This window comes from Streptomyces sp. STR69 (assembly GCF_024519455.1).
Taxonomy (GTDB): Bacteria; Actinomycetota; Actinomycetes; order Streptomycetales; family Streptomycetaceae; genus Streptomyces.
Map to the genome: position 1 here is coordinate 82,210 of NZ_JALJRY010000005.1, position 56,711 is coordinate 138,920.

Below are 56,711 nucleotides of genomic sequence, written 5' to 3' on the forward strand. Positions count from 1 at the left end.
TGGACGCTGGCTGGACGCGGGGATCCGGAAGTGGTGTCGCCCGGTGACCCCTGGGTGTCGGGAGACGGCCCAGGCCGCAGCGGACTGACCGCCAGGCGGCCGGGTCGGTCAGAGGCCCGGTGCTCGTCGGCACCGCGCGGTCTTTTCTGCCTGAGGTCGATCGTGCGGACCGGCTGCCCGGTCGTGCGGGCGATGGTTTCGAAGTCGCGGTCGTCGTGGAGGAGGGTGAGTCCCGCCTCTTCCGCGGCTGCGGCCACCGGCAGGTCGACGGGACCCGCGCTGCGGTCTTCAAGCAGGTGTGGTCCGTAGCGGAGCGGGCCGATGCATGACAGCAGGGCCTCCTGGTGATCGGTTTGGTTCGTAACCCCGAACTACCAAGAGGCCCTGCTGTCATGCATCGGCCCTCACGTGATCACCCGATCAGGAACCCTGTTCGACCAGGCCGGCCCCGTGATCGACAAACGGATGACGTCTCAGCACAGACAAGGATCCGTACCCAGCCCCAGGCCGGAGACGTCACTGTCCCTCAGCGCGCCGGAGTAGGCCTGTAGCTCGTCCACGTCGCCATGCAGGTACTCGCCCCAGCCGTCGTCGGACCTGGCTCTGCCGATCTGGAGGGCACCGGTGCTGTGCCAGCCGTTGGGGAGGCTCGCGGTCGCCTGGGCGTTGGTGTAGCCGTCGAGGTAGAGCTTGATCGTGTCGGTGGCGTCGTCGTAGACCACGGCGAGGCGATGGCCTTGGCCCTCGCCTCCGTCCGCGCTCACGATCTGGGACACCACCTTCTCGGGGGCTCCGGCCTCGTCCTTCTCCGGCATCACCAGTTGCCAGGTGTGCGTGGACGGCTCGTAGCGCACCTTGAAGGCGTCGGTGTGCTCGCCTGCCTGCGAGAGCACGGTCATCGGGTGGGCGGGCTCGGAGTCCGCGAGGCGTACGACGACGCCGAGAGTGAAACTGTCCCCGGTGTCCACAACGGGCCCGTCGGCAGCGGCGTATCCGCTCTCGCCGTCCAGCAGCAGATGCCCGTCACCGACGAGTGGCGGCGGCACGTAGGTGCAGTCCGGGTCGATGTCCGGGATGCAGGAATCGTCGGACCCCTGGTAGATCGAGGCCCCCGCGCCGAGCCGCAGTGGTGCGCCGTCCGACTGCTCAGGGCTCACACCGTCCGTCGCGTTCTCCAGCGACCAGTGGCCGAGCAACTTCGGCTTGCGGTAGGCCAGTTCGGCTACCTCGTCCGGCACCACGACCCGGTCGTGAACCTGTACGTCACCGATGTCCCCGTGCCACTGGTCCCCATAGCCGGCAGCACCGAGGGCGCGCCCGATCTGGAAAGCGCCGGCCGCCTCGGAGGGAGTCGCGTCGGCCGCGGTCCCGACCTCGTGGCCGTTGACGTACAGCCGCACCTTTCCGGTCTCGGCGTCGTACAGCCCCAGCAGATGGGCCCACTCGCCGGTCTCGGGGGCGCCGCCGGAGACCTGTGCGCCGCCGACCGCGAACGACCAGGCGGGCCCGGAGTCCTGGCTGCGCAGCCCGAGGTCGAAGCCGGGCGCCCCGTCGGCATCCTGGCTGATCACGGTCATGTTCCGGTCGGTTTCGGCGGGCCGTACCCACGCGCTCACCGCGAAGGTCTTACGGACGTCGGTCGCCGGGGCGTCCGGGGTGAGAAAGGCTTGGTCGCTGCCGTCGAGGGCGACCGTGGCGATGGCCGTTGTGCCTGTGGGCACCGGGCCGCCGAAGGTCACGCCGGTCCCGGAACGGGCGGCGGTGCCGGTCTCGGCGGCGGCCGAGGTGGAGTCCGCCGGGTCGTCCAGCTTCCAGCGGGCGACGGGAGCACGGCCGGCCTTCACGTTGAAGTCGTAACGCGACTCCCCGCTGCTTCGGCCCGACCGGTCGATCGCACGGACCGTCAGCGACTTGGGTCCCTCGGAGAGCGGCAGGTACGGAATGGTCACGGCCGCGCCCGGCCGCGCCGCGGAGACGGTGCCGTAAGGGCCGCCCACGAAGCCGTACGTGTAAGACACCACGTCGTCGGAAGGCGAATCCATCGTGAAGTGGCCGTAGACGCCCACTCCGTCCACCCAGAACACGTCCTCCGGGTTGGGGTATTCGGGAGAGGTGATCGTCGCCTTCTCCGGGCTCACGTCGTCGTACACGAACGAGCAGACCGAGCCGTCGCCCTCGTCGCTCCACGTGGAGGTCGCCTTGCCGTCGTTCGCGCGGACATGCCAGGAGACGACGGTGTTCGCCGGGATGTCGTTCGGCATCGTCCAGTACTGGCGCGACCCCGAGGAGAGAGTGATGGTGGTGTAGGTACGCTGCTGTTTCACTCCGGCCGCGTCCGTCCACCAGGCTTCGAACTCGCCACTGAGCGGGCTGTCTTCGGAGGGCTGGTTGTCCTCCTCCGGGTCGTACAGCACTGCACTGAGCCTGGGCGGCGTCGAAACGTATGGCGTGTCGTCACCGGTCGCGCATGCCTTGCCTCCTGACTGGAGGTCTTGGACCAGCGGCTGATTCGGCGGCAGGTTGTCCACCGCGTACGCCGTCCCGGCAGCCGTGGCCAACAGTGCCGCCACACAGCTCCCCACCACCGTCCGTCTGCGTCTGCCTGTCCTTGTGAACCTGGTCAAGTGGCCCTCCCCTGTGAGTACTTGATGCTCGTGGATCACACGAGCGCCTGAAGCTAACAGAGGCCACTGACAGCGCGGAAAGGGTTTCCTGTTCCGGACGCTGGCTGGACGCGGGGATCCGGAAGTGGTGTCGCCCGGTGACCCCTGGGTGTCGGGAGACGGTGGCGGACGATGATCGGGGTGCTGGGCGCCCGATGGATGACGGCGTAGCCGCCGACCTCGGGGCGGCGAGTAACGGCCCGTACAGGAAACGGCACGAAGGGACACTCGGGGTGCGCGGAGACGGCTGCTTCCGCTCCGTATGTCGGTCTTGCCTTGAGTGTCCGAGGTAGCCGTGGTCGCTGGAGTCGAGGGCGATGTCGGGGTCGAACAGGCCGTCGTTCGCATGGTGACGCCGCTGGTGCCGTTGAGGGGGATCGCACTGGTGGCCGCGTGACACGGAGTCGTCGACTCCGTCGCCCTTCGGGCCGCTTGCGTGTGGGAGCAGGTGACGCCCTGCCCGAGCGGTCGGGGCAGGGCGTCACGGGTGGGTTGCGCGGCAGGAAGCATTCATGCCGTCGAGCTCGTTCAGGTCATGTCGAGCCCGAACTTGCAGGTCAGGGTTTGATGGTAGGTCCGCCCGGCCTGGGTGTAGTCCGCCTCGCAGCCTGTGATGGGCTTGGTCACCTTTCCGGTGACCTTGAGCCGTACCATCGCGTACTTGTCGCTGAGCACCTTCGGTTTGATGGTGTACGGGTGGCCGGCGTAGTTCGGGTACTTGGCGGGGTCCACGGAACCCGCGATGGGGGGACTGGTCTCGTGGTAGCCCAGCAGGTAGCCGGGGGTGTCCTTCACTGAGTAGACGCCGTACCCGAGGATCTTCACGCCTGCCGGGATGTTCAGGACCCTGACCCCAGTAACGGAGACGGGCTGCTTGGAGATGTTCCTCGTCAGGGGGAAGGCCATGCGGTAGACGTCACCGACCTTCACGTCCGAGTATCCGAGGGCACCGGTCGTTCCCGGCCCCTCCCCCTGCAGCGCCGTCCCCGTGGCAACCCCGCCGCCCGTCGAGCCCGCGCAACCTGTCGCCATGGCCAGCAGGGCCGCCACGGCGAACACCCGGGTGAGGCCGCGGCCGCTAGTACGAGTAGATGACACCGGGGTTCCCCGAAATCTTGCCCTTGGCGCCCCAGATGTCGTGCTCCGAACTGCCCGACCCCGCAGTGATTTTCTGGAAGTGCGAGGTGCCGTACTCGGTGTCGAGGCTGATCGTCACTCCGAACACCTTGGCGGCGTAGCCGATGGTGAGGGAGGTTCCGGAGGTGATGGTCGCGTACTGCTTCTGGTCCAGACGCGCCCGATAGGCCGGATTGGACTTCCGGTAGGCGGTAAGTCCGTCCTTGGAGCGGACATCGGCGCCGTATCTCGCGACCGCGCCTCCGGAAGGGATGTCGTACTTGACCGGGAGGATGGAGTACGAGTGCGTGACCTTCCCCTCGGGGCAGGCGACCTGATGGTCGACGTCCTGGTATTCGACCGGGATCTGGAATCGCTTGGCCCAGTACGGACCCTGGTTCGCGAAGCCCACGGCGTGGCCGGTGCTGCTCTTGCGGGAGACCTTTCCGGTGATGGACCAGTGTTCGCCGTCGACACTGGTTGCCACGCCCCAGGTACTGGACAGGGTGTTGTTGTACTCGAAGGCGGCGGTGGTGTCGTAGTACGCGTGTGCCTCGCCGACGGAGGTGTAGTAGTCGTGCTGCTTGATCACGTGCTTGCTCGGCACGCAGACCGGCACGCCGATCTTCGGCTTCACGGCGCTGTAGTCCACGCCGTCGACCACGTCCGGGCTGAAGCCCGTGGTCGATGTGCCATCCACCGACTGGTAGGTGTTCGCGGATGTGGCGGAAGAGTCGTCCGCAGTGTCCGCGCTGTCGACCAGAGTCGAGTCAGCGGGCGTGACCTGCGTGGTGTCGACGTCGGGGTGGATCGCCACCGTGTTCGCCGTCTCGGCGCGCGCCGCGGCCGAGCCCTCCGTGGTCGCGGAACCGGTGGCCACGCCCGCGTCCACATAGTCGCTACCGGTCAGCACAGTGCCGTCCGAGGCCTGACCGTAGAAGGACGCTTCCAGGGAGAGCACGCCTCCGTTGTCGTCGGCATAGGTCTGCAGGCTGCTCGGGAGGGTCGAGGGCAGCGTGAACGACCAGCTGCCGTCCGCGGCTGTGGTCGCCGTGCCCACGGTCGTCGGCGTGATGGTGCTGCCGTCCGCCGGCAGTGCCTCGTCCACCGGGGTCAGGGTCACCGTGGCGCCGGCCAGCGGTGAACCGTTGCCCAGGGTGAAGACGCCCTTGACCGTGGCGGCGCCGGACACGGGGGCCAGGGTGCTCGGGCTGGGCGCCGCGGTGATGGTCGGCCCGCTGGAGGGCAGCGCTGCGCCGTCCGTCGGCTTGACGTCGGTGGCTGTGGGCGAAGGCGTCGTGGGGGACGGGCTGCTGGTGCTGCCGCAGCCCGGTGAGTCGCTCGTGCTCTGTGTGCAGACGGCATTGGCCGGCGACGACAGTCCCAGGCCGATCACCGCCGATGCGGCGACGACGCTCAGGGCAGTGGCCAGAGACAGACGTCTGCCAGATATTTTGGTCATGAAGGAAATTCCCCGATTCCCCGATTTCACCGGCGTACCCCGCTTTTGCGGGTCGCTCGGTGGGTCAAATGAAGCCCCACGAAGTGCGGCTGTGAAACCCTGCGGGGACATGGCTGATCGCCGTTGACGCGCCCCCCGCCCTGCACCGCGCTGATCTGGTCGTTTGCGGCGTGACTGGAAGCTAGCCGGGCGAAACTTGAAAGGTCAATGAGCTTGGTGATCGCTTTGCCAGCGAGATCAACTCGCTTTGCCGCCGAGCTCAAATCCACCTCAAGTCTTACGAAGGCCGCTGGATTTCACAGCCATCCGAGGGGGGCTTTCCGGGAGCCTGACGGAGGGGTCGACAGGCACAGCAACTGTAGGTTGACGCTGTCCTCTTCGACTCGTCGTCCCTTGGCCCTGGGCCAGTGCGGTGACGCGGGTCTGCTGCGGCGTCCGGACGTCGCGTTCAAGGCGATGGGCGACGACACCGCCCGCCACCAGGTCAACCGCGCCCAGGCCGAACGCGGAATCAGCAGTGTGAAGCCGTGTGCTTGTGAATCACGTCGAGGTAGTGCCGATCACGGTGCGGCACGTGGTTGTTCCGTCCCGGCAGGCTGAAGACCGCGCAAACGTCAGCGGGCCGGGTGAGGATGCTCGACTGCTCGCCGAATGTGAGAGTGCTGTTGACCGTATGCTGACAGCCTGCCTTGTCCAGGGCGGCGACCAGCTCCTCGCGGAGGACGGTGGCCTCGAACGACTCGGAATCAGGCAGGACGAGCGGCGGAAGTTTGGCGGTCGAACCGGGCCGGAGGTTGATCCAGATCCCGCTGACAGTCCGCTGAGTGACCACCAGCCCCAGCCCGTCCCAGGAGTACGGGTAACCGTCGATATCGGGCCCCTTCAGGCGGTGGGCCGGGTGTGGGCGTCCCGGGCCGAGAAGGTCTTCAGCCTCAGCCAGGGACATTCCGCAGTTCAGGGGCCCGAGCCGGCCAGTGCGGGAGAAGCCGACGAGTACGTCCATCAAGGTCACGACTGTGACTGTGACACTCTCCCGGGCCACTTCGCCCACCGATTTCAGCCCGACGCTGGGCCTGCGCTGCCTTGCCGGACGGCGATGAGTGGCAGAAGGCGTGCGCTGGCAGCTCATCGAGGAATGCAGACCCACCGGGCCGGACCCTGATTCCGAACAACTGGCAGTCGCGCTGACAGAGCACCTAGCTCAGTCCCCGGTGTTCGTCGTCACCGGCTTCGCCGAGCAACTGTCCTGGGCCCTTTACCGCTTGGACCGCAAGGAACTCGGACAGGGCCTGTCCGGTGACGCATTCCTCTACACGCGCTGCGCAGTCGTCGCCGCCGGCCGTGAGGCATTCGAAGGCGTACTCCAGGATCCGAGGGTCTTCGCACCGTTCGCCACCGACCTCATCTGGGCCGAGAGCCTGCTCTACACGCCAGACCACGCCTACGAACGCATCACCGGCGAGGAATGGGACCGCCGCACTCGGTACTCCTACGAGTCGTACTCGAACACCGGCGGGTGGGCAGTCTGAACACCGTCGACGCCCATGGGACAGAGCCCGACCCCGGCGATCGTCCTCACGGAATGTGTGCCTGATCCTGAAACTCGCCCACATACTCAACGGGTGCAGAGACAAGTTCACGTGCTCGTCGAAGGTGAGCTACTGAGCTTGAACTCGGGTTGTCGCTACCGGTGACGGGGCTTGATCGTCGCGGTATGCCGTTGGCATGAGGTATGCGCAGGGCGGGGGCCTGAGCGATGAGCGTCGGCAGTTCCCCGAGGGGATGGGGCCCATAGGACAGAGCGCTCGCGGCGCCGGAAGCTACCTGACGTAGCGCGCGGGCCGCGTGGCCGTGTGCAGCACGTACTCCAGGGGTCCGCGCCTGAAGTGACGGGTCCACGCGGTGGCCAGCAGCATGGCGGCGGCGATGAAGGCGAGCAGCACCGGCAGCCCGGCCATCGTCTCGTCCTCGACGACGGCCACGTGCCAGACATCGGTCAGGAGCCAGAGGGCGACGATGTGCAGGACGTAGACGGTCAGGGCCATCGTGCCGACCGCGGACACGGGTGCCAGCGACCGGGTGAGGCGGGGCATCCGGTCGGCGACGGTCAGGCAGACGGCCAGCACCGCAAGGGCCACGCCCGTGTTGCCGAGGATCGAGAAGGTCGTCTGGCTGTGCGGTGCGGCCACCAGGAGCCAGTCGAGCGGCGTGGCGTTCCGGGGTTCGCCGACCGTGTCGGACCACCAGGCCGACGACGCCGAACCGCTGCCCGTGGCCGAGGCGATGGTGGTGAGCGCGTGCGGGACGAGGCGCAGGGCCAGCCAGGAACCTCCGTAGCCGAGGACGGCGAGCGCGCCGCCGGTCAGGGCGAGCCGGGTCCGGATCCCGGGTCGGGTGAGGTCGAGCCGGGCCACCGCCATGCCCGCGATCAGGAACGGCGCCCAGGTCAGGGCCGGGTAGTCGCCGGTGAACAGCAGCTCTACGACGCCGTCCGTGCCGCTGATCCGGGCCAGCGGGTCCGCCTGGACGACGGTGTCCGCCCAGCCGCCCGCCTCGATGGACTTCCGTACGGCGTAGAGGAGTTGGGGCAGGATCAGCGCGCCGGCGCCGGCGATGAGCGCGAGCGTGGGGGCGCGCAGCCGGTGCAGCGGGAGAACGGTCAGGAAGAGGAGGCCGTAGCAGCTGAGGATGACCTCGACCTCGGTGTCCAGGGCGGTCAGGGCGTAGCCGAGCGCCAGGAGGGCTACGGCGCGGATCGCGATCCTGGTCACCGCCTGGCGTCCGGCGCGGCCGGTGCGGGGCCGGGGGCGGCCGGTGATGATGACCAGCGAGAACCCGGCGAGTACGGCGAACAGGGCGGAGGAGCGGCCTCGGGCGGTCTCCAGCAGGAAGCCGACGGGTCCGCCGACCGTGACGTCGGGGCCGACGTGCGCGGAGTACATGCCGAGGACGGCGAGTCCGCGCGCCAGGTCGACACCGATCAGCCGTCCGGTCGTTGGAGCGTCGGAGGGGACCGGCTGCCGCTCGGGTAACGCGGCTGCCGGCGCGGCCGGCGATGCGTCGTGTGTCATGCCCTCAGGATTCGCGGGCCGCGGGGAACAGCACACCCGGCAGCCTTCCGGAGCCGGCCCGCCGACCGGCCGGAACCGTACCGGCCGACCGGACGGTCCCTGCCGACGACGGACCGGAGTCGAACCGGTTCCCGAGGACGGGCGCCGTTCGACGTGCTACTCCTCGAACCACCCCCCCCGGCCCCCCGAACCACCCCTCGTACGACAGGCAGTTGAGGAGCGCAGCACCCATGATCCGTGTACTGGTGGTCGACGACGAGGCTCTCGTCCGCACCGGCTTCACCCACATCCTCGACGCCTCGGACGACATCGGCGCCGTGGCGGCGGTTCCGGGCGGCCAAGCCCTCAAGGCCGTAAGGGAGTTGAGTCCCGATGTCGTCCTGCTCGACATCCGGATGCCCGACGTGGACGGACTGACCGTCCTGGCCGAGCTCCGCCGGCTGCCGGATCCTCCCGTGGTGGCGATGCTGACGACGTTCGACACCGACGAATACGTCGAGGCGGCGCTGCGCTCCGGCGCCGCCGGTTTCCTCCTCAAGGACACCGACCCCGAGCAACTGCCCTATCTGATCCGCACGTTGGCCGAGGGCGGAACCGTGCTGTCGTCGCAGGTCATACGTACGGTGGTGGACAGCTTCCTCGACCAGGGCGGGCGCGAGCCCTACGCCGTCGGGCTCGTCGACCGGCTGAGCGGGCGCGAGCGCGCCGTCCTCGTGCTGCTGGCCGAGGGCCTCTCCAACACCGACATCGGCGACCGGCTCCATCTGAGCAACGGCACCGTCAAAGGCCATGTCAGCGTCGTCTTCGAGAAGTTGGAGGTCGACAACCGGGTGCAGGCCGCGCTGGTCGCCGAACGGGCCGGGCTGCTCAAGCCGCCCGAGGACGGAGCCGCCCGATGAACTCCCCACGTCCGCCCGCCCTGTTGCTGGACGCGCTGCTGGTCGGTGTCGCACTGCTTGACCTGTGGGTGAACTTCGACAGCGAGAACCACCCGGCCACCGCCTACGGCCTCCTGGCCGCCCTGGCTCTCACGCTGCGCCGCCACCGCCCGCTGCCGGCCTTCGTCCTCACGCTCCCCTCCGCCCTGATCGGCGACGCGGCGTTCGCCACGATGGCCGCGCTGTACACCCTCTCCTCGCTCTGCCGTCACCGCGCGCTGCTCGTGGGCTGCGCGCTGGCCTTCGCCACCGTGGACTTCATGCCCTGGCCGTGGACGTCCCTCGATGTCGACGAACTCGACGAGACCTACAGCCTGGTTCACCTCACCTACACCCTGGCCACCGCCGCCGCTCCGGTCTTCCTCGGTCAACTCGTCCAGGCCCGGCGCGAGTTGACGCTTCGGCTCGCCGAGATCACGGAGGCCCGCGAGCAGGAGCAACTCCTCAGTGCGCAGGCCGTGTTGGCGAAGGAACGTGCCCAACTCGCCCGCGAGATGCACGATGTGGTCTCGCACCAGGTCAGTCTCATCGCCGTCACCGCCGGCGCACTCCAGGTCGGCAGCCCGGACGCCGAGGCGAGAGCGGCCGGGGCCACGATCCGCCGGCTCAGTGTGCAGACCCTGGAGGAGCTGCGGCACATGGTGGGAGTCCTGCGCGCCTCCGGAAGCCGCCCCACCGAACTCACACCCCAACCCTCCCTCACCGACCTCCACCACTTGATCGACGCCAGCGGCATCGAGACCCGACTGGAGACCGACCTGCCCCACGGACTCCCGCCCACGCTCCAGCGCGCCGTCTACCGCACGGTCCAGGAGGCACTCACCAACGTACGCAAACACGCCCCCGGCGCCACCGCGACCGTCCGCATCCACCAGCGCGACGGCACCCTGCGCACGACGGTCACCAACACCGCCGCCACCCGCCCCGCACTCCCGCTCCCCGGAGCCCACCACGGCCTCGTCGGCCTGCGCCAACGCGCCGAACTCCTCGGCGGCACCATCACCTCAGGGCCGACGACCGACGGCGGCTACGAACTCCACCTGGAACTCCGGGCCGACGACTCCGCCTGACCTCCACGCGTCGCTACGAGCTGCTGGACTTCGCCGGCCGTTCCTTCCCCGCCTGGCACCATCACATGACGATGGCTTCGGCGGCGTACGCCCATCTGCGCCTCGCGGACTCCGGGTCCCCGTCCCCGCTCGTTCTGGCCGGGCGGCGCGGCGCCTGAAACGGCACCGGCCGGGAGGGGCGCGCCCCTCCCGGCCGATCGGCGTTCCCGGTGTCAGGCTGTCGCGGCGGTGTCCTGCGCCTCCGGTGCGGTAACGCTGCCCAGCAGGCGCAGAGCGGCTTCGGAGGGCGATCCGGGCTCGGCCGTGTAGGCGCCGCTGGCCGGACGAGCCGGGGATGACGAGATTGCTCGTCATCGTCGGCTTCATGGTCACCGCGACATCCCGTCTGGCCGACCACGAACAGGGCCTGGCCACCGGGCTCGCGACCATGACCCAGCAGATCGGCATCACCATGGGCACGCCGATCATGAGCGTCATCGCCATCGCTGCGATGACCGGTACCGGTGCCGCGGCCATCCTCGGCGGCTCTTGAAGACCGCGATCGCGGTGAACGCGGCTCACGGTGGTACGACGGCCGCCCGACGGCCTTCGGCGGGGCAGCCGGCCCACGTCCCGACGGCCGCGGCCGTGCTTGCCGTAGGAGAACTCGATCCTGTCCTCGACGACCGGGCTGCCGCATGCCGGAACGCTGACCCGGACGGCGCCGGCAGGGTGAGACCTTCCTGCTCGACGCGGCCTGCCGGGCCGCGGGCGGGTTCTACTTCGGGGCGACCGAGGCCGCCGATGCCGAGTCCCTGCGGCGCATCAGCGCTGCGCTCACCGCACATGTGCGACCTGTCAGTCCGTACCACTTCGCCGACTGGGCCGAGGCCGTCGACGCGCTCCTCGCACTGGGAGCCGAGCGGCCCGTGCCCGTCGTGATCGACGAGTTCCCGTACCTCGCCAAGGCGAATCCGGAGCTTCCCTCGATCATTCAGGAATCCCTGCGGACTCTGCGCGACCAGCGCAGCGCCTCCCGCACCCGGCTGCTGCTGTGCGGCTCGGCGCTGTCGTTCATGGGCAGGCTGCTGGCCGGCAACGCTCCGCTGCGAGGCCGGGCAGGACTGGAGTTCGTGGTCCGCCCTCTCGACCACCGCCTGGCGGCCGAATTCTGGAACATCACGGACCCGCGCCTGGCCCTGCAGGTCAACGCGATCGTCGGCGGTACACCTGCGTATCGACGTGAGTTCGCCCGCGGGGACACCCCGAACGGGGCGGGGGACTTCGACGACTGGGTCATCCGGACCGTCCTCAACCCGGAGACCCCCTTGTTCCGCGAGGCCCGCTATCTGCTCGCGGAAGAGCCCGACCTGCGGGACACGGCCCTGTACCTGTCCGTGCTGGCCGCGGTCGCCGACGGGAACTCGACCCGTGGGGGCATGGCCGGGTACCTGGAACGCAAGGCCACCGACATCGCGCACCCCATCAACGTCCTTGAAGACGCCGGCCTGCTGCACCGGGACGCCGACGCCTTCCGCGACAACCGCCCGACCTACCGCATCGCCGAACCGCTGATCGGCTTCTACCACGCCATCATGCGACCGGTCTGGGACCAGTTGGAGCGCCCGGGCAGCGCGGCCCGGGTCTGGCAGGCCAGCCGTCACCGCTTCATCAGCAACGTCCTCGGCCCGCATTTCGAACAGGTCTGTCGCGACTGGGCGTTGCACCACGCCGACCCGGAACTGATCGGCGGTCTGCCCGCCCGGGTCGGACACGGAGTGGTGCACGATCCCAAGGCTCGCGTCGGACACGAAGTGGATGTGGCGGTCATCGGCATCGCCGACGGCTCCAAGCCGCCGCTCCTGGCCATCGGCGAGGCCAAATGGAACGACACCGTGGGTATCGCCCACATCGAGCGTCTCCAGCACATCCGCGATCTCATCACCCAAGCGGGACGCTACGACACCACCGGCACCCGACTCATGTGCCTCAGCGGCGCAGGCTTCAACGACAGGGCACGTGCGTCCGCACAGTTGGACCCCCGTGTCCAACTGATCGACCTGGAGACGCTTTACGGCATGGGGTGACCCGAACACCGAGGCTCCATCCGCTTGAACAGCCGACGCGACACCTCCGTACCCCCTGACATGACCCCCCAGACGCAGACACCACAGCCCTCCCGAGGACACGCCTCCCGCCTGCGGCGCGGTGCCGCGTTCGCTCTGCTCCCGTTGGCCGTGGCGTGCGGTGGAGGCGAGGGCGAGGGCGGGGAGGACCGCAAGCGGGTGGCGGCCGTGACCGCCGCACCCGAGGCCGGTGTCGTCGCCCCGGCGAAGGTCGAGGTGATCGCCGGGCTGACCGGGTGCACCGCCGAGATCCGGATCGAGGCGGAGGAACTGCGTGAGGGGCAGTGCCGTACGAAGCAGGGCGAGTACCGGATCACCACGTTCCCGGAGGAGCGGTTCAAGGTGACCTGGCTCGACACCGCGGCCGTCTACGGCGGCAAGTACCTCGTCGGCACCCGCTGGGTGGTCAGTGCGCGGCCCGAGCTGCTGGAGGGGTTCCGGGCCCGACTCGGCGGCACCGTACAGGAGTTGCGCGGTGTCGGGCCCGCGGCGTCGGCCTCCTTCGGGCCCACGGTGTCGGCCCCCTGAGTCATCCCTCCGCGCGGAGGTGACCGAGCACCTCCGCCAACGGCAGGTCGAAGCGGTCCTTGTCGCCGTCCCATCGCCGCAGCACGCTCGCCGCGGCCTCCGCCAGTTCCGGCGGCAGTCCCGCCGTGCGCAGGGTCGCCGCGATCTCCTCCAACTCCGGTGCCCAGCGCCAGGCTCGCGCGGCGACGCTGGGCAGCTGATCGGTCTCGGCGAGGATGTTGGACGTCAACGAGGCTGCCTCCAGCGCCAGTTCGGCCGCCACGCCATGGCTCGCGGCGAGCGCGTGCGAGACGGCGGCCAGCACCCGGGCCGACTTCTGGTACGAGGCGTACGACATCTTCAGCGCCGACGCGGCACCGATCCCGGCGTCGAGCGGGCGTGCCAGGACCTGGGTGCCTTCGAACGCCGCCGCCACCTTGGCCACTTCCTTCCCGTCGCCGCTCAGATAGAGGCGCGGGGCGCTGCCCGGTCCGGGCGGGCCGCCGACGATCGAGCCGTCGAGCATCAGCACCTCGCGCTCCGCGCACGCCGCCGCGATGCGCCTCGTGCGGTCCGGGCTGATCGCGTTGGCCTCGACGTACACGCCCCGGAAGGGGTGTGTGAGGACCTCGTGCGCCACGTCCTCCGCCGCGTGCGGCGGGCACACCGACAGCACGAAGTCGCTTGCCGCCAGGGCCGATTGGAGGGACTCGGCCGCCTCCAGGCCGGCTTCCCGGGCCCGTTGGAGACTGGCGGCGCCGCGGCCGGTGGGGACGTACAGCACCCGGGCACCCGCGAGGGCCGCCTGGCCGCCGACTTTCGCGCCCATGGCGCCGGGGTGCAGAAGCGTCAACGTGGTCATGGGTCTCACGTTAGGCGGGGGCCGCCGCCGGGTCCGGTGCGCGGTGCCGACAACCAAGCGCGGGCCATGACTTGCCCTGCGTCGGCCCCGGCTTACTGAAACATTCAACAAAGGGATCTTCGGGACCGGCAAAGGGCTCTACCCGCATAGATGATCCCGGTGCTGTCATGCTCACGACCGCCCGGAATTCCTGCCGGGCACCGCTCCGGGAGACCTCCCCCATGCCCCGAATATCCCGCTCCCTGGTCACCGCCCTCTCCTCCCTCGCCCTCGCCGCCGCCGGCATCACGGTCGCCGCCGGCACCGCGCACGCACAGAGCTGCAGCCAGGACTACCTGCCGCTCCCCGACCCCAGTTGCCAGCCCGGTGCTTTCAACCCGGACGTCACCCAGTCCACCATCGACACCACGATCTGCGTCTCCGGGTGGACCGCGACCGTCCGGCCGTCCAGCTCCTACACCACCGCGCTGAAGAAGACGCAGATCGTCGAGTACGGCTACACGGACACCAGCACATCGGACTACGAGGAGGACCACTTCGTCCCCCTCGAACTCGGCGGCTCCCCCAAGAGTGCGCTCAACCTCTGGCCCGAGCCGGAGTACGGCACCAAGACCGCCGCCAACAAGGACACCGTCGAGAACAAGCTCAAGAAGGCCGTCTGCGCCGGCACCGTCACGCTCTCCCAAGCCCGGAACGCGATCGTCACCGACTGGACGACCGCGCTGTCCGACCTCGGCCTGAGCTGATGTCCCTCGCATGACTCAGGGGCCGGTCTCCTCCCTCGGGAGTAGCCGGCCCCTTCCCACTCCTCCTCGGGAGGCAGAGCAAGTGCCTCCGCAAGGGCGATGTTCTTGAGCGTCGCGAGGAAGAGTGTGGGGCATAGGAGAGGGGCATAGGAGATATGAGCCTCGGGAGGGCGCCATGAACCGACAGATCCGTGTTCGCGTGATTCGCCGGCCCGCCGCGCCCCGCGACGACACCATCGACCGCAGGACGCCGTCGGGGCGGATCCTGCCCTACTGACACCCCTGCCGCAGGGACGACCGCCAACTCACCGTCGTGCCAGTGCCTGCGTCGTCGTACACCGTCAGGCGTACGGCGTCCCGGCCGTCCGGCAGCGGTGTCGTCACGTCGACCGTGATCTCCAGCCGGGACGGGCGGGACCGGCGGGAGACACCGGCGCGGTCGGACACGGCGGCGAGGGCGTGCCGGAGGGCGGCGAGGAGCCGGGCCGCCACTTCGTCGGGGACGAGGGTGTCCACCGGGCCCTTGAAGTGGGCCGAGGGCTGGAAGCCGAGAGTGGCCGACGCGGCTGCCGTCTCCCGAAGTACCTTGCCGCGCAGGCTGGTTGGGGCTTCGGCCGGTGGTTGTTGCAGGGCGAAGATCGCCGTGCGGACCTCCTGGACCGTCGACTGGAGTTCGTCGACGGCGCGTCCGAGGGCTGCGTGGGCCGGGTCGGCCGGTCCGCCCCTGCGCTGCGCGGACTCCAGCAACATGCCGGTGGCGAACAGCCGTTGGACGACCAGGTCGTGCAAGTCGCGGGCGATACGGTCGCGGTCCTCGTAGACGGCGAGGCGTTCCCGGCCGTCCCGGGCGTCGGCCAGGACCAGGGCGAGTGCGGCCTGGGACGCGAACTGCGTTGCCAGCGACCGTTCCACGGCCGTGTAGGGGCGGTCGCCCGGGCGGCGGGGGAGGGCGAGCGTGCCGATGAGACGGCCCTCGGCCTGGAGCGGCAGCATCATGCTGGGGCCGAACCGGTGCCGTACATGCGTCGTCATGCGCGGGTCGGTCGCCGAGTCGTCGATGAACACCGGTTCGCCGCCCAGGAGTTGGACCAGGACGGGGCTGCCGGGCGCGATGGTCGTGCCGACGATGTCGCCCGGGTCCTCGAAGGTGGAGGCGGTGACGATCTCCATGCCGCCCGCCTCGGTGGGCTGCAGGATCACCCCCGCGTCGGCGTCGGCGAGGGCCCGGGCGCTCTCGGCGACGGTCATCAGCGCGTCGGCCGCCCGCTCCTCGGTGAGCAGTGCGGTGGTGACGGCCGCCGCGCCCTCGATCCAGCGCTCGCGCTGCCGGGCCGTCTCGTAGAGGCGGGCGTTGCCGATCGCGATGCCGGCCTGCGCGGCGAGGACGTGCAGCAGCTGTTCGTCCTCGGCGGTGAAGGGGGCGGCGGGTTGTTTGTCGGCCAGGTGGAGGTGGCCGAAGACCTCGTCGTGGACGTGGATCGGCACGCTGAGCACCCCCTCCGGCGGCGCTTCCGCCCCGCCGGTGCGGATCTCGGTGAGGCCGTCCTGCCCGGGGTCCGTCGTGCCGAGCGCCGCGTACCGTGCGCCGGTCAGCTCGGCGGCGCCGTCCACGATGTGCTGGAGGGTGGTGCGCAGTTCGAGCTCGGAACCGACGCTCAGGACGGCTTCGAGCAGGCGGGAGAGGTCGGGGACGCCGGCCCGCGGGTCGGCCGGGTCCGGGCTCAGGTGGTCGCCAGCGGGTCCAGGACCAGCGGCTCGATCTTGCCCTCCAGCATGTAGCCGAGGCCCTGCACGGCACACACGTCCGGCCGCTCGGCGATGTGCACCGGCATACCGGTCGCCGCGCGCAGCATCTGGTCGAAGCCGGGGAGCAGCGCGCTGCCGCCGACCATCATGATCCCGCGGTCGGCGAGGTCGGCCACGAGGTCGGGCGGGCAGTTGCGCAGCACCCGGCCGATGCCGTCGAGCACGGCGGTCAGCGGGGTCTCGATCGCGTCCCGTACGGCCGCGGTGTCGACCCGCACGGAACGGGCGAGGCCGCTCGCCACGTCCCGCCCGTGGATCTCGGTGGTGGTCGGGCCGTGCGGGGTGAGACCGTTGCCGGACAGGGCGACCTGCAGTGGCCGTACGGACTGGCTCGGGAGCATCAACTCGTGCTCGTGGCGCAGGTGTTGGACGATCGCGTGGTCGACGGCCTCGCCGCCCACCGGGATGCGTTCGGCGGTGACGATCGAGCCGAGGGAGAGCACGGCGACCTGGGTCGCGGCGGCCCCGCACACCATGATCATGGTGGCCTCGGGCCGCTCCACGGGGAGTCCGCAGCCCACGGCGGCGGCGATCAGCGTGTCGACCAGTTCCACCCGGCGCGCCCCGAGCCCGACCAGCGTCTCGATCGCGGCCCGCTGCGCCAGTGGATCCGCGTCGTGCGGGGTGCAGGCGGCGGCCCGCAGCCGGGGCTTGCGGCGCAGCGCGCGGCGCACCTTGTCGCCGATCAGGTGCCGCAACATGCGCTGCGCCATCTCGATGTCGACGACCGTGCCGCCGGAGACGGGCCGAACGACGCGGATGTAGTCGGGCGTGCGGCCCGTCATCTTCTCCGCGAACTCTCCTACGGCGATCAGCGCGCCGGTCCGCGTGTTCACGGCGGCGGCGGACGGCTGGTCGACGACGAGCCCGGCGCCCTTGACATAGACACGGGTGCGGGCCGCTCCCAGGTCGACGGCGAAATGGCAGCGTCGCAACTGCTCCAGACTGACGGTCATGGAAGGTTCTCCCGAGAGCGGACCGGGGCGTCGCCGGGCGGCGGGCCTCTTTCGCATCGTGCGGGGGCAGGGCAGTCGGCGCGCCTTGTGGTGGGCCGGGCGGGGTGCGGCTGAATGGGGGTATTTGTCTGTTATGTCTGAAGTATGGAACATGTAAAGAGCGTCGGAGGGTGTTCTCATGACGGCCCGTCGCTCACACGGGCCGGGTCCGGATCACCCCCAGCTCCGCCAAGTCCCCGGGACGGACGCGGAGTTGGTCCGCCGTCCGCTCCGTCTCCGCCGGTGCCCGCTTCAGGATCGCGGTGGCGAGCTCCGGTGCGATCACCGAGAAGTAACTGTCCGGCGTGGCCCAGGTGTTGCCCGGCGCGGCCAGCGCCAGCGCACCCCCGGAACCGCCCTCGCCGATCAGCAGCGTGGTGACCGGTACCCGGGCGGACGCCACCGCACCGAACAGGTCCGCGATGGCCGCCCCCGCGCCCTGCCGCTCCGCCTCGGCGTCGTTCGCCGCGCCCGGGGTGTCCACCAGCGTCAGCACCGGCACCCCGAGCCGGTCCGCGAGCCGGATCAGCCGCGCGGCGGTCCGATACCCGGCCGGCCGCGTCGCCGTCCCGGCCTGCGCGGCAAACGCGATCGTCCGCCCCGCCCGCTCCCCGAACCCGCACAGCATGCCCGCGTCGGTGCCACCGCACCGGTCCCCGCTGATCGCCAGCCGGTGGCCGAAGTAGTCGTCCAAGTAGCGCTCGGCACGCGGCCGTTGGGGCGCACGGGCGCGCCGTACGGCTTCCCGGCCGGTGGCCGGGAGGTCGGTGGCCCCCAGCGGCACCGGTACCGGTGCCTGCCCGGCCCACGGCGTGGTCAGCAGCCGCAACCAGCTTCCCAGGGTCTCCCGCAGCTCCTCCGGTTCTACGATCGCGTCGGCCGCGCCCGCCGCCACCTGGGCCTCGGCCGTGTACGCCGTGGGGTCCGCGTCCGGTGGGCGGACCCGGGAGCCCGCGAAGCCGACCTGGGCGCCGGGCAGCGCCAGGATCACATCGGCGCCCGCGCCCAGCGTGGCCCAGCCGCCGCCCGTGGTCGGGTCCCGCAGTACCGCGATCTGCGCGAGCCCGGCCTCCCTGGTGAGCACCGACTGCCGTGCCACGCGCTGGAGTTGGGTGAGGGCGATCATGCCCTCCTGCATCCGGCTGCCCCCGGTGGCCACCAACGGCACCACCGGCAACCGATGTTCACGGGCATACACGTACGCCGCCTCGATACGGTCCCCGGTGCGCTCGCCGAGCGAGCCGCCGAGGAAGCCGAACTCGAAGGCGATCAGCACCGCCCGCGTGCCCTCGACCGTCGCCGTACCGCACACCACCGACTCCGACTCACCGGTGCGGTCGGCGGCACGGGCCCGCGAGGCGTCGTAGCCCTGCCAGCCGAGGGGGCCGTCGGGCCTGGACTCCCGTACGGGGTGGGGGAGTTCGGTGAAAGTGAGGTCGTCCGCGACCAGGGCCAGGGTCTCGCGGGCGGACAGGCGGTCAGTCATGGGTCAGGGCGCGCTTGAGGATCTTCCCCATGTCGTTGCGGGGGAGCGCGGCGAGGTGGTGGACGACACGGGGGCGCTTGTGCGGGGCCAGGCGGCTCGCCACATGGTCGGCCAACTCGGCGAGTTCCGGCGGGGATTGGGGGTCCGCCGGCACGATCCAGGCCACGATCCGCTCGCCCAGGTCGGGGTCCGGTTCACCGGTGACGGCGGCCTCGCGCACCCCGGGGTGTTCGAGCAGCGCGTTCTCGATCTCACCCGCGCCGATCTTGTAACCCCCGCTCTTGATCAGGTCGGTGGCCTTGCGGCCGACGATCCGGACATAGCCGTCGGGGTCGCGCACGGCCATGTCGCCGGTGCGGAACCAGCCGTCGGAGGTGAAGGCCGCGGCCGTCGCGTCGGGCCGGTTGAGGTACTCGGTGAACAGGTTCGGCCCGCGCACCTGGATCTCGCCCACGCTCTCGCCGTCGTACACCGGAAGAGGCGTGCCGTCCTCCTCGACCAGCCGCAGTTCCACGCCGGGCAGCGGGACCCCCACCGTTCCGGCGCGCGGCTCGCCGTCCGCCCGGACACTCGTGTTCATCAGGGTCTCCGTCATGCCGTAGCGCTCGATCACCCGGCGCCCGGTCGCCGAGGCGATCCGCTCGTGGTCGTGGACCGGCAGCGCGGCCGAACCGGAGACCAACAGCCGTGCCCCGGCAAGGGACTTGGCGAGTCCGGGGTCGTCGGGCAGGGTCTCCGCGATGCGGTGGTACATCGTCGGCACGCCGAACAGCATGGTCGCCCCGTCGTTCAGCTCCCGTGCCACGCCCTCCGTGCTGAACCTGCCCAGGTGCCGCACCGAACCGCCGCGCCGCAGCGGACCCAGGATGCCCAGCACCAGCCCGTGCACATGGAACAACGGCAGCCCCTGCACGAGGACGTCCTCACTGGTCCACTGCCAGGCGTCGGCGAGCGCGTCCAGCGTCGTGGCGATCGCCCGGCGCGGGAGCACGGCACCCTTGGGCGGGCCGGTGGTACCGGAGGTGTAGACGACGAGGGCGGGGTCCTCGTCGTCCGGCGAGACGGCCGGACCCTCGCCCCCGACACCCCGCACGTCGATGTCGACACGCTCCAACTGCCGTAGAGCAGAAGGAAGTTCGTCGCCGGGAGCGGCCAGTACCAGAGCAGGCGCGCTGTCCGCCAGGATGTGTCCGAGCTCCTTGTCGCCCGACTTCGGGTTGAGCGGCACCGCGGCCACCCCGGCCCGCAGTGCCGCCACCACGGCGACCGCCGTCTCCAGCGAGTTGGTGGCCCACACGGCGACCCGGTCGCTGCCCGTGCACCGGACCGCGAGGGCGTCCGCCGCCGCGCCCAGCTCCGCGTAGGTCAGGGACCGGTCACCGAACCTGAGGGCGGGCTGCTCGCCCGGGTTCGTCAGGGCCGGAAAGAGGGTGGACACGCGGCGCACTCCTTAGCCGTCGGGGCATGGGTCCCCAGACGTCGGGGACACCCCCGTTCCTACACCACGTCCGCCACCACACAACTGATGTTGTCCGGACCTCCGGCCGCGTTCGCCGCGTCGACCAGGGACCGTACCGTCTCCTCCGGGTCCCGGCCCGCGGTGAGGAGTTCGCGGATCCGGTGCTCCGGGACGACCGCGGTCAGACCGTCCGAGCACAGCAGATAGCGGTCGCCGCGGTGGGTGTCGTGGAGTTTCAGGTCGGGGGCATCCGTGTTGAGGGCCTTGAGGAGCAGGGAGCGCTGGGGGTGGGACCCGGCCTCCTCGGCGGTCAGCCGGCCCTCGTCGATCAGCGACTGGACGACCGAGTGGTCGTGGGTGATCCGGAACAGCCCGCCCTCGCGCAGCAGATACGCGCGCGAGTCCCCGATGTGCACGAGCGCCAGCTTCGAGCCCGTCCACAGCAGCGCGGTCAGGGTCGTACCGTTCTCGCTGGGATCGGCCACGTCACGGACCGCGTCGGTGGCGCCCCGTACCGCCTCCTCCAGGAGGTTGAGCACATTGCCCGCCGGCACCTCCTCGGTGTCCAGGAAACGCAGCGCCTCCACCGCCGCACTGCTCGCGGGCCCGCCCGCCGGGCCGAACCCGTCGGCGACCGCGAGCAGCCGTGTGCCCGCGTAGGCCGTGTCCTGGTTGGAGGGGCGGACCTGTCCGCGGTCCGAGTGGGCGGAGTAACGCAGTTCGAGCATGGTGGTGTCCTTTCCGGGTACGGCCGCTACGGCCGCGAGATGGTCGACGAGGAACCCGGCGAGATCCCGCCGCACCGCCGTCTCCGCCTCGACCCGGGCCCAGAAGGCACGGATCTCGCGGGCGGCGGCGGCCGGTTCGAGGGCGCACACCTCACGGATCGAGGCCAGCGGCATCCCCAGCCGCCGCAGCCACGCGACCAGCCGCGCCCGCTCCAACTGGTCGACCGCGTAATACCGGTATCCGGTGTCGGGATCCACCCGCGCCGGCCGCAGCAGCTCCAACTCGTCGTACAGCCGCAGCGCCTTCGGCGACAGCCTGCACGCCCGCGCGAAGGCCCCGATCGTCAGCATGCTCATACATGCCCCCTGTCTCTCCGGGTCTCTCCGGGTCTCTCCGGTTCCGCCACCGATGCTGGGGCTTCACCGAGGGTGAAGGTCAATCCGGTTGCCCCGGTCTTGCGGGCCGTGGTTACCCTGCCAAAACGATCTACCGCCGTACGAAGCTGGAGGCTCCCGTGCCCCGAATCGCGCTCGCCACCTACGACCCCGGTCCGGTGCCCAGCAAGGACCGCGACCTCCCGGTGCTGGTCGAGGCGTTGCGGGCGGCCGGGGCCGAGGCCGCAGCCGTGCCGTGGGACGACGAGGGGACCGACTGGGGCGGCTACGACCTTGTCCTCATCCGCTCGACCTGGGACTACAGCTGGCGGGCGGCCGAGTTCGTGGCCTGGGCCGAGCGGGTCGGCAAGGCGACGCGGCTCGCCAATCCGGCGCAGGTCGTGCGCTGGAACACCGACAAGCGCTACCTCGGCGTCCTCGCGGCGGCCGGCGTACCCGTCGTACCGACCCGCTATGTCGCTGCCGGCGACCAGGTCGACCTCCCCGACGACCACGAGTACGTCGTCAAGCCGACCTCCGGCGCGGGCGCCCGCTTCGCCGCCCGCTACACACCCGACGAGCACGAGACGGCCGTACGGCAGCTGGAGCGGATGCACGCGGAGGGGTTCACCGCGATGGTGCAGCCGTACCTCACGAACGTGGACGTCAGCGGGGAGCGGGCGCTGCTGTTCTTCGGCGGGCGGTACGTCCACGCCTCCCGGAAGGGCGCCGTGCTTTCCCGGGGCACGGCCTACGACGACGACAAGGTGTCCCACCCGGACCTGGAGCCGTGGACCGCGACCGAGGCGGAACTCGCCGTCGCCGAACGTGCGTTGGCGGCCGTACCGGACGCGCCGGAGCTCCTGTACGCCCGCGTGGACCTGGTGGACGGGCCGGACGGGAAGCCTTGCGTGATGGAACTGGAGCTGGTCGAGCCGAACCTCTTTCTGGATCTGCATCCGGGGTCGGTGGGGGTGGTGGTGGAGGCGGTGCTCGCCGCTAGTCGTTGATCGCCGTTCTTTGGAGCAGCCCCCAGGTGAACTCCGCCGCGCACCGGTGCCGTACGCCCTGTCCGTCCGGGGCGGTGAAAGCCAGGCCCCAGCGGGTGGGGGCCGTGCCCTCCAGGGGGCGGGCGGGGGCGAAGGCTCGGGCCGCCTCGTCGACCGTGCAGGACCAGGGGGTCAGGTCGTCGAGGGTGTGGAGGGGTGGGGGTGGGGCGCCGGGGGCGCGGACCAGCCATTCGTTCCATACGGCGCCGTTCGGGGCGGTGAGTACCTCGAAGCGGAGGTCGGGCCAGAGCGGGACCGGCCACTGCCAGGCCTCGCAGTCCAGGTCGCCGATCCGGCGTCTCGTGGACGACTCCGGGGCGCCGAGAATCGAGCGGTATCGGGAGGCCGCGGCCCGGCCTCTCGGGGAGTGCAGCATCGCCTGCCAACGCTTGTTGGCCTCGCGCATGTCGGCGATCGAGACGCCCAGCTCATGACGGGCGTCCTCGACCAGGTCCGGGTTGTGGTCCGCCATACGGCGCAGCAGGACGAGTTGGAAGTCGAGGGGGCTGAAGGGGATCGCGGGGCGTTTCGCGTCGGGCATGCGATCCATCGTCGCGCACGGCACTGACATCGGGACTGCGGCCACCTGGGCTGCCGCCGTCGGGGAGGAACAGGACCGAGTTGACGTAACGGGGGCCGCGCGCGAACGGCAGGACGCGGCGCAGCAGGCCCTGGGAGACGACGTACGAGGTCCGGGCCTGGTGTTCCTCCAGGGGGAAGGCCGACAGTCTCGTCCAGGTTGTGTCCGGCAGGACCCAGCCCTCGTAGCCCAGCAGCGACAGGTAGGTGACGACCGGCGCGATCGGCTGGATGCGTGACTCCAGTTCGACGAAGAGCGCGGGGTGGTCGCGGGTCAGGAGGCCGGTCGCGCCGTGCAGGACGGCCAGTTCGCTGCCGTCCACGTCGATCTTGATGAAGCCGACGTCCTTGAGGCCGAGCCCGTCGAGCGTGACACAGGGGACGTGCACGGCACGGGCGTGGATGTCCCGGCGGACCAGCGAGGACACGCCCCGGTCGCCCTCGTCGTCCGGCGGCAGCCACAGGCGGGCGGTGCCGGGGCGGTCGGAGGCGGCGGCCGGGATCACGCGGGCGTGCGCGGGGGCGGCAGCGGCGAGCAGTCGCGCCAGGTGGGGGACCGGTTCGACGGTCACGACCTGGCGCGCGTGTCTCCACAGGCGGTGCGTCCAGGGGCCGTACCAGCCGCCGACGTCGACCGCCGTACCGCAGTCGGGCGGCAACAGGTCGCCCAGGCGGGCCAGTTCGGGTTCGAAGCGAGGGTAGACGGCGCGGGCGGTGGCGGCGACCAGGCGGGTGGGGAGGAGGGGCGCGAGGCGGGCGGTGAGAGTACGGGGAGTGTGCTTGGAGGTCATGGGGTCATCCGTTTGAGGAGTTCCAAGTGCTCTGCGTCATCGGTCACTTGCTCTCCGGACGAGGGCAGCAGCTGTGGGATGCCGTCGACGATGGGGTAACGGCGGCGCAGGCGCGGGTTGTAGAGGGCGTCCGTGGGCAGCAGGTGCAGTGGGCCCTTGTCGAGCGGGCAGGCCAGGATCTTCAGCAGTGGGTCGTCCGGGTTCATGGGGGAGTCAACTCCTTGGCCTCGACCGGTGGTTGAGGCGCGTCGTCGTGCTTCGGCATGGTCAGCAGGACGGTGACCGCCAGGGTCGTGCCGCCGATCCGCAGGGCCAGGCGCAGCGGGTCGTGCGGCAGCGCCTCGCCGAACGCGAGCGTGCCGAGCACCGCGGTGAACAGGCTCGTCACCGTCGTGCAGACCGGCACGATCAGCGAGGCCCGGCACCGTTGCAGCGCCGCCTGGGACATCACCAGGCCGAACGCGCCCGTGCAGAGCAGGAGATACGGGTACGGCGACCGCAACAGGTCAACCACCGCCCCGCCCAGGTCACTTGTGGTCAGGAAGCTCGACACCCCCTTGATGGCGAGCGAGCTGACCCCGTACAACAGGCCCACCGCCACGCCGTATTCGACGCCCGTAGTGGGCAGCCGGTGCCGGTGGGCCGCGCGGCGCTCGGTGGACCGGTACAGCCAGACGCCGGCCGCCAGCGAGGGCACGCACACCAGCAGGATCAGCGGATAGGGCGCGGCGCGGCTGACGTGGTCCGAGCCCTCCTTCAGCGACAGTACGACCATCAGCAGGGCACCGAGGATCGCGCCGAGCGCGTACCGTTCCCGGCCGCTGGTCCGCTCGCCGAGCAGGCGCGCGGACAGCAGCACCAGCAGCACCAGGCCGGACACGAAGATGCCCTGCGCGGCGGCGATCGGCAGCGTCCGGTACACGGCGAGCTGTGCGCCGAACCCGGCGGCGAGGGCGAGGGACCCGCCGATCCACAGCGGGCTGCCCAGCACCAGCCGTAGCAGCCTGGCCGGTTGACGGACCGTCACTTCGGGCAGTGCCGTGAGCGCCCGCTTCTCCAGCACGAAACCGGTGCTGTACAGCACGTTCGCCAACAGGGCCGCGGCCACTCCCCACCACACGACCGCGCCCCCTACGTCTTCCGTGCGTGCAACAGCAGGATCGACGCCAACTGCGGTCTGGCGCAGGCCAGTCGGTCGAGGGGGCGTAGTGGGCGCGGTACGCCGTGGAAGGGGGCCCCGGTGAGTCGTACGACCTCGAAGCCTGCCGCCGTCACGAACTCCCGCAGCGCGCGCGGGGTGTAGAGCCGCAGATGTCCTACGACCTCCTTGCCCGGGCGGCCGTGGATCGCGCGCAGGCTCACCTCCGAGAACACGGGCTGGACGCCGGCGAGCAGCAGGGCGCGGTTGTACCAGGCGGCCAAGTTCGGCGTGGACAGCATGAGATGGCCACCCGGGCGCAGTACCCGACGGATCTCGGCGAGCGCCGTGTCAGGGTCGACGAGATGCTCGATCACCTCGCTGAACAGCACTGCGTCGGCGACGGCCGTCCGCAGCGGCAGCGCGGTGAGTTCCCCACGGACCGTGTACGGCAGGTGAGTTCGGGCTCGTGCCAGGGCGTCCTGGGACCAGTCGACGCCGATGACGCGGTGGCCGGTGAGGAGGGGCGCGGCGGTGGCCGCGGCCGTGCCGTCGCCGCAGCCGATGTCGAGGACGGTGCGGGGCTGTTCGGTGGCCGGGCCCAGGGCGTTGGCCAGGACGCGGGCCTGGCGGAGGGTGCGGGAGGGCCCGGAGGCGACCGGGACGGCGGGGTTCTCGTAGAAGTCGCGGAGGCCGGGGTGGTGCGGGGCGGTGGTCGTCATGCCTCGTGCTCCTCCGTCGTGTGCAGGTAGTGCTCGAACAGGTCGCGGAGGTGGGCGCCGTCGCCGGGGCCGAGGAGGGTGCGGGACCAGCGCAGGGCCACGTGCAGCTTTCCGGCGGTGGAGGCGGTGGTCACGGTGAAGCCGCGGGGCATCCGGGCCGGGGCCGAGAACCACACGGCGTGCGCCCGTCCGGCCGGGTCGCCGAAGTCCAGGGTGTAGGGGATACGGCCGATGTTGCTCAGCAGGGTGGTCGAGGTCCAGGGCGCGGCTGCCCCGCGCAGGCCCCGGGTGAGGGTCGCCCGCCAGGCGACGGGGACGACGGGGGCCGTCAACAGGGCCGCACCGTGGCCCAGTTGGGGGCGGGGGAGGGCTTTGAGCGCGCGGGTGCGGGTCGCCGTGCGGTGGAGCAGTTCGCCCATCCCGGCCGGGCCGGCGGTCAACTCGTCGGTGCCGAAGGTGACTTCGACGAGCCGGGTGCCGTTGCCGATGGGCATGTCCGTGCCCCGGGGGCGGTCGTCGACGGGCATCGTGATGCGCAGCGGGCGGGGGTGTGCGCCGTGTTCGCGGTTCCAGTGGGCGATCATCAGGGCCGTCGTGACCATGAGTTGGTCGTTCACGGTGTACGGAGAGCCCTTGGGGCGGTGCGGGACGCCGAGTTCGGTGAGGAGGAGGCCGTTGCCGCCGGGGGACGGGTCGGGGGTGCCGGGGGCGACGCGGGCGGGCGGGGTCCATACGGACGGGGTGGCTGTGGGCGGTTCGGGGGTGTCCGGGGGGCGGGTCGGTGGGGCGGTCGGGGCGTTGGGGAGACCGCCGTACAGCTCCGCTGCGGTGGCGAGGACGCGGAGGCAGGCGGGGCCGTCCAAGGCGGTGTGGTTGACGGTGAGGAGGAGGGCGGTTCCCGTGCCGGGGGCCGAGCCGGTCCCCTGAGGGAGGGCGACTGCTTCGAGGCGGATGGGTGGGGATGCGGTCAGGGGTGGGGCTTGGTCGAGGGAACGGGTGCGGGCGTGTTTGAGGGCGTCTCGGGTGGAGGGTGGGAAGGTCACGACTTCTACGTCCGGGGCGTCGGTCAACTCCCATTCGTAGCGGCGGCGGTACCAGGGGCCCGGGGCCTCGCGCATGAGGATGCGGGGGTGGTGGTGGAGGGCTTGCGTGAAGGCGGTGCGGAGCCGTTCCGGGTTGAGGGGGCCTGGGAGGTGGACCTCTATGTGGACGGTTTCCGGTTCGGTGGATTGGTGGCAGTGGCGGGCTATTTCGTCGACTGTGGGGAAAGGGATGCGGGTTGGGGAGCGAGGTTGGTCGAGTGTGGTCATTCGGGGTCGTTCCTTTGCTGCGGGTCGGTGGGGGCTGGTCGCGCCCGCGCGGCGGAGCCGCTGATGTCCAGGCCCCGCGCCCCTGAAGGGGCGCTGCCGCGGGCCTGTGCTGTGATGGTGCGGCTCGACTCCGTTGACCGTGTTCTTTGTGGCAGAGGCGGGGCGGGTGCCGGTTCCTGGGCGCTCCACTCGCGTGTGCTTACCAGTCCCGCGAACAGGCCGATCAGCGCCAGCAGTTGGGCCGTGTGGCTGAAGGCGCCCTCGCCTGCGCCCACCGGGTCGCCGGCTCCCGTCGCCGCCACGATGCCCGCCCCCGCCAGTGCCGCGAACGCGATCGGGACCAGTAGCTCGTGGCGGCGGTATGCCAGCAGCGCCAACGCCGGTACCAGTAGGGCGAACCAGCCCGCGATCACCACTCCCACCAGTGTGAGCGCCACCGTGCCCAGCCACAGGCCCGGGAGTGGCGGGGGTGGTTGGAACTCGTCGGGGTTCGGTTCGTGGCGGCGCCAGATCACCAGGGCCAGGAGGACAGCCACAGCCGCCCCGCTGCCGATGAGGCCTGCCTCGTACGTCGTCGCCGGAGTGTAGGACAGCTTGATCGTGCCGCCCGCGCCTGCGGGGACGCGCCAGCCCTGTTGCCAGCCGTCCAGGCGGAGGGGGGACAACTCCTTGCCGTTCAGGGTGGCTTTCCAGCCGCCGTTGTAGTTCTCGTATGTAGTGAGGTACGAGGCCGTGCCCGAGCCGACCGTCACCTCTCGGCGGTCGCCCAGCCAGTCCACGACCCGCAGCTCCCGACCGGCGTCCGTCGCCGACGTGACACTTCCCCGGGTCAGTGTCACGTTCGTCAGGGAGAGGGGTCCCGCGTCGCCCGCCTCGACCCGGTGCGTGCCCGACGTCAGCTCCAACGCCGGGTCGGTCCGGCCCTCCTGACAGAGCGCCACATCAACCGCCCGGCGCTCGGTCAGGTCCCGTACCGTTCCTGTCACGCTCGTCCGGTACAGCTCGCCGTCGACCGCCACCACCGGGCCCTTTCCGCAGGCCAGCGTGAAGGTGCGGGTGGGGTCGGGCTGGGGGGTGCGGTACTGGTCCAAGGCCGGGATGTAGGCCTCGGTCAGGCCCACGGGGAGTTGGAGGTTCTCGTCGGCCACCGGGTTGTGGAGGGTGAGCGGGGCCGTCTTCGTGATCGTGATGTCGAGGCGGTCCGTGGTGATCGGGTCGAAGCGGACCACGCCGTTCTCGTCGACGCCGGCGATCGTCGCGCCGTCCGGGGAGGAGATGTCGACCTCGGTCGCGCGGGTCGACAGACCGCCCGCGGGCGCCAACACCACTTCGCCCACGGCCTGTTTGCCGGTCCAGGACAGGTGGATGGTCGGGCGGTCGCCCGCCACCCAGCCCGTCGTCAGGTCGCCGTCCGTCAGGTTGCGGGCCGAGAGGCCTGCCCCGAGCGCCGCCGTGGAGTCCGCCGTCGCCGTGATGCGGTGCTGCTGCGCGGGGGCCACCTCGTAGAGGAGTTTGTCCAACTCCTCGCCGGGGATCGCCACCGCGCTCGCCTTCATCTCGTACGTTCCCGCCGTCGGCGTCGAGAACGTGCGGTGCAGGCCCGCTTCCGTGCCCGTGGGGGAGAGTCCGGTCGGGTCGGCCGTGCGGTGCAGGGAGATGATCTCGGCGGCGGCGTCGGAGCTGTTCGCGTCGGTGGGGAGTTTCAGGAGCCGGGTGACCTGGACGTGCGGCAGGGCGATCTCGGAGAAACCCGCGCCGGTGAGACCGGTGCGGCGGGCCACCGAGTCGAGGATCGTCAGCTTCATCCAACTCGTCGTGCCCGAAGGGGCTTTGACCGTCTGCGTCATGCCGTTCGGCTGGAGGTAGCTGGTCGCGGACCCCTTCGCCGTCTCCACCCGCACCTCGGTCGCCGCCGCCCGCACGCTCTCCTGGGGGAGCGGGGTCACCTTGAACGAACCCGGCATGTCGTACGCCCCGCCCGTGAAGCCGATGCGCAGCCACTGCCCGTTCGGGGAGCCCGCCGCGCCCTCGGCCCACGCGGTGCCGGGGTTGCCGTCGAAGGCGTTCACCGGGTCGAACTGGGGCAGCTGGAAAAGCCAGTTGCCGCTGGAGGACGCCGTCACCGAGCGGGCGCCGCGCAGTTCGGCCACCGTCTGATGGGCGATGCCCTTGGTCGGCAGGATCTGCTTCGGCTTCTTGCCCGCGTCCTGGACGGCGTCCGGCGCGTTGCGTTCGTCAGGGGTGTACGTGTACGAGGTGTTGGCGTCGACCAGGCCGAACCGGGTGTCCGCGCGGCGCAGTCCGTCGCCGAGGATCTGGAGCGGCGGGGAGCCCAGCCCCGGGTGGTTGTCGCCCGTCAACACCGTTGCCCTGCCACGGAGTTCGGTCGCGAGGGGCAGGATCGACTCCGGGCCGCCGGAGACCACCGCCGTGTCGGCCACCGGCGTCAGGCCCGCCTGGCCCGGCCGTACCACGTCCTTGCTCGTCGGCTCGTAGATCTCCACCGCCCGCTGGCGCGGGTAGAGGCCCTCGACCTGGAGCGGGGTGCCGCCCGCGATCCGGCCGCCGGTCATGACCGGGCCGAGGCCGGTCACCCGCTGGTAGCCGGACTGTTCCAGGGCGCGTTTGACGGTGGTCGTAGGGACATAGCCGATCTGGTCGGGGTCGAGGTCGTTGCGGACGACGACGTAGTAGATGCCCGCGCGGCTCAAGTAGTCGGCCAGGCCCGGGACTTCGCCGCCGGAGTCCAGCGCCTGTTCCACCGCGTCCATCGCGCGCCGGTTGCCGGGGGTGCCCATCGGGACGTAGTCCCGTTCCGCCCAGCGGGAGTCGGCCAGGACATCCAAGGGTTCGTCGATGGGCGAGCCCCAGGTGTAGATGCCGTGCGCGGTCGCCGGGACGACCAGAGCGCGGGAGTCCGGGGAGTACTTGTGCAGCCAATCGGCCGTGGACTGCCAGTACTTGGGGAGCTGCTGGAACGAACCCGGGTTCAGGATCGACCCGTTGAGATACGGCCACGCAAGGCCCGGGAGGACCAGCACCACCGCGATCAGCGGGGCCAGCCGACGGCCCCGGACCGGACGGGCGCCCCGCGACTCGGCGGCCACACCCACCAGGTGGGCCAGACCGAGGACGAGCGCGAGAGCGAGCCCCGCTTGGAACTTGTAGATGTTGCGGAAGGGGACGAGCGGGCCGTTCAGCCAGTCCTGGACCAGCCCGTGGAAGGGCGCCCCGAACGAGCCGCCGTACCCGGCGAACAGGATCAGCGCGACCGACACCGCGACCAGCACCAGCCAGCGCCGCTCCGGCATGTCCCGGCGGGCCAGCCCGGCGAGGCCCAGCCCCGCCGCGAGCGCCGAGCAGACGATCACGATCACCGACGAGGCGACCGTCCAGCCGGCCGGTATCCAGGCCTCGCCCAGATGCAGATATGCCACCCAGTCACCGGCTCCGCGCAGGCCCTCCGTCGCCGACATGGTGTCCGTCGTGGTCTGTGAAGTCTCCACGTAGGGAAGGAAGTTCTCGCCGTAGACACCGAGCATGAGGAGCGGGATCCACCACCAGGCCGTAGCCAGAACGACCCCCGGGACCCACCAGGCGATCAGTTTGCGCTGCCGTGGGCCGGTCGGCCGGGACAGCAGATACAGGCCCACCGGGAACAGGGACGCCAGGGTCGCCGCCGCGTTGACCCCGCCCATGAACGGGACGATCAGCGCCGAGCGCAGGGCGGCCACGCGGGCCGTGTAGCGCTCGTTGGCGAGCGGCAGCAGGACCCAGGGGAGGAAGGCGCCGGGGAGCGCGGCGGCCGAGGTCGAACCGACGACGATCGTGAACACCGGCCACAGCGCGTACGTCACGGCGGCGAGAAGACGGGACGCGGAACTCCCGACCCGCAGCCGCTCGGCCAGCCGCAGCGCGCCCCAGAAGGCGACCGAGACGACGAGGGACAGCCACAGGCGTTCCGCGAGCCACACCGGCAGGTGCACGGCGTGGGCCAGCCAGTAGAACGGCAGCATCGGCCAGAGGTAGCCCGCGTACTGGTCCTGGATCCCGCCGAAGGAACCCCGGTCGTGCCACAACTGCCCCAGGTCGGAAAGGAATTGGCCGGGGTCAACGGTGACGCCGAGCTTGGTGTCGAAGGTCTGCCGACCCGGGTGCACGGCGAGGAACAGCACGAACACCACGGCCCAGAACCCCAGCAGCCAGCGCCACGACCTCGGACCCTCCGGGGGCCCGGCCAGGGTCGTGGTGGTGGGGTCGGCCGCCGGAGGCGGGGTCTGGACCGTGGTCGCCGTCATCGTGGACACCGCCGGAGGATGAGGAGGAGGTTCCAGGTGGCCAACTCCCTTATCCCGGGCGCCTTGACGACGGCTCGGTCGAGGAAGGGCCAGTAGCGGGAGCGCGCCGCGACGACCATGACGTCGTCGCGGGCACGGACCTGCCGCAGGGTGGCACCGATGTGCACGGCGAACAGGTTCTCGCCGAGAGTGTGCTTGGCGGCCTTGCCGGTACGGCGCCGGTAGCGGGCCCGGGCCCGTTCGGCACCGAGGTAGTGCCAGGGCGCCCACTCGTGACCGCCCCACGGGGACAGCCAGTTGGTGAACGACACATAGATCAGCCCACCGGGCCGGGTCACCCGCGTCAGCTCACTGAGAAATGTCTGCGGATCGGCCACATGCTCAAGAACGTTGGACGAGAAGGTCACATCGGCGACCCCGTCGGACAGGGGCAGCAGATACCCGTCCGCGATGACCGTCCCGTCCGGCGGCTTCTTCCCCAACTCCCGTACGTCGGGCTCGAAGAGATAGGCGTGGGCTCCGCGTCGCCGGAACTCCTCGGTGAAGTGGCCACTGCCTCCGCCGACGTCCACGACTGTGCGCCCGGTGACGGGTCCGTCGTAGGCCTCGACCTGGTCGGCGGCATCGCGGGCGAGCAGCGAGTAGCAGGACTCGGGGTCGTCCTGTTCGTGCAGGAAGGCCCGGAACAGCGCCACCGACCTGCGTAGGGAAGGGTCCTTGGGGCCTGTCACGACCCCCAGCCCCTCACCGCCTCAGCGGCAACAGCCCGAAACTGTCTGACGGTTCGATCCCAGCGATAACGAGCCGCACGGTCACGCGCGGCCTTGCCCATGGCCTCCCGGCGACGCGCGGACAGCGCAAGCGTGCACCAGGCCGCCGCGAAGGAGGATTCCCCCCGCGCCAGTACCCCCGTCTCCCCGTCCACGACGGAGTCCCGCAGCCCCGGCACGTCGAATGCGATCGCCGGCGTCTCCCGGGCGGCAGCCTCCGTCACCACCAGCCCCCACCCCTCCAACGCGGACGGATGCAACAACAGCCAGGCGGCACAGAGGAGTTCGTGCTTCCGCGACTCCGAGACATGCCCGGTGAACTCCACCCCGGGCCCCGCGAGTTGCTCCAGGGACTCACGCTCAGGACCGTCACCGACGATCAGAAGACGCCCGCCGACCACGGGACGTACCCGCTCCCACAGCCGCAGCAGCAGATCGATCCGCTTGTACTCGACAAGCCGCCCCACCGCCACGAACAACGGCTCCGGCGAGCGCTCGGCACAAGGACCGGGTTCTTCGACTCCGTTGTGGACGACCCGGATCCGGTCCCGCTCGATCCCGATCCCGCGCAGCGCGTGCGCGGTCGAGGGAGAGACCGCGACCAGCAGACCGCGCTGCTGCGCTCCGGTCAGCGCCCACTGTTCGAGCCGCCGGCCGATTCTCGCCGCCGGGGCCATCGGGCCGTCGAACCGCATCTTCCACACGTCCGTGTGGACGTGGTTGACCAGGCAGATGGTGGGGCCGTGATGCCAGACGGGAGCGAAGTAGGGCATGCCGTTGCACACCTCTACCAGGAGATCGCAGTCGCCGATCCGCCGGGTGAACGCCGTACGGGCGCGCAGGAAGTGGCCGTAGGTGCCGCCCGCCGACACGACCCGGTAGTCGCGGTAGGCCGCGGGGCCGCCGCACAGCAGGGTCACCTGGTGGCCGAGTCGGGTCAGGCCGTCGGCGAGTCTGTCCACGAGGAGTTCGGAGCCGCCGGCCGAGGGGTTGTCGAGGTCCCGGTGGGCGAGGAACACGATGCGGCGCGGTTGCGGCACCGGCGCCGGGGGGTGCTGCGCGGCCGGCGGAGACGCGGTACGCAGCGGGTGGTGGGGCACGTGCTGGGGCATGGGTGCTCCAACTCGTCTCGGGGTGCGGAACTCTGCGGGGACAAGGGCTGACGAGGGCTGGCAAGGGCTGACAGGGGTTGACCGGGTGCGGGAATGGCGCGGGCTGGGGTGGGCGCGGTGCGGAATTCTGTGGGCGGGCTGTGCTCGGGTGGGTGGACAGTTTTCGCTTCGGCGTTCCTGACGGCTACTCACCCGCGTGACAATTTCCGGGGTTATTAGAACTGACGTCACGTCACATCGTGGGCGGATACTCGGGCGAAGCCGGTGATTCGGGGCGCCGGCGCCCTCGTAGCACCAAAACGCCACCGACCACGGCCAGGACGAATCCGGCCACAGCGGTACCGATCGGCAACGACTGCCCCACCAGGCGCAGTTGACCGCTCTCCCGCTTCGCCAGTTTCACCTGTTCCCGCTGCGTGGCCGTGGTGAACGCGAGCTTGTCGGCGTCCAGGAGGAGCACCGCGTCGTAGGCGTGGCCGGGGGCGCGCAGGGTGCGGCGGGGGCCGGTCCGGGCGTAGATCACCCGGCCGGTGCGCTGGTCGACGACCAGCTCGATGCCGTGGTTGGAGTACCACTCCTCGGCGAGTATCTGGGGGGAGTCGGGCTGGTCGACGAGACTGCCGGGAACCAGCCGGGTGCCGATCTTCGTGGCCGGGACCGTGCCCTTGAAGACGTAACCCGAGTAGCCCTGCACCTTCTTGGTCCCCGAGTAGCGCAGAGTGACTGTCCCGCCAAGGGAGTTGTCCCACCACTGGTACGGCTGCTTCCGCACGTCGAACGGGAACTTCAGGAACGCGTCGCCCTCGAAGTACGGGTTCTCGTGGCAGCAGTGCACCGGCTTGTTGGTCCTACGGTCCGTGACCCAGCGGTTGGGGAAGAACTCCAGCGCGTCGTGCGGATCGGCGGCCGGCAGGGACTTGTCGGTGTCGACGGTCGTGGTGACGTCCCACACCGCGTCCCCGCTCTTCTCGCTGTCCGCGACATCGCCGCGCACCTGCTGGGTGACGGTGATCCGCTGGTCGTCGACGGTCCGCAACTCACCGGTGTCGAAGTAGCTTCCGGTGCCCCGGTACACGGCGGTCGTGTCGATGTCGATCGGCGTCACGGCCGCCCGCGGCTCGACGTACCACGCCAGCAGCGGCGCCAGGACCAGCAGAAACGTGCCAAGTCCCAGCAGGATCAAGGAAAGGGGAGAGGCTGTACGGCGCATCCGGGCACTCCAGTGAAGGTTGGTTTCGGAGTTCGGGCCGCTCTTGGGCCGGGAACCGTAGGCGCCCCTTGACGGAGTGTCAATGTCTGCCGACACTGGGCCGACGGGCAGGGGCGGACGACCTCGGGACAACACCTCGGGACAGAACCTCAGGACAGAGAGGCCGACCCTGCGATGTCCAGACTGCTCGCCGCCGTACTCACCATGGCGCTTGCCGCCGCCCTCGCCGTCGGCGCCGCGCTCGGCATCGTCGCGCTGCTCGACGCCAGGCCCGACCAGCCGAACACCCCGCTGATCACCTACGAGCAAGCGGATCAGGGGAGTTGACCCCGTGCCCGCCCGCCCGGCGGCCGTGACCGCGCGCTCGGCGTGGCTCGACGTGCCACGCCTCCAGGTGCGCGAGTTCGCCGCGATCGCCATGGCCGAGGCGCCCGAGCTCGCCGAGGAGATCCTGCGCGAGATCCGCCGCGAGCACCCCCAACTGCCCCTGGTCCTCGACGACTCGGGCGAACCCATGGCCCTGATCGGGATCCGCCGCGCCATCGAGGTCTTCGTCCAGCACCTGGAGACCGCCGAGGGCCGCCCGACCGTACCGCCGGGCGTCTTCCAGGAGTTCGGGCGCGGCGAGGGCCTCAACGGCCGCAGCCTCGACTCGCTCCAGGCGATCTACCGCATGGGCGTACGGCTCGCCTGGCGGCGCTTCGCCGAGATCGGCCAGCGCGTCGAGATCCCGCCGCCCGCGATGTACGAACTCGTCGACGCGGGCTACGAGTACCTGGACGGGCTGGTCGACCAGTCCGTGCGCGGCTACGCGGAGGCCGCCGCGAGACAGGCGGGGGAACGGCTGCGCCTCCAGCGGCGGCTGATGGAACTCCTCCTCGCCGAGCACCACCGCGGCGACCCGGCCGAGGTCCTCTCCGAACGCGCCGCCCGCATCGGCTGGCCGCTGCCCGACAAGGTCTCCGTCGGCGTACTGCTGCGCCCGGCCCGTGAGGCGGTCGCCCCCGCCGTGGGCCAGGAGGTCCTGCTCGACATGGAGTACGAGCAGCCCCGCATGGTCGTCCCCGAACCGGACGCGGCCGGCCGGCCCGAGCTGCTGCACCGGGCGCTGACCGGCTGGGCGGGCGCGATCGGGCCCCCGGTGCCGCTGGCCGACGCGGTGAAGTCGGCGCGCTGGGCCGAGGCCGCCGTAGGGCTGATGGAGCGGGGGCTGTTGCCGGCCGGGGGTGTTCTGTACTGCACCGAGCACACCGAGGCGCTGGTGCTCCTGCAGCCCGAGGAACTGATCGACGATCTCGCGCTGCGGTGTCTGGCGCCGCTCGCGCACTGCGGGCCGACGCACGGTCGGCGGCTCGCGGAGACCCTGCTGGCCTGGCTGGAGACGCGGGGCGGGGCGCCGGAGGTGGCCGCGCGGCTCGGTGTGCACCCGCAGACCGTGCGGTACCGGCTGCGTCAGATCCGCGAACTCTGGGGCGGCGAGATCGACGATCCCGACCGGCGCTTCGAGCTGGAACTCGTCCTGCGGGCGCAGCGGTTGAGGGGTGCGCTGGGCGATCCCAGGGCCCGGCGGTAATCGGGCGATCACCCGACCATTGCCCGTGCAACCCTCTATGGCTAGCCTGTGTTCGTTATCCCGATCGTCAGTTGAAATTTCGAACACGCCATGTGAACGCGCCATGTGGTGCAGCCACTCATCGACATCCAAGAAGGGGGCCGGTTGTGGGACGCCTCGTACCTGCCGTGACCCGGGCTCTCGACATCCTTGAGCTCTTCCTCGACGGGGACGGGACGCTCTCCGCCCCCGACATCGTGCGCAAGCTGCAACTGCCGCGCACCACCGTGCACGAACTCGTCACCACGCTCTCCGCCCGGTCGTACATCGTGCCCGTGCCCGGACAACCCGGACGCTACCGGCTCGGAGTCCGTCCGTACCAGCTCGGGAGCCGGTACGCCGAGCAGCTCGACCTCGCCGCCGAGGGCCAGCAGGTCGCCCGGTCCGTCGCCGAGACCTGCGACGAGACCGTGCACGTGGCCATTCTCGAAGGCACCGACGTCATCTACATCGCCAAGGTCGACTCCACGCACGCGGTGCGCATGGTGTCGGCGGCCGGCCGCCGGCTGCCCGCCCACTGCACCTCCGTGGGCAAGATGCTGCTGGCCTCCCTCTCCGAGCCGGAGCTGACCGCGCGCATCCCCGCGGGCACGCCGCTGGTCGCGATGACGCCCAACAGCATCGTCGAGCCGGACGCGCTGCGGGAGGCGCTCGCCGAGATCCGGCAGCGCGGGGTCGCGGTCGAGAGCCGCGAGTCGAATCCGGACGTGTCCTGCGTGGCCGCGCCGGTCCGGGACCGCACCGGGCAGGTCGTCGCCGCGCTCTCCATCTCCGTGCCGATGATCCGCTGGAGCGACGAGCGGAGGGACGAGCTGGAGCAGCTCGCCGTGAAGGGCGCGGCGGAACTGTCGGAGCGACTCGGACACCGGAGCGTGGGATGACGTACGAAGTGGCGGTACGGGCCGAGGCCACCCTCGGTGAGGGGCCGACGTGGGACGCGGCGGCCGGGCGGCTGATCTGGATCGACATCCTCGGCTCCAGGGTCCACACGTACGACCCCGCGACCGGCGCGCGTACGGTCCGGGTGACCGAACAGCACGTCGGCGCGGCGAAGCCTCGGGTCGGCGGAGGGCTGGTCCTCAACCTCCGGGACGGGGTCGGCCTCGTGGATGAGGACGACGGGTTTCGGTGGCTGCACCGGGAGCCGGTTCCGGGGCGGCGGGCCAACGACGCGGCCGTGGCGCCGGACGGGGCGCTGTGGGTGGGGACGATGCGGTACGACGAGGCGGCGTGCGGCGGCACGTTGTCCCGGATCACCGGGGACGGTTCTGTGCGGCTGGTCCTCGACGACGTGGCCGTCAGCAACGGGACGGGGTGGAGTCCGGACGGGCGGCTCATGTACTACATCGACTCGCCCACGCGGCGGATCGATGTGTTCGAGTACGCGGACGGGCGGGTTTCGAAGCGGCGGCGGTTCGCCGAGATCGAGGACGGTGTCGGGTTCCCGGACGGGTTGACCGTCGATGCCGACGGGTGTGTGTGGGTCGCGTTGTGGGACGGGGGCGCGGTGCGGCGGTATACGCCGGACGGGGAGTTGGAGCGGGTGATTCCGATGCCCGTGCCGTTGGTGACCGCGTGCGCGTTCGGCGGTGCGGACTTGACCGACCTCTACGTCACCACGGCTCGGGTGGGGCTCAACTCGCCGCATCCTGTTGCCGGTTCGCTGTTGGTGGTGCCGGGGGCGGGGAAGGGGCTGGCGCAACCGGCGTTCGCGGGCTGAGAGCCGGGGTGCTGACGACCGGCCGCCGGCGGGCGCCACGCCAGGTCACCGCCGGCTCAGGCGGGAAGTTCCGCGACGCCGAGGGCGAAGTCCCAGCCCCCCACCCCGTTGCGGGCGAGGCCCATCGTGAGCAGACCCGCTCCTTCCAGCCAGTGCGCCATTTTCAGGCCGCCGGTGTCCATCGGGCGCATCCCGAGGCTCTTGACGAACTCCTCGACGCGCGCCTTGGCCTGCGCGTCGTCGCCGGCGATGAAGATGTCGGGCCGGCCGTTCTCCAGGACATGGCGGAAGACGGTGTTGAATCCCTTCACCACACTGGCACCGGCCGGGGCCACCTTGGCGGCTTCCTGCGCGATCGAGGTGGCCTCGCTGTGGGTCAGACCGTCGAGTGTGGCATCGAAGGCGTTGCTGATGTCGACGATGACCTTGCCCGCGAGGGCGTCTCCGTAGTGGGCGACGGCCGGAACGACACCGTCGGCCAACAGGGCCATGATCACGATGTCCCCGGCCGGGACGGCGCCCCACTCTCCCGTCGTGGTGTCGCCGCCGAGCGCCTTGGCCAGGTCGGCGGACTTGGCGTGATCGCGGCCCATGACCTCGACGGTGTTGCCGCCCGCTGTCGCCAGCGCGCCGATGGTGCGGGCCATGTTCCCGGTGCCGATGATGCTGATGCTGCTCATGAGGTGTGCTCTCTTCCCGTGGTCGTCCGGTGTGTCGGTTCAGATCACCGTGGTGCCGCCGTCGGTGGTCGGTTCCAGCCCGTTCGCATGGCTTGAGTCGTCCGAGGCGGTGATTGCCGTGACCTTGTCGTCGAGCTTCCCTGCGATCACTCCTTTGTACACCGAGCTGTGTACTTAACGTAGGCGACGACCGAGTGGGAACGCAAGCTATGTACACCGATCGGTACCGAACCGGGCTACGATGGAGTCATGACGAAGCTGGAAATGGGCCCCCAGGGCCGGCGCCGCGGCAGGGGCGCGCGCGAGCGCATCCTCAGCGCGTCACAGCGGCTGTTCCGCACTCAGGGCATCAACCGCACCGGCATGGACCAGCTCTGCGCGGAGGCCCAGGTCTCGAAGCGCACGGCCTACCAGCACTTCGCCGGCAAGGACGACCTGGTCGCCGAATACCTGCGCCGATTCGATCCCGACGTCATGGCCGGAGTCTTCGACCGCACCGACCTCACACCCCGCGAACGGCTCCTCGCCGCCTTCGAGTTGCCCGCATCCCGCTCGGACGAGCTCACGCCTCTGTGCCCCTACATCGAGGCTGCCGTCGAGATCCACGACCCCGGGCACCCTGCGTCCCGGTACGCCCGCGACTACAAGCTCGCCCTCGCCGCGCGGCTCGCCGCAGCGGCCCGCGAAGCCGGCGCCACCGATCCCGAACAGCTCGGCGAACAACTGGCGTTGCTCCTCGACGGCGCCTCGGCCCGCACCCGGGTCCTCAATGCCGAGTCCTTCCCCACCGCCGCCGCCATCGCCGCCGTCCTCATCGACAACGCCCTCCCCGCGACGGACCGGGACCGGGGAGGCGAAAGCTAGAAGCCCGCCAGGTCGGCCAGTGTCTTTCGTTCCGACGGAGTCAGGGGCGGGCCCGAAAGCGGCGGCAGGAGTGGGCCGTTGAGGGCCGCCAGCAGGGTGCCGGGGCGCATCAGCGTGGACGCGTCCGCCTCCATGCTCGTCACCGCTGCCAGTGCTGCCGCCGCCTTGTACGAACCCGTCGCCGACTTCAGGAGGCGGCGGGAGTAGCTGGTGATCAGACGGTCCGCCCTGGTCGGCCCGGGGCCCTTTGTCTCGGGGTACCAGACGTCCTGGCCGACCGCCAACGCCCAGGCGCCCTCGACGGGGGCGGCCACCCCGCGTTGGACCTTGGCGGCCAGGCCGGGGGCGGTGAAGCCCTCGTGGTCCAGTTCCCGGGAGAGTATTCGGGCGCTGAGCGCGGCCACCGACATGCCTTGCCCGTAGACCGGGTTGAAGGTGGCGAGGGCGTCGCCGAGGACGACCAGGCCGTCGGGCCAGTCCCGGACCTTCTCCAGGTAGCGGCGCACGTTCTTGCTGCTGTGGCTGGTGTGGATGTCCGTCAGGGGTTCGGCGCCGGAGACCAGGCGGCCGAGGATGGGGTCCGGCAGGTCGCGGATGTACTGGAGGAAGCCGTCCGGGTCGGCGGGCGGTTCGCCGCCCCGGGTGCCGGCGAGGCTGACCATCCAGCGGTCGCCCTCGATGGGCAGGACCATTCCGGCGCGGCCGGGCCGGGACTCGTACGGGTTCGCCTGGAGGATCGTGAGGGGGAAGTGTTCTGCGCCCTCCGGCCTGCGGTAGATCCGGGTCGCGTTGACGAGGCCGGAGTCGACGGTCTTCTCGTCCATCCCGGTGACCCCGAGCGCTCCCAGCCAGCGGACGATCCGTGAGCCGCGGCCACTGGCCTCGACCACGAAGTCGGCGTCAAGTTCGGTGATTCCGGCGTCTGTCGAGATGCGTACGCCGGTCACGCGCCGGGCGTCGCCGAGGAGGTCCAGGCCCCGGGCCGTACGGATCTCGGTCTTGGTGTTGGCCAGGACGGCCGAGCGCACCACCCAGTCCAGCAGCGCGCGGGTGCAGGTGAGCATCCGGGGGCCCTCGTGCCGCCAGCGGTGCAGCCAGCCCTCGGGGGTCAGGGCGAGCATGCCCGAGCCGAGGGAGATCTCGTGGGCGCCCGCGGCGAGCAGCTGCTCGCGCACGCTCGCGCCGGGCACGAGGTCCTCGATCGCGGTCAGGCCGCCGGACATCAGCAGATGGGCGTGGCGCCCCTGCGGGAGACCCCTGCGGTGCTCCGGTCCGTCGGGCAGCTCGTCCCGGTCCAGCACGATCACCTCGTCCGTGTGGGCGGACAGTGCGGCGGCGGCCAGCAGGCCGGCCAGTCCGGCACCGACGACGACAGCTCTCCGCGGCATGGGGCTCCTCAAGTCAGCCTGGAAACAGGGGGGTTCGCGCGACCAAGGGTCAGCGCGGGGTGGCCTTCACCGTACTCTCCGGTACGGCCGTGGCGAGCCGCGAGCGGGCGAGTGCCCGGGCCAGCTCGACCAGGCCGCAGGTGTCGGAGACCTCGGTGGCGTAGAGGCGGTAGGTGCTCGGCGTGCCGAAGGGCTCCTCGCGGGCGGCGGCGCGGCGGGCGGCGTCGGCCACCATCGCCGCCTCGGCCGCCACCCGGGCCTCGTGCGCGGAGCGGCCCTCGTGCAGGGCGGCGTCGCGGGTGCGTTCGCGGACCCGGTCGTCGAAGTACGGGGCGAGCGCCAACAGGCCGTCGTGTATGGACACTTCACGCCAGTGCAGCCGCATCCGGGGCAGCTGCCAGAGCGCGCTGGGCGGCTTCGGGGCGAGGGACGCGAACCGGACCTCGGCCCACAGCGGGCCCAGCCCGCGCAGCGCGCCCAGGTCGCGCCAGTGGCCGCGGAGCGTCGGCAGCAGCCTCGGCAGGGCGAAGCCCGCGGAACAGGTCAGCGCAGCCAGCGAGGCCATCGGCGGGGCGATCCCGGTGGAGAGGAAGTCCAGGTCGTGACCGGTCCAACGGGCCACCACCGCCGTGTACTTGACGAGCTGGAAACCGACCACGTCCAACAGCGTGCCGACCAGGATGAGTCGCAGACCGGTCCGCAGCAGACCGGTGACCTCCCGGGCCCAGGTCACGCACACGGAGCACATCGCCAATGTGGCCGCGCTGTGCCCGAGCAGATAGAGCACGATCATCTCGCGCATGTAGGGCGTGTTCGCGTAGTACGTGTCGAGGTCGGTGAGCCGCTCGGTGCTCGCGTCGGCCAGCGTGAACAGGACGACGATGGCGACGATCAGCGCGCCGTAGGCGGCCATGCTGCGCAGCACCATGCGGCGGATCCGGGCGGGGGAGCCGCCCCGCCAGCGGATCAGCAGGACGAGCAGGGAGCAGCTGTACGCGGAGATCATGCCGTAGGTGAGGGGAGCGCCGAAGTTCGGGATGCCGGTCAGGCCGTTGACCGCGCTCAGGGTCGTCGGCGCCGCGCAGACGAGGCCCAGGGAGCCGAGCACGATCGCCACACAGGTGGACACCGTCAGCGGATCGCGCGGGAGGCTCGATGGGCGGCGCAGCAGGACGGTGCAGGACAGTCCGAAGACGGCGGCGGCGACGTACACCATGAGGCTCATGCCCGGGTGCTCCCTTCCGTCGTGCCGGTGCGGACCCGGGCGACGAGCGGGGACCGGGTCAGCGCGTCGGCGATGTGCACGAGGAGGGCGGTACCGGGCGCCCGGTCCGGTGTGTCGGCGGGCGCGAGGTGCGGGTCACCGGCGCGCTCCTCGACCACGGCCGCGGCGACGACCGCCGCCCACGCGGTCGCCTCGGCCTGCTCCGCCCCGCCCGCGGTGCGCGCCGCGGCCTCCAACGTCCGCTCGTACAGGGCCCGGTCGAAGAACGCGTCCAGGTGGCCGAGCGCGTTGTGGATGCTGGTCTGCCGCCACACCAGCCGGGTCGTGGGGGAGGAGAGGCGCGGCCGGGGCAGTCGTAGCGCACGGCGGGTGAGGAGCTCGTCCAGTTCGTGTTCGAGCGGTTCGAGCCGGGCGTACGTCCGCCGGGCCTGCCGCCGCTGGGTCAGCCGGGGGCCGCCCAGCGGGATCAGCACGCCGACGACGATCAGGACCGCGCCGAGGCCTGCGGCGGCCGGCGAGACGGTCGTACCCAGCTTCGTCCAGTCCCGTCCGAACCAACGGGCCGTCACCGCCGCGAACTTGGTCAGGCTGTACCCGGCGCCGCACAGCGAGCCGATGCCCAGCGTGATCAGCCCGGCGCGGAGCCAGCCGTGCACCTGCCGGGCCCAGCGCAGCGAGGACACCGTGGTGACACTGACGGCGGCGAGGTGCCCGGTCAGATACAGCACGATCATCTCGGCGGTGAACGGTGTCGTCGCGTAGTAGGTGTCGAAGTCGGTGCGGCGTTCCACGGGGGTGTGGCCGAGCGCGAACATCACGGCGATGCCGACGAGGACGATCGTGTAGGCCACGATCCAGCGGCGGGCGGTGCGGTGGACGTGCGGTCCGCCCCGCCAGTAGACGATCAGGACCTGGGAGGACGCGCTGTACGCGGTGATCGACGCGTAGGTCAGCGGCGCGGCGAGGTTGGGGACCCCGCTGAGGTGGTTGATCGCGCCGACGGTGGGCGGCGCCCCGAGGAAGAAGCAGGCCCCGGCCAGGGCGAGCAGCACGCAGATGACGCGGAGATAGGGGTCGCGCCAGTGGCGTACGAGATCGGGGGCCTTCACCAGCATGCCCAGCCACAGCAGGCCGCAGCTGAGGTAGTTGATCAGGCCGCTCATTTTCTGGTCCCGCGGTAGTTGAGGGCGGCGCCGATGCGTCCGGCGACGCCCTGCTGCGTACCGTCGTCGGCCTCGGCGGGGCCGTACCCGGAGTCGGCGCCGGCCGCGGACTCCAGCCAGGGGCGCAGCCGCCCGCTCATCAACATGCCGAACCGGTCCGCCTCTTGTTCGTCGGCGACGCTGAAGTCGGTGCGGGCGGCGACGGGCCGGGGACCGCGCTCGGCGGTCAGCTGGGGAGGGCGCTCGGTGGTGCGCCGGTGCATGTGCCACACCTCGTGGCAGAAGATCACGATCTGGTGCCAGGCGGCGGCCCGCTTGTCGATGACGATGACGTCGTAGGTGTCGCCCTCCAGCCACAGCCCGCTGGCGGTGTGCGGCGGGAACACCTCGCGGCGCACCACGACTTCACGTCCCCGCCAGCGGATGACGGAGTCGACCAGCGCGTCGAACAGGGCCTCGGGCTCGGCGGGGACCTGGACGCGCATGGGGTCGATGAGGGCGCCGGCGAGCCGCCTCATCTCCTTCTTCGTGCGCACCGCTGCAATATGCCAGGACATACGTCGACTCAGCCACCTCACTGTCGCCGCGGCAGCGGGAAACCGGCCGCTTCCACCGAGGAGGGGACGGAGGTGATCCAACGTCTGGCGCATCGGGTCGTGTTCGAGTGATCGGACAGCCCGCCGAGGAAAGTCACCACGTCGTACGCCCCCTCGTCTCGCCGTCCGCCGCACAGCCGGTCCGAGGTTACGCGTCCACAACTGCCGACGTCATGTCGTTCGGTGGCCGTTGTGGGACCGGGAACGACCGCTGTGTCCGGAAATCGACGCCGTGAATGAACGTTGCACTGTGCTCAACCCATTGACGCGAACGCGCTTCGATTTTACCGTCCCGTTCGAAGTTACGAGCGCTATGCGGTATTTCGAACACGAGGGGACTCCTACCGGCAAGGGCAGGGACATGGGACCACGCGACCTGAACCCCGCACACCTCCCGGCCGCGGCCGGCCCCGGCCTCGCGCCGGGCCGCCTTCCGGGCCCCCGGGGCACGGGCCCGCTCGCCAAGTACGGCGTGAAAGAAGCGGACGCGCGGCGCGCCGACGACTCACCGACGGAGGTACCGAGTTGAAGCACCCGAGACTGACGACCCTGTTCGCCGCCGCGGTGATCGCGCTCCTCCCCGCCACGGCCGAGGCCGACACCACCTACCCCGACCCGCAGCCCGTCACGGGCCGGCAGATCATCCACGACCCCACGGTCATCCACCTCAAGTCCGGTGGCTACGTGGCCTATTCGACCGGTGGTGTCATCGGCGCCCGCACCTCGAAGGACCGCGTCCAATGGGACGACGCGGGCAACGCCTTCGCCGCGCCCCCGAGTTGGTGGTACGACTACAACTCCGCCGGCGACCCCTGGGCCCCCGACCTCTCCTACCGCGCGGGCCGCTACTGGCTCTACTACGCCGTCTCCTCCTGGGGCACCAACCACTCCGCGATCGGCGTCGCCACCTCCCCGACCGGCCTCCCCGGCACCTGGACCGACCACGGCAGGGCGTTCACCTCGGAGACCACGGACGAGTGGAACGCCATCGACCCGGCCGTCGTCCGGGCCGACGGAAAACTGTGGATGGCCTTCGGCTCGTACTGGACGGGCATCCGCATGGTCCGACTCGACCCCGCCACCGGCAAGGCGATCCCGGGTGCGCCGGTCGCCCAGTTGGCCACCCGCCCCGACGCGCCGTACGCGGTGGAGGGCGCGTACGTGCTGAAGCACGGCCGCTACTACTACCTCTTCGCCTCCTACGACGCCTGCTGCGCGGGCGTGAACTCGACCTACAAGATCCGGGTCGGCCGCTCCACGTCGATCACGGGCCCGTACGCGGACAGCACCGGCAAGCCGATGCCGGCGGGCGGCGGCGATCTGCTCCTGGCGAGCCACGGCCGCTACATCGGCCCGGGCGGAGAGTCCGTCTTCCAAGACAAAGGTCAGTATGTCTTGGCATACCACTACTACGACGGAGAGGATTCAGGCATCCCGAAGCTGGGGCTCAACACCCTGAGCTGGACAAGAGACGGCTGGCCTCTTCTCAAGTAAGCACCCTGTGAAAGGACCCCATGAGCACGCGCACCGCCCGCTTCACCCTCGACCCCGCCTTCACCGTCGGCGAAGTCAACCCCCGCCTCTTCGGCTCCTTCGTGGAACACCTCGGCCGCTGCGTCTACACCGGCATCTTCGAACCGGACCACCCCACCGCGGACGAGGACGGCATCCGCCAGGACGTCCTCGACCTCGTCCGCGAACTCGGGGTGACCGCCATCCGCTACCCCGGCGGCAACTTCGTCTCCGGCTACCGCTGGGAGGACTCGGTGGGCCCCGCCGAATCCCGCCCCCGCCGCCTCGACCTGGCCTGGCGCTCGACGGAGACGAACCGCTTCGGCCTCTCCGAGTACATCGCGTTCCTGAAGAAGATCGGCCCCCAGGCCGAGCCGATGATGGCGATCAACCTCGGCACCCGTGGCGTCGCCGAGGCCCTGCAACTCCAGGAGTACGCCAACCACCCCTCCGGCACCGCCCTCTCCGAACAGCGCGTCGCCGACGGCGACAAGGAGCCCTTCGGCATCAACGTCTGGTGCCTCGGCAACGAGATGGACGGCCCCTGGCAGACCGGCCACAAGACCGCCGAGGAGTACGGCAGGATCGCCGCCGAGACGGCCCGCGCGATGCGCCAGATCGACGCCGGTGTCGAACTCGTCGCCTGCGGCTCCTCCTCCCAGGCGATGCCCACCTTCGCCGCCTGGGAGGCGACTGTCCTCCAGGAGACGTACGACCTGGTCGACTACATCTCGCTGCACGCCTACTACCAGCCGCTCGACGGCGACCTCGACTCCTTCATCGCCTCCGCCGTCGACATGGAGTCCTTCATCGAGAACGTGGTCGCGACCGCCGACCACGTGGGCGCCCGCCTCAAGTCGAAGAAGAAGATCAACCTGTCCTTCGACGAGTGGAACGTCTGGTACACGGCGGACTGGGAGGAGCACACGAAGAACGCGGACCCGGCCGACTGGCCGGAGGCGCCGCGACTCCTGGAGGACAACTACAGCGTCATGGACGCCGTCGTCTTCGGCTCGCTCATGATCGCCCTGCTCCGGCACGCCGACCGCGTCACCGTCGCCTGCCTCGCCCAGCTCGTCAACGTGATCGCGCCGATCATGACCGAACCCGGCGGCCCGGCCTGGCGGCAGACGACGTTCTTCCCGTTCGCGCAGGCCTCGAAGTACGGCCGGGGCCAGGTCCTGGACGTCCGCGTCGACTCCCCGAAGCATGAGACGAAGCAGTACGGCGAGGCCGACCTGCTGCACGCCACGGCGGTGCGCGGCGAGGACGGTTCGGTCACGGTGTTCGCCGTCAACCGCAGCCGCACCGAGTCGCTCCCGCTCCAAGTCGGCCTGAACGGGCTCGACTTGACGTCGGTCGTCGAGCACAGCGCCCTCGCGGACGCCGACCCGGACGCCCGGAACACCCTCGACGACCCCGACCGCGTGGCCCCGCACCAGGTCGAGGGCACCGCCCTCCAGGACGGCACCCTGACCGCCGTACTGGAGCCGCTGTCCTGGAACGTGATCCGGCTCGCTTGAAGTGGCTAGCGGCCGGGGGAGGTCACTGGTGTCACCGGTACTCCTCCGGCCGCGCTGCCCAGCAGGGTCAGCCGTACGTCCTTCGGGCCCGCCGGTGTGGTGCCGTCGGACAGGACGGCCAGCGCCAGTGTGTTGGTGCCCCGTGTGCGGAGGATCCCGTTCGGCAGGGCGAAGGTGTGCTGTGGGCCCACGTCGTTGATGTACTGGCCCATGTTCCAGCCGTTCAGGAAGATCTGGACGCGGTAGGCGCGCGTCGGGTCGTCGTCGAGGACGAGGCCGATCGAGGCGTCGATACCGGTGTCCACGGCGAGCTTGAAGGTCGTCCGGTACCAGGCCACACCCTGCCGCTTGTCGGCGCGGGGGAGGGTGACGGCCTCCCAGCCGGAGTCCGCGAAGTCCGGCAGATGCCAGCCCTCGCGTTCGCCGTACAGGCCGCCGTTGTTCTGCGGCCCGCGCACCGGGTCGGGTGCCGCCTCGCCCTGGAGGCGCCAACTCACCTTCGGGGAGGCGCCCTTGAAGGTCACGGCGGTGAGGCCGCGGGCGACCTTGTGGGTGTCGAGGGCCTTGCCGTCCTGGTCGTGCTGCATCCGCCGGACCAGGACGGACAGGACGTGCGGACCGGCCGTGCGCAGCTTCTCCGGGACCGTAAGCGTTGCCTTCGCGGTCCAACTCCCCTGCCGCACACTGCTGGTGGTCGGCACCGGCATCCGGTGGGTGCCGAGCGGCTCGCCGTCGAGCCAGGCCATCAACAGCCCTTGTGTGCCGGTGCTGTAGGCGAGGGTCACCGATTCCAGGGCGTCGGTGGCGGCCGTGGCGAACCGGCCCCGGTACCAGACGTCGCCGTAGTGGAAGCCGTAGTCGTCCGCGAAGAGCACCGGCTGTCCGGACGGGACGGCCGTCGTGCTGAACGACGAAGTCCTGTTCGCCACAGCCCACTTGGAGTCGTCGAAGGCGACCGCGGCCTCCTGGTTCTCCACCTTCCGGCGCCAGCCGTCGAGCACGGGGAGCGGTACCGCGGGCACCCCCGGCAGCAGCGCGTCCGGGTTGGAGCGCAGGCTGCCCGCGGTGGTGACGGTGGCGGGCACGGCCTTGCCGTTCCAGGTGACCTCGGTGATGCCGCGCGGCCCCCACACCTCCAGGCCGGTCTCCGCGATGGTGTCGCCGGTGAGGTGGGCGGTCGTGCCGCTGACGGTGGCCTCGCGCAGCAGTGCCGGGCCGTAGACCAGAGCGGTCCCCGAACCGGTCTCGTACGGCCACAGGCGTACCGAGCCGGCCTCGTCGGCGAAGACCAGCAGGAGGGCGTTGTCGACGCCGCCGCCCTGGACGAGGACCCGGGTCAGACCGCCGATGCCGAGCGGGACGGTGACATGCAGGATGCCGCGGTCCCACACCCACGCGGCCTGTGCGTCGAGCCGGGTCACCACCGGCTCCTCCGGGCACTCCACCACGGCGTGCGCCATCTCGCCGCGCTTCCCGGCGAACACGGCGATGTCCTGCCGGCCGGCGGTGAGCACCATCATCGGCGTGGCGGTCGAGTACCTCAACCTGCGCCCGCCCAGGGCGAGTCGGGTGACGAGGAGACGGGCGTCCTGGGCCGGGACGGTGACCTCGATGTCGTCGTCCGCGGTCGACAGCGTGGAGGTCACGTCCGCCGCGGTGTCGTTGCGCAGGACGTAGACATGGGAGCCGGTGTCGGCGTTGGTGAGGTGGTACGCCTTCAGCCCGTCCACCGTGACGTCCGCCGCCCGGTCCAGCTTGGCGAAGTCGGGCACCGTCCGCAGCAGATGGCCCAGTTGGTGCATCGGGACGAGTTTCGCGGTCGGGTTGCGGCCCTCGTCGAAGGCGGCGCCGTAGTCGTACGACGTGTAGACGACCGGTGCCGGCAGCCAGCCCCACGAGGTGCCGCCGAAGGTCATGTAGACGTTGTGCAGGGTGAGTCCGTTGGCGAGGTTGGTGAGGTAGAAGCGCCGCTCGTACGCCGCGTCACGCGTCCGGCGCGACTCCGCGTACCCCTTCCCCTCGAACCAGGACCCGCCCCACGGATCGAACCAGCCGCCCCCGAACTCCGGTACGAAACCAGGGGTCTTGGGGCTGGCGGTGGCCCCGCCCTTGGCGCCGCCGATCCCGAAGTGGCCCCAGTCCGGCGGCGGCCCGGTCGGCGTCGGATAGCCGTCGAAGCCGTACAGCCAACCGCCCGTGTCGCCGCCGGTGTCGAAGGAGCCGGGGGTCCAATAGCCGTTGCGGCCCTTGTCGTTGTGGAACAGGGGGACGTCGATGCCGTCGGCGCGCACCTTCTTGTACAGGTGGGACATGTAGGCGGTGCCGGTCGGCTGGGTGGTCTGGGCGTCGTACTCGTTCTCGATCTGGTAGAGCAGGACCGTGCCTGTGCCCTGGGTGAACAGGTGCTTGGAGACGATGGAGTTGACCTGGGTCAGCCACTCGTCGACATGCGAGAGATACGTCGGGTCGGCCGTCCTGGCGGTGCCCTTGGTGGCGGTCAGCCAGCCGGGGAAGCCGCCCGCGTCGATCTCCGCGTTGATGTACGGGCCCGGGCGCAGGATGACGTAGAGGCCGGTCTCGGCGGCCATGCGCAGGAACAGGTCGAGGTCGCGGACGCCCGTGAAGTCGTAGCGGCCCTGCGCGGGGGAGTGGTAGTTCCACGAGACGTAGATGCTGACCGCGTTGTAGCCGAAGGCGCGCATCTTCTGCAGGACGTCCCGCCACAGCGACGGGCTCGGCAGCCGGAACGGGTGCATCTCGCCCGACCACAGGACCAGGCGCCTGCCGTCGACGACCAGGGAGTAGCGGTCGTAGCCGATCGTGTGCGGCAGTCCGTCCGCACCCGGCGGGGCGGGCGGCGGGCCGGTCGGTACGACGTGCGCGGCGTACGCGTCCGGGGAACCGGCGCTGCCACCGCCCAGCGCGAGTCCTAGCGCGGCCGTACCCGCGAGGGTGCTGAAGGTACGCCTGCTCAGCTCCACTGGAAGCTCCTCTCGGGTCCGGTCCGTCGGCGGCACGTGCGAAGCCATTTTCCGTGGTCATCCCGGGAGGCCGTCGTGCGGGGTCATTCTGTACGCCAGAACGGCCCACAATGGACGCATGAGGATCTCGGCACGGGCGGATTACGCGGTACGGGCGGTTCTGGAGCTCGCCGTACGGGGTGACGACGGCCCGCTGAAGGCCGAGACCATCGCCACCACGCAGGGCATCCCGCACAAGTTCCTGGAGGGAATTCTCGGTGATCTCCGGCGCGCCGGGATCGTCGACAGCCGGCGTGGCGGGGGCGGCGGCTACCGGCTGGCGCGCGAGGCGACCGCGATCACCGTCGCGGACGTCATCCGCGCGGTGGACGGCCCGATCGTGTCGGTGCGCGGCGAGCGCCCCACCGGCCTGGCCTACACCGGCTCCGCCGAACCGCTCCTGCCCCTGTGGATCGCGCTGCGCGCCAATGTCCGCAAGATCCTGGAGGGGGTCACGCTCGCGGACATCGCGGCGGACGCGCTGCCGGAGCCGGTACGGCGGCTGGCGGCGGAACCGGCGGCGTGGGAGAACCCGTGACGGTTCGGGGCGCGGGTGGGAGCTGTACGGGACATGGGCTGCCGCCCGGGCGTACTCGGTCCGCGTCCATCGCCGGGAGAGGGCGCTGGGGGCGCGGACCGAGTCCGAGTCCGCCGAGGGGCGACAGCCGATCAGTACGTCCGATTCATCCGCCTCCAGATCAACTCGTGCTGACGCCCACGGTCAGGGTGAGCAGGCCGGACGCGGCGCCCGCGTCGACCTCCGCCGGCTCCGGCGTCTGCACCCTCAGCGCCGATCGTGCGGACGAGAGCGCCGTTGAGCGAGTTGTGCTCTCGTTTTCCCGTCATGGACAGCGAAGTTACGGCCGTACCTGAAGGATTCCTTAATGTGCGGCTGTGAAGCGCCTGGGGACGGATCGGTCAACGCCCGCTTATTTCCACAGAGTTCACACACTGTGGAGAGTATGTGAAAGACGCGTCTGTGAATGGCCTGAGTTCGCCCTGACCGTTCCGTGTGCGGCTTCCTACGATGCGAGCGCCCCGTCGGTCTTCACAGGAACTTCATTGGTTCTTCAAAGACTTGGGGCACAGCCACCCCCCAACACAAGGAGAAACCATGCCTGGTGGGCTCCTCCTGAGTGGTGCGGTCGCCGCACTGCTCGCCACCGCGCTGCCGTCCGCGCAGCACTCGTCGTCGCCCGTGTTCGACGACCCGCCGCCGGACAAGATCGTCATCAACGTCGCGACCGTGAACGGCTCGGGCTGCCCGCAGGGCACGACGGCGGTCGCCGTCTCCGAGGACAACACCGCTTTCACGGTGACCTACAGCGCGTATCTCGCCCAGGTCGGCGGCAACTCCGACCCCACGGCGTTCCGCAAGAACTGCCAGCTCAACCTGGTCGTCCACGTCCCGCAGGGCTTCACCTACGCCATCGCGAGCGTGGACTACCGCGGCTTCGCCTCGCTCCAGCGCGGCGCGAGCGGTGCGCAGAAGGCCTCGTACTACTTCCAGGGGTCGTCGAGCACCGTGGCCAAGAACCACCCGTTCAACGGCCCCTACGACGACAACTGGCAGGCGACCGACAGCACCGACTGGGCTCAACTGGTCTGGGCGCCCTGTGGAGTTCAGCGCAACTTCAACATCAACACGGAGCTGAGGGTCGCCGCCGGCACCTCGTCGTCCAGCGCGGTCAGCTTCATGACCATGGACTCGACGGACGGCGACATCAGCACGATCTACCACATGGCGTGGAAGGAGTGCCCGGCCTCCTGAGGTGATGCGGGGGTGGCCCGTGTCGCACCGCGGGCCACCCCTTCGGTTCAGCCCTGCTGGACGCCGAGCGTCAGGGTGCCGGTGTAGCCCGACGAGGTCGAACTGCCCAGCGCGGCAAGGGTCATGAGGCCGGACGCGGCGCCTCCGTCGTCGTAGATCGAGTCCTGGGCGAGGGTGGTGCGGGTGACCGTGTTCGTCGAGTACGGCGAGATCTTGGCGACGGCGGTGGTGATCGTCTCGTCGATGAACAGCTGGCCCGTGTGGAGTTCCTGGCCGCCGGTGAACGAGCCGTTCGAGGTGAGCGTGACGCCGGTGTGCACCTTGACGTGGATGTGCACGCACCGGCCCCGGTACCAACCCGGGTAGATCGTGGTGATGTTGGCGAGGCCGCTGGAGTTCGTCAGGACGCCGCCGCGCAGGAAGGTGCCGTCGTCCGGTTCGCTGTGGCCGTTGTTGCCGACGTAGCCGGAGTACTCGCCGAGCGCGTCGCAGTGCCAGATCTCGACGAGCGCGTTGGGGATCACGGCGCAGGTGCTGTCGTTCACGACGGTGAGGGCCAGCTTGAGCGGGATGCCGGCCTTGCCTTCGGTGACGTCGGCGCGGACGAGGGCCCCGTCGAGGTAGTAGGGGCCTTCGGTCATCTCCTTGGTGAGGGTGCAGACGGCTGCGGCTGCGGCGGGGGAAGCGGTGGGGGTTGTGGGGGCTTCGGGCGCGGCGGCTCCTACGGCCAGTACGGCGGCTGTGGTGCCCGTGGCGATCAGTACGGTGCGGCGTCCGATCGGGTTGGTTCCTGCTCCAGTTTCTGTCATGGACACGGCACCGTAGGGGCGGACCCTGTTCGTCCGCTGTGAGGGTGGCAAAGTGACGAAGCGTCAAGTTCCTTGTGAGACAGGGGGCATGGCTATTGCGGATACCTGCCCCTCGTCGGCGCGATGGGGCGGCAAGCGCCGCCGAGGGGTGGGGGTCCGGGGGGTGGGGTGCAAAAAAGTGTGTCACTTTGGGCGGAAAGTGACACACTTTTTTGAGTCGAGGGTCGAGGGTCGGGGGCAGGCGTCAGGGGGCGAGTCGGCGTTCGGCCGAGACGGAGTAGGCGTGGCGGCGGAAGGTCACCATGGTGTCGTCGGAGAGTTCCACGCCGGGGGCGAGGCGGCTGGGGTCGAACACCTGCTGCTGCCAGTGGTCCTCGCGGGCCGAGCGGGCCGTCACGTGCAGCTGTCCGGCGGGGATCAGCGGGCGGTGTTCGGGCCAGGCCTGTGAGGGGTCGTGGGTCGGGTCGCCCGGCTCCGCGAACTGGAACACCAGGGTGAAGGACAGGGGCCCGGTCGCGAGCCGGGAGTCGAGGTCGCCGATGAGGAAGTCCGGGGCCAGCGTCTCGCCGTACGCCGAATCCAGTTCCACTTCGCCGAGTTGGGGCACGAGGCGGTAGCGGAACGGCCTGCGCTCACCCGCCTCGTCCACCAACACGAAGGCGTGCAGCCCGTCGTAGCGGGCGGTGGCGAAACTCGCGGGCGCCTGCTGACCCGCGAAGGACTTCAACGCCCCCCGGCTCTCCGGGTGTTGGACCAGCACGGTGGCGAACTTGCCGGCCGCCGCCAGCTTCCCCTTCGCCCGGTCGGCGAGCCCGCCCTCCGTACCGGCCTTGCCCAACGCCTCGACGAGGTCGATGAATCCCTCGGGATTGTGACTGGGGAAGACCCGGAAGGTCGCGGCCACCAGGTCCATGACGCCCTTGTCGGCGTCGAGGAACTTCACGGCCATCCCGCGTACGCCGCGCACCCGGTCGTCGGCGTCGTAGCGGCCCGAGCCGTTGGAGAACCGCACGACCGCCTCGGACTCGACGGCGAGACAGGCGGCGGTCGTCCACCGCGAGACCTGCCCGCTGGGTACGAAGCGCGCGTCGTAGACGGCGCCCCGCGCGTGCAGACGGCGGTCGTGCGGGCGCGGCGGCGCCGCGGCCTCGATGCGGTCGACGGCCTGTGCCGCGGTCATGCCGTCCTTGGTGACCGAGGAGTCCTGCGATGACTGAGCCATGCCCGCATCATGGCACCAGCGGCTCCCGCAACTCCGTTCCCGGCCGACACCATGGCGCCAGTTGGAGCACGCCGAACAGCGCCTCCACACCCAGGAACAGCCACAGGAACCGCGGGGCGCCCTGCGCGAGGGCGTAACCCTGCCAGGCGGTGAACAGCACGCGGGCGACCCCGTCGAACAGACCGTGCAGAGCCAGCGGCCGGACGAGCCGCAACACGGCCCAGACGACCACCACCGACCCCATCAGATTCGCGTACAGGGTCTGGATCGGGTCGAGTTCGGGCAGCACACCCAGCCCCCAGTCCCGGCCGAGCGACGACAGCGTGTCGTGCACCAGCGTGTACGTCCACGGGGTCGCGAAGCCGGCCGTCACGACGAGGTCGTACCAGGCGCTGGCCCGCACGACCCGGAGATAGGAAGCGATCTTCATGCCGCCGACGCTAAACAGTGGAGTGGGGTCCAAGGTCAAGTCATCATGTGGGCATGCGCATCGGGGAGTTGGCGACACGGGTGGGTCTGAGCAGGGACGCCCTCCGGTTCTACGAACAGGTGGGCATCCTCACCAGCGAGCGCCGGGCGAACGGGTACCGCGACTACCCGCCCGAGGCGGTCCCCTGGCTCGAGTACGTCCGCACGGCACAGGCCCTCGGCTTCTCCCTGGCCGAAATCGCCGAGCACGGCGAGGAGTTGGCCGAGGCCCCGGACCAGGCGGCGGCCCTGTCGGCCCTGTTCGCCGACAAGATCACCGTCATCGACACCCGCATGGCCGAACTGGCCGTCCTCCGCGCCGAGTTGACGGCCCGCGCAGGCACGGACTGCCCCCTGCGCAGGCAGCCGGCACCCACGGAGCGGGCGGGGAGACGATCAGGATTCCCGGGGTGATGGCGCACTCACTGGAGCGACGGATGTGAGGTCGTGCGCACGGTCCACGGTTCCGGGTCCATGCTCGCATGCGCTGCAACAGGCTCTGGGAGGTACTGGACCGGGAGCCGCTGGGGAAAACCGTCCGCGCGGAAGTCGACGCGCCTCGGTGGTCATCCCGTTTCCAAGTGGCCCCACCAGTGCGATAATTGGCCAGTGCTCATAGCCCTGAACGTGCTGCTTTTCGCCGTCGCCTTCTTCTGTCTCGCCGTGGGCGTCACGGCCGTCACGACGTCCTGGGTGTTTCCCTGGCTGGCCCGCAAGGTGCTCAGGCCTCGGCTTTGGGGCGCCGGATACACCTTGTTCGGCGTCGTCGTCCTGTATCACGCGGTAGTCGCACTGATGGATGTCGACCCGGCGGTCAGCATGGTGCTGACAGCCGTCACCACGGCGACGGCTCTCGGCGGCCTCGGCATGATGATCCTCTCCCAGCGCGTCGGCCAGGGAGCGCCGCCGTCGCTTCCTGCCGGGCCCGGCACCCCCGAGTAGCCTTCTCCTCACAGGTTGCTGACAAGAACACTTCAGGTTCGGCATGGACTCTGATCCCCATGCATGGACACCGACCCCACACCCCCGCATCCGAGCGCAGCCGCCGCTGGTTCATGAACAAGGCGCTGCTCGCCGGAGGTGTCGCCGCCGTGGCGACCATGACCGGATGCTCCAACGACTCGTCGGACACGGCGAGTTCGTCCTCCGCCGCACAGTCCGGCGCCCCGAGCGGTATGCCCTCGGGCGGGCCCGGCGGGGGCGGGGGTGGCGGCATGGGTCCCGGGGTCTCCCAGGTCAAGTACAAGGATCTCAAGGGCGTCACCGCCGACGGCAAGGTCGTCGACGACCTGTTCACCATCCACTCGACCGGCGTCTCCACGGACGGACTGGTCAAGGCGGCGCAGGCGTTCCTCGACGGGCTCTCCGCGAAGGAGCGCAAGTCCTGCACGTTCGACATCGACGCCGACGAGTGGACGGCCTGGAGCAACGTCGACGGCTACGCCCGCAAGGGCGTCCGCATGGGCGACCTCACGGAGAAGAAGCGCGATCTCGGCTACGCGCTGCTCGGCGTCGCGCTCTCCGCCGACGGCCTCACCCAGACCCGCAACATCATGAAACTCAACCAGTTCCTCGGCGACTCCAACGGCGGCAACCAGAAGACCCTGACCGAGGGCCACTACTTCTTCACCTTCATGGGCACCCCGTCGACCACGAAGCCGTGGGGCTTCCAGTACGAGGGCCACCACGTCGCCATCAACTACTTCGTGCTCGGCGACCAGGTCGTGATGACGCCGACCTTCATGGGGTCCGAGCCGACGACGGCCACGTACAAGGGCGAGAAGATCACCCTGTTCCGGCCGGAGACGACGGCCGGCCTGGCCATGATCCGCTCCCTCACGAAGGCCCAGCTCGCCAAGGCGGTCTCCTCGCAGGGCAACGGCAACGAGGACATGAAGGCCGGCGCCGGCTCGGACAACCTCAAGCTCGCCTACGAGGGTGTGCGCGGCTCCGAACTCACCTCCGCGCAGCGGGAGAAGCTCCTGGACGTGGCCCGCGTCTACATCGGCTACATCAACGAGGGGCACGCCGAGGTCAAGATGACCGAGGTGGAGAAGCACCTCGACGACACGTACTTCTACTGGATGGGCGAGACCAAGGACACGTCCGCCTTCTACTACCGCATCCACAGCCCGGTCGTGCTCATCGAGTACGACGCCCAGGCCCCGCTCTTCTACCACGAGGCCTCCTCCGCGAGCCCGAGCGCCGGTGCCAGCGCCAGTGCGAGCCCGAGCGCCAACGGCGGCGGCCCTCCCGGCGGCGGCATGGGCATGGGCGGCGGCACCCCGTCCCAGGAGCACATCCACACCATCATCCGCACCCCCAACGGCGGCGACTACGGCGTGGACCTGCTGAAGCTGCACCTGGACAACGACCACTGACATATGCCCAATTGGACCTTATGGGCTACATGGTCACTTTCAATTCCTCATCGCCGTGATCTTGCTGATATGAAACCCCTTGGCCGAAAAAGCAAGATCAGGGGTGGTTGTGGGGAAACGATTCGACTCCGGGACGCGGACCGGGGTGGTGATCGTCGGCGCGGGCCCGGCGGGGCTGGTCCTGGGGAACCTGCTCCTGGACCAGGGCATCGACTGCGTGATCCTGGAACGGCGCGGACGCGCGGCGGTGGAAGGGCGGGCCAGAGCAGGCTTCCTGGCCGCCCACTCCGTACGTGTTCTCGCCCAACATGGCCTGGACACCGGTCTGTTGGCCAGAGGCCGCACGCACCGGACCTGCCTCTTCCGCAGCGGGCAGGGTGAATTCACCC

50 protein-coding genes and 4 pseudogenes (1 of these 54 running past the window's edge) are annotated in these 56,711 nt (G+C 70.5%); 23 read left to right on the forward strand and 31 right to left on the reverse strand.

Going from position 1 to position 56,711, the window contains the following annotated elements:
* Positions 1-149: 149 nt before the first annotated feature.
* From OC490_RS10825 to OC490_RS10840, 4 genes and pseudogenes are all read right to left on the reverse strand, one after another.
* Positions 150-290: pseudogene (locus OC490_RS10825) on the reverse strand (VapC toxin family PIN domain ribonuclease); the annotation flags it as partial.
* A gap of 183 nt (positions 291-473) precedes the next feature.
* Complete coding sequence (locus OC490_RS10830) at positions 474-2,585, reverse strand: LamG domain-containing protein (protein ID WP_262057925.1); 2,112 nt, start codon at positions 2,583-2,585, stop codon at positions 474-476.
* 606 nt (positions 2,586-3,191) lie between these two features.
* The gene (locus OC490_RS10835) at positions 3,192-3,761 is read right to left on the reverse strand and encodes a hypothetical protein (RefSeq protein ID WP_262057656.1); all 570 of its coding nucleotides are present in this window, start codon (positions 3,759-3,761) and stop codon (positions 3,192-3,194) included.
* A complete protein-coding gene (locus OC490_RS10840) occupies positions 3,742-5,241 on the reverse strand; it encodes a hypothetical protein (RefSeq protein ID WP_262057657.1) in 1,500 nt (499 codons plus the stop codon). Before OC490_RS10840 ends, OC490_RS10835 begins: the two co-directional genes overlap by 20 nt.
* Positions 5,242-5,664: 423 nt before the next feature.
* Between OC490_RS10840 and OC490_RS10845 the strand changes: the two are divergent.
* Positions 5,665-5,748 (forward strand): annotated as a pseudogene (locus OC490_RS10845) (DUF6192 family protein); the annotation flags it as partial.
* Positions 5,749-5,752: 4 nt separating this feature from the next.
* On the opposite strand, the gene OC490_RS10850 reads toward OC490_RS10845, so the two are convergent.
* Complete coding sequence (locus OC490_RS10850) at positions 5,753-6,253, reverse strand: hypothetical protein (protein WP_262057658.1); 501 nt, start codon at positions 6,251-6,253, stop codon at positions 5,753-5,755.
* 88 nt (positions 6,254-6,341) lie between these two features.
* Between OC490_RS10850 and OC490_RS10855 the strand changes: the two genes are divergently transcribed.
* Positions 6,342-6,770 (forward strand): DUF4240 domain-containing protein, encoded by a 429-nt coding sequence (locus tag OC490_RS10855; protein WP_262057659.1) that lies wholly within the window; start codon positions 6,342-6,344, stop codon positions 6,768-6,770.
* 291 nt (positions 6,771-7,061) lie between these two features.
* Here OC490_RS10855 and OC490_RS10860 read toward each other — a convergent pair whose 3' ends face one another.
* The gene (locus OC490_RS10860; protein WP_262057660.1) at positions 7,062-8,312 is read right to left on the reverse strand and encodes a DUF418 domain-containing protein; all 1,251 of its coding nucleotides are present in this window, start codon (positions 8,310-8,312) and stop codon (positions 7,062-7,064) included.
* A gap of 230 nt (positions 8,313-8,542) precedes the next feature.
* Between OC490_RS10860 and OC490_RS10865 the strand changes: the two genes are divergently transcribed.
* From OC490_RS10865 to OC490_RS10885, 5 genes and pseudogenes are all read left to right on the forward strand, one after another.
* Positions 8,543-9,211, forward strand: coding sequence for a response regulator (locus OC490_RS10865; protein ID WP_262057661.1), 669 nt, complete (start codon positions 8,543-8,545; stop codon positions 9,209-9,211).
* Positions 9,208-10,320 (forward strand): sensor histidine kinase, encoded by a 1,113-nt coding sequence (locus tag OC490_RS10870; protein WP_262057662.1) that lies wholly within the window; start codon positions 9,208-9,210, stop codon positions 10,318-10,320. Before OC490_RS10865 ends, OC490_RS10870 begins: the two co-directional genes overlap by 4 nt.
* A 331-nt stretch (positions 10,321-10,651) precedes the next feature.
* Positions 10,652-10,878 (forward strand): annotated as a pseudogene (locus OC490_RS10875) (MFS transporter); the annotation flags it as partial.
* Between the two features lie 137 nt (positions 10,879-11,015).
* A pseudogene (locus tag OC490_RS10880) lies at positions 11,016-12,386 on the forward strand (AAA family ATPase); the annotation flags it as partial.
* A gap of 60 nt (positions 12,387-12,446) precedes the next feature.
* A complete protein-coding gene (locus OC490_RS10885) occupies positions 12,447-12,953 on the forward strand; it encodes a hypothetical protein (RefSeq protein WP_262057663.1) in 507 nt (168 codons plus the stop codon).
* A gap of 1 nt (position 12,954) precedes the next feature.
* Here the strand turns inward: OC490_RS10885 and OC490_RS10890 are convergent, their stop codons facing one another.
* Positions 12,955-13,794 (reverse strand): NAD(P)-dependent oxidoreductase, encoded by an 840-nt coding sequence (locus OC490_RS10890; RefSeq protein WP_262057664.1) that lies wholly within the window; start codon positions 13,792-13,794, stop codon positions 12,955-12,957.
* Positions 13,795-14,015: 221 nt separating this feature from the next.
* Here OC490_RS10890 and OC490_RS10895 point away from each other — a divergent pair, with 221 nt between their 5' ends.
* Positions 14,016-14,540, forward strand: a complete 525-nt coding sequence (locus OC490_RS10895; protein WP_262057665.1) for a hypothetical protein — start codon at positions 14,016-14,018, stop codon at positions 14,538-14,540.
* A gap of 270 nt (positions 14,541-14,810) precedes the next feature.
* Here OC490_RS10895 and OC490_RS10900 read toward each other — a convergent pair whose 3' ends face one another.
* The 5 genes from OC490_RS10900 to OC490_RS10920 form a co-directional block, all read right to left on the reverse strand.
* A complete protein-coding gene (locus OC490_RS10900) occupies positions 14,811-16,265 on the reverse strand; it encodes a GAF domain-containing protein (protein WP_262057926.1) in 1,455 nt (484 codons plus the stop codon).
* Positions 16,262-17,302 carry a rod shape-determining protein gene (locus OC490_RS10905; protein WP_262057666.1) on the reverse strand — a complete coding sequence of 347 codons (1,041 nt, stop codon included), beginning with the start codon at positions 17,300-17,302 and terminating at the stop codon, positions 16,262-16,264. The genes OC490_RS10900 and OC490_RS10905 overlap by 4 nt, the downstream gene beginning before the upstream one ends.
* 193 nt (positions 17,303-17,495) lie before the next feature.
* Entirely contained in the window at positions 17,496-18,827 is a 1,332-nt protein-coding gene (locus OC490_RS10910; protein ID WP_262057667.1) for a carboxyl transferase domain-containing protein, read from the reverse strand.
* Positions 18,820-20,265 carry an acyl-CoA synthetase gene (locus OC490_RS10915; RefSeq protein WP_262057668.1) on the reverse strand — a complete coding sequence of 482 codons (1,446 nt, stop codon included), beginning with the start codon at positions 20,263-20,265 and terminating at the stop codon, positions 18,820-18,822. Before OC490_RS10915 ends, OC490_RS10910 begins: the two co-directional genes overlap by 8 nt.
* A 59-nt stretch (positions 20,266-20,324) precedes the next feature.
* A complete protein-coding gene (locus tag OC490_RS10920) occupies positions 20,325-21,371 on the reverse strand; it encodes a MerR family transcriptional regulator (RefSeq protein ID WP_262057669.1) in 1,047 nt (348 codons plus the stop codon).
* Between the two features lie 158 nt (positions 21,372-21,529).
* On the opposite strand from OC490_RS10920, the gene OC490_RS10925 reads away from it, so the two are divergent.
* On the forward strand, positions 21,530-22,399 hold the full coding sequence (locus tag OC490_RS10925; RefSeq protein ID WP_262057670.1) for a RimK family alpha-L-glutamate ligase: 870 nt from the start codon (positions 21,530-21,532) through the stop codon (positions 22,397-22,399).
* Here OC490_RS10925 and OC490_RS10930 read toward each other — a convergent pair.
* The 10 genes from OC490_RS10930 to OC490_RS10975 all read right to left on the reverse strand — a co-directional run bounded on the left by OC490_RS10930 (position 22,389) and on the right by OC490_RS10975 (position 34,368).
* Positions 22,389-22,979, reverse strand: a complete 591-nt coding sequence (locus OC490_RS10930; protein WP_262057671.1) for a hypothetical protein — start codon at positions 22,977-22,979, stop codon at positions 22,389-22,391. The genes OC490_RS10925 and OC490_RS10930 overlap by 11 nt on opposite strands.
* Positions 22,867-23,808, reverse strand: coding sequence for an FkbM family methyltransferase (locus OC490_RS10935; protein ID WP_262057672.1), 942 nt, complete (start codon positions 23,806-23,808; stop codon positions 22,867-22,869). Before OC490_RS10935 ends, OC490_RS10930 begins: the two co-directional genes overlap by 113 nt.
* Positions 23,805-24,014 carry a Trm112 family protein gene (locus tag OC490_RS10940; protein ID WP_262057673.1) on the reverse strand — a complete coding sequence of 70 codons (210 nt, stop codon included), beginning with the start codon at positions 24,012-24,014 and terminating at the stop codon, positions 23,805-23,807. The genes OC490_RS10935 and OC490_RS10940 overlap by 4 nt, the downstream gene beginning before the upstream one ends.
* Complete coding sequence (locus OC490_RS10945; protein ID WP_262057927.1) at positions 24,011-24,916, reverse strand: DMT family transporter; 906 nt, start codon at positions 24,914-24,916, stop codon at positions 24,011-24,013. The genes OC490_RS10940 and OC490_RS10945 overlap by 4 nt, the downstream gene beginning before the upstream one ends.
* Before the next feature lie 23 nt (positions 24,917-24,939).
* Positions 24,940-25,668 carry a class I SAM-dependent methyltransferase gene (locus OC490_RS10950; RefSeq protein ID WP_262057674.1) on the reverse strand — a complete coding sequence of 243 codons (729 nt, stop codon included), beginning with the start codon at positions 25,666-25,668 and terminating at the stop codon, positions 24,940-24,942.
* Complete coding sequence (locus OC490_RS10955; protein WP_262057675.1) at positions 25,665-26,978, reverse strand: condensation protein; 1,314 nt, start codon at positions 26,976-26,978, stop codon at positions 25,665-25,667. Before OC490_RS10955 ends, OC490_RS10950 begins: the two co-directional genes overlap by 4 nt.
* Positions 26,975-31,276 carry a DUF3367 domain-containing protein gene (locus OC490_RS10960; RefSeq protein ID WP_262057928.1) on the reverse strand — a complete coding sequence of 1,434 codons (4,302 nt, stop codon included), beginning with the start codon at positions 31,274-31,276 and terminating at the stop codon, positions 26,975-26,977. Before OC490_RS10960 ends, OC490_RS10955 begins: the two co-directional genes overlap by 4 nt.
* Positions 31,273-32,007, reverse strand: a complete 735-nt coding sequence (locus tag OC490_RS10965) for a class I SAM-dependent methyltransferase (protein ID WP_262057676.1) — start codon at positions 32,005-32,007, stop codon at positions 31,273-31,275. Before OC490_RS10965 ends, OC490_RS10960 begins: the two co-directional genes overlap by 4 nt.
* Positions 32,004-33,158 carry a glycosyltransferase family 4 protein gene (locus OC490_RS10970; RefSeq protein WP_262057677.1) on the reverse strand — a complete coding sequence of 385 codons (1,155 nt, stop codon included), beginning with the start codon at positions 33,156-33,158 and terminating at the stop codon, positions 32,004-32,006. The genes OC490_RS10965 and OC490_RS10970 overlap by 4 nt, the downstream gene beginning before the upstream one ends.
* A 232-nt stretch (positions 33,159-33,390) precedes the next feature.
* Positions 33,391-34,368, reverse strand: coding sequence for a DUF3068 domain-containing protein (locus OC490_RS10975; RefSeq protein ID WP_262057678.1), 978 nt, complete (start codon positions 34,366-34,368; stop codon positions 33,391-33,393).
* Between the two features lie 174 nt (positions 34,369-34,542).
* Between OC490_RS10975 and OC490_RS10980 the strand changes: the two genes are divergently transcribed.
* The 4 genes from OC490_RS10980 (at position 34,543) to OC490_RS10995 (ending at position 37,700) form a co-directional block, all read left to right on the forward strand.
* Complete coding sequence (locus OC490_RS10980) at positions 34,543-34,695, forward strand: hypothetical protein (protein WP_262057679.1); 153 nt, start codon at positions 34,543-34,545, stop codon at positions 34,693-34,695.
* 4 nt (positions 34,696-34,699) lie between these two features.
* Complete coding sequence (locus tag OC490_RS10985; RefSeq protein ID WP_262057680.1) at positions 34,700-35,941, forward strand: helix-turn-helix domain-containing protein; 1,242 nt, start codon at positions 34,700-34,702, stop codon at positions 35,939-35,941.
* 146 nt (positions 35,942-36,087) lie between these two features.
* Positions 36,088-36,861: an IclR family transcriptional regulator gene (locus OC490_RS10990; protein WP_262057681.1), complete on the forward strand. Its 774-nt coding sequence runs from the start codon at positions 36,088-36,090 to the stop codon at positions 36,859-36,861.
* Complete coding sequence (locus OC490_RS10995; RefSeq protein WP_262057682.1) at positions 36,858-37,700, forward strand: SMP-30/gluconolactonase/LRE family protein; 843 nt, start codon at positions 36,858-36,860, stop codon at positions 37,698-37,700. The genes OC490_RS10990 and OC490_RS10995 overlap by 4 nt, the downstream gene beginning before the upstream one ends.
* Before the next feature lie 56 nt (positions 37,701-37,756).
* Here the strand turns inward: OC490_RS10995 and OC490_RS11000 are convergent, their stop codons facing one another.
* On the reverse strand, positions 37,757-38,380 hold the full coding sequence (locus tag OC490_RS11000) for an NADPH-dependent F420 reductase (RefSeq protein ID WP_262057683.1): 624 nt from the start codon (positions 38,378-38,380) through the stop codon (positions 37,757-37,759).
* Positions 38,381-38,629: 249 nt separating this feature from the next.
* On the opposite strand from OC490_RS11000, the gene OC490_RS11005 reads away from it, so the two are divergent.
* Positions 38,630-39,244, forward strand: coding sequence for a TetR/AcrR family transcriptional regulator (locus OC490_RS11005; protein WP_262057684.1), 615 nt, complete (start codon positions 38,630-38,632; stop codon positions 39,242-39,244).
* Here OC490_RS11005 and OC490_RS11010 read toward each other — a convergent pair.
* The 4 genes from OC490_RS11010 to OC490_RS11025 are packed head-to-tail and all read right to left on the reverse strand — an operon-like array spanning position 39,241 to position 43,556.
* Complete coding sequence (locus tag OC490_RS11010) at positions 39,241-40,632, reverse strand: NAD(P)/FAD-dependent oxidoreductase (protein WP_262057685.1); 1,392 nt, start codon at positions 40,630-40,632, stop codon at positions 39,241-39,243. The genes OC490_RS11005 and OC490_RS11010 overlap by 4 nt on opposite strands.
* Before the next feature lie 49 nt (positions 40,633-40,681).
* Entirely contained in the window at positions 40,682-41,857 is a 1,176-nt protein-coding gene (locus OC490_RS11015) for an MAB_1171c family putative transporter (RefSeq protein ID WP_262057686.1), read from the reverse strand.
* A complete protein-coding gene (locus OC490_RS11020; RefSeq protein ID WP_262057687.1) occupies positions 41,854-43,020 on the reverse strand; it encodes an MAB_1171c family putative transporter in 1,167 nt (388 codons plus the stop codon). Before OC490_RS11020 ends, OC490_RS11015 begins: the two co-directional genes overlap by 4 nt.
* Positions 43,017-43,556, reverse strand: coding sequence for a toxin (locus tag OC490_RS11025; RefSeq protein WP_262057688.1), 540 nt, complete (start codon positions 43,554-43,556; stop codon positions 43,017-43,019). The genes OC490_RS11020 and OC490_RS11025 overlap by 4 nt, the downstream gene beginning before the upstream one ends.
* 421 nt (positions 43,557-43,977) lie before the next feature.
* On the opposite strand from OC490_RS11025, the gene OC490_RS11030 reads away from it, so the two are divergent.
* Genes OC490_RS11030 through OC490_RS11040 form a run of 3 tightly spaced genes read left to right on the forward strand, consistent with a single transcriptional unit; the run spans position 43,978 to position 46,651 of the window.
* Positions 43,978-44,145, forward strand: a complete 168-nt coding sequence (locus OC490_RS11030) for a hypothetical protein (protein ID WP_262057689.1) — start codon at positions 43,978-43,980, stop codon at positions 44,143-44,145.
* Positions 44,142-45,110, forward strand: coding sequence for an arabinan endo-1,5-alpha-L-arabinosidase (locus OC490_RS11035; RefSeq protein ID WP_262057690.1), 969 nt, complete (start codon positions 44,142-44,144; stop codon positions 45,108-45,110). The genes OC490_RS11030 and OC490_RS11035 overlap by 4 nt, the downstream gene beginning before the upstream one ends.
* Before the next feature lie 20 nt (positions 45,111-45,130).
* Positions 45,131-46,651 carry an alpha-N-arabinofuranosidase gene (locus OC490_RS11040; protein ID WP_262057691.1) on the forward strand — a complete coding sequence of 507 codons (1,521 nt, stop codon included), beginning with the start codon at positions 45,131-45,133 and terminating at the stop codon, positions 46,649-46,651.
* A 5-nt stretch (positions 46,652-46,656) separates the two neighbouring features.
* Here the strand turns inward: OC490_RS11040 and OC490_RS11045 are convergent, their stop codons facing one another.
* Positions 46,657-49,632, reverse strand: a complete 2,976-nt coding sequence (locus OC490_RS11045; protein ID WP_262057692.1) for a glycoside hydrolase family 35 protein — start codon at positions 49,630-49,632, stop codon at positions 46,657-46,659.
* Positions 49,633-49,750: 118 nt separating this feature from the next.
* On the opposite strand from OC490_RS11045, the gene OC490_RS11050 reads away from it, so the two are divergent.
* Positions 49,751-50,209, forward strand: coding sequence for an RrF2 family transcriptional regulator (locus OC490_RS11050; RefSeq protein ID WP_262057693.1), 459 nt, complete (start codon positions 49,751-49,753; stop codon positions 50,207-50,209).
* Between the two features lie 576 nt (positions 50,210-50,785).
* A complete protein-coding gene (locus OC490_RS11055; protein WP_262057694.1) occupies positions 50,786-51,442 on the forward strand; it encodes a DUF4360 domain-containing protein in 657 nt (218 codons plus the stop codon).
* A 47-nt stretch (positions 51,443-51,489) separates the two neighbouring features.
* On the opposite strand, the gene OC490_RS11060 is transcribed toward OC490_RS11055, so the two are convergent.
* The 3 genes from OC490_RS11060 to OC490_RS11070 all read right to left on the reverse strand — a co-directional run bounded on the left by OC490_RS11060 (position 51,490) and on the right by OC490_RS11070 (position 53,903).
* Positions 51,490-52,251, reverse strand: a complete 762-nt coding sequence (locus tag OC490_RS11060) for an intradiol ring-cleavage dioxygenase (protein WP_262057695.1) — start codon at positions 52,249-52,251, stop codon at positions 51,490-51,492.
* Between the two features lie 244 nt (positions 52,252-52,495).
* Entirely contained in the window at positions 52,496-53,473 is a 978-nt protein-coding gene (locus OC490_RS11065) for a catalase (RefSeq protein WP_262057696.1), read from the reverse strand.
* A gap of 7 nt (positions 53,474-53,480) precedes the next feature.
* Positions 53,481-53,903 carry a hypothetical protein gene (locus OC490_RS11070; RefSeq protein WP_262057697.1) on the reverse strand — a complete coding sequence of 141 codons (423 nt, stop codon included), beginning with the start codon at positions 53,901-53,903 and terminating at the stop codon, positions 53,481-53,483.
* Positions 53,904-53,956: 53 nt separating this feature from the next.
* Here OC490_RS11070 and OC490_RS11075 point away from each other — a divergent pair, with 53 nt between their 5' ends.
* From OC490_RS11075 to OC490_RS11090, 4 genes are all read left to right on the forward strand, one after another.
* Positions 53,957-54,355, forward strand: a complete 399-nt coding sequence (locus OC490_RS11075; RefSeq protein ID WP_262057698.1) for a MerR family transcriptional regulator — start codon at positions 53,957-53,959, stop codon at positions 54,353-54,355.
* A gap of 195 nt (positions 54,356-54,550) precedes the next feature.
* The gene (locus tag OC490_RS11080) at positions 54,551-54,883 is read left to right on the forward strand and encodes a hypothetical protein (RefSeq protein WP_262057699.1); all 333 of its coding nucleotides are present in this window, start codon (positions 54,551-54,553) and stop codon (positions 54,881-54,883) included.
* A 59-nt stretch (positions 54,884-54,942) separates the two neighbouring features.
* Positions 54,943-56,322: a DUF3500 domain-containing protein gene (locus OC490_RS11085; protein WP_262057700.1), complete on the forward strand. Its 1,380-nt coding sequence runs from the start codon at positions 54,943-54,945 to the stop codon at positions 56,320-56,322.
* Between the two features lie 109 nt (positions 56,323-56,431).
* Positions 56,432-56,711, forward strand: partial view of a 4-hydroxybenzoate 3-monooxygenase gene (locus tag OC490_RS11090; RefSeq protein ID WP_262057701.1) — the beginning only. 896 nt of this gene lie beyond the right edge of the window; only the first 280 of its 1,176 coding nucleotides appear in the window; its start codon is at positions 56,432-56,434; its stop codon lies beyond the right edge, outside the window.

Bases quoted from the DNA above. Each gene is read 5' to 3' on its own strand.
- OC490_RS10980 (WP_262057679.1), top strand. From the start codon at position 34,543: ATGTCCAGACTGCTCGCCGCCGTACTCACCATGGCGCTTGCCGCCGCC.
- OC490_RS11010 (WP_262057685.1), bottom strand. From the start codon at position 40,632: ATGCCGCGGAGAGCTGTCGTCGTCGGTGCCGGACTGGCCGGCCTGCTG.
- OC490_RS10950 (WP_262057674.1), bottom strand. From the start codon at position 25,668: ATGACGACCACCGCCCCGCACCACCCCGGCCTCCGCGACTTCTACGAG.
- OC490_RS10975 (WP_262057678.1), bottom strand. From the start codon at position 34,368: ATGCGCCGTACAGCCTCTCCCCTTTCCTTGATCCTGCTGGGACTTGGC.
- OC490_RS10930 (WP_262057671.1), bottom strand. From the start codon at position 22,979: ATGCCCGACGCGAAACGCCCCGCGATCCCCTTCAGCCCCCTCGACTTC.
- OC490_RS11055 (WP_262057694.1), top strand. From the start codon at position 50,786: ATGCCTGGTGGGCTCCTCCTGAGTGGTGCGGTCGCCGCACTGCTCGCC.
- OC490_RS10995 (WP_262057682.1), top strand. From the start codon at position 36,858: ATGACGTACGAAGTGGCGGTACGGGCCGAGGCCACCCTCGGTGAGGGG.
- OC490_RS10885 (WP_262057663.1), top strand. From the start codon at position 12,447: ATGACCCCCCAGACGCAGACACCACAGCCCTCCCGAGGACACGCCTCC.
- OC490_RS10955 (WP_262057675.1), bottom strand. From the start codon at position 26,978: ATGACCACACTCGACCAACCTCGCTCCCCAACCCGCATCCCTTTCCCC.
- OC490_RS10935 (WP_262057672.1), bottom strand. From the start codon at position 23,808: ATGACCTCCAAGCACACTCCCCGTACTCTCACCGCCCGCCTCGCGCCC.
- OC490_RS10865 (WP_262057661.1), top strand. From the start codon at position 8,543: ATGATCCGTGTACTGGTGGTCGACGACGAGGCTCTCGTCCGCACCGGC.
- OC490_RS11070 (WP_262057697.1), bottom strand. From the start codon at position 53,903: ATGAAGATCGCTTCCTATCTCCGGGTCGTGCGGGCCAGCGCCTGGTAC.
- OC490_RS10970 (WP_262057677.1), bottom strand. From the start codon at position 33,158: ATGCCCCAGCACGTGCCCCACCACCCGCTGCGTACCGCGTCTCCGCCG.
- OC490_RS11005 (WP_262057684.1), top strand. From the start codon at position 38,630: ATGACGAAGCTGGAAATGGGCCCCCAGGGCCGGCGCCGCGGCAGGGGC.
- OC490_RS10960 (WP_262057928.1), bottom strand. From the start codon at position 31,276: ATGACGGCGACCACGGTCCAGACCCCGCCTCCGGCGGCCGACCCCACC.
- OC490_RS10870 (WP_262057662.1), top strand. From the start codon at position 9,208: ATGAACTCCCCACGTCCGCCCGCCCTGTTGCTGGACGCGCTGCTGGTC.
- OC490_RS10895 (WP_262057665.1), top strand. From the start codon at position 14,016: ATGCCCCGAATATCCCGCTCCCTGGTCACCGCCCTCTCCTCCCTCGCC.
- OC490_RS10910 (WP_262057667.1), bottom strand. From the start codon at position 18,827: ATGACTGACCGCCTGTCCGCCCGCGAGACCCTGGCCCTGGTCGCGGAC.
- OC490_RS10920 (WP_262057669.1), bottom strand. From the start codon at position 21,371: ATGAGCATGCTGACGATCGGGGCCTTCGCGCGGGCGTGCAGGCTGTCG.
- OC490_RS10860 (WP_262057660.1), bottom strand. From the start codon at position 8,312: ATGACACACGACGCATCGCCGGCCGCGCCGGCAGCCGCGTTACCCGAG.
- OC490_RS11000 (WP_262057683.1), bottom strand. From the start codon at position 38,380: ATGAGCAGCATCAGCATCATCGGCACCGGGAACATGGCCCGCACCATC.
- OC490_RS10940 (WP_262057673.1), bottom strand. From the start codon at position 24,014: ATGAACCCGGACGACCCACTGCTGAAGATCCTGGCCTGCCCGCTCGAC.
- OC490_RS11085 (WP_262057700.1), top strand. From the start codon at position 54,943: ATGCATGGACACCGACCCCACACCCCCGCATCCGAGCGCAGCCGCCGC.
- OC490_RS10890 (WP_262057664.1), bottom strand. From the start codon at position 13,794: ATGACCACGTTGACGCTTCTGCACCCCGGCGCCATGGGCGCGAAAGTC.
- OC490_RS10840 (WP_262057657.1), bottom strand. From the start codon at position 5,241: ATGACCAAAATATCTGGCAGACGTCTGTCTCTGGCCACTGCCCTGAGC.
- OC490_RS11030 (WP_262057689.1), top strand. From the start codon at position 43,978: ATGGGACCACGCGACCTGAACCCCGCACACCTCCCGGCCGCGGCCGGC.
- OC490_RS11065 (WP_262057696.1), bottom strand. From the start codon at position 53,473: ATGGCTCAGTCATCGCAGGACTCCTCGGTCACCAAGGACGGCATGACC.
- OC490_RS11015 (WP_262057686.1), bottom strand. From the start codon at position 41,857: ATGAGCCTCATGGTGTACGTCGCCGCCGCCGTCTTCGGACTGTCCTGC.
- OC490_RS11020 (WP_262057687.1), bottom strand. From the start codon at position 43,020: ATGAGCGGCCTGATCAACTACCTCAGCTGCGGCCTGCTGTGGCTGGGC.
- OC490_RS11040 (WP_262057691.1), top strand. From the start codon at position 45,131: ATGAGCACGCGCACCGCCCGCTTCACCCTCGACCCCGCCTTCACCGTC.
- OC490_RS11075 (WP_262057698.1), top strand. From the start codon at position 53,957: ATGCGCATCGGGGAGTTGGCGACACGGGTGGGTCTGAGCAGGGACGCC.
- OC490_RS10905 (WP_262057666.1), bottom strand. From the start codon at position 17,302: ATGACCGTCAGTCTGGAGCAGTTGCGACGCTGCCATTTCGCCGTCGAC.
- OC490_RS11050 (WP_262057693.1), top strand. From the start codon at position 49,751: ATGAGGATCTCGGCACGGGCGGATTACGCGGTACGGGCGGTTCTGGAG.
- OC490_RS11060 (WP_262057695.1), bottom strand. From the start codon at position 52,251: ATGACAGAAACTGGAGCAGGAACCAACCCGATCGGACGCCGCACCGTA.